This is a genomic window from Pedobacter sp. P26, from assembly GCF_050632135.1.
Taxonomy (GTDB): Bacteria; Bacteroidota; Bacteroidia; order Sphingobacteriales; family Sphingobacteriaceae; genus Pedobacter.
The window spans coordinates 6,228,164-6,283,574 of the sequence record NZ_CP192574.1 but is presented as its reverse complement, the minus strand read 5'-3'; the positions used below and the strand labels follow the sequence as shown (position 1 = coordinate 6,283,574).

The 55,411-nt window shown below is 41.6% G+C and carries 66 protein-coding genes, 1 pseudogene and 1 riboswitch (2 of these 68 cut by a window edge); of the genes and pseudogenes, 44 read left to right on the top strand and 23 right to left on the bottom strand.

Features of this window, described 5'->3' with window-relative positions; genetic code table 11:
- The 29 genes and pseudogenes from ACQ86H_RS29370 to ACQ86H_RS29230 form a co-directional block, all read left to right on the top strand.
- Positions 1-811, top strand: the 3' portion of a protein-coding gene (locus tag ACQ86H_RS29370; RefSeq protein WP_431293366.1) for a DUF5712 family protein. It extends 140 nt beyond the left edge of the window; the window shows 811 of its 951 coding nt (coding positions 141-951); the start codon falls outside the window, past its left edge; it ends in the stop codon at positions 809-811.
- A gap of 62 nt (positions 812-873) precedes the next feature.
- Positions 874-1,908 (top strand): DNA cytosine methyltransferase, encoded by a 1,035-nt coding sequence (locus tag ACQ86H_RS29365; RefSeq protein ID WP_431293365.1) that lies wholly within the window; start codon positions 874-876, stop codon positions 1,906-1,908.
- A gap of 60 nt (positions 1,909-1,968) precedes the next feature.
- The gene (locus tag ACQ86H_RS29360; RefSeq protein WP_431293364.1) at positions 1,969-2,604 is read left to right on the top strand and encodes a ParA family protein; all 636 of its coding nucleotides are present in this window, start codon (positions 1,969-1,971) and stop codon (positions 2,602-2,604) included.
- Positions 2,601-2,984 (top strand): hypothetical protein, encoded by a 384-nt coding sequence (locus tag ACQ86H_RS29355; RefSeq protein WP_431293363.1) that lies wholly within the window; start codon positions 2,601-2,603, stop codon positions 2,982-2,984. The genes ACQ86H_RS29360 and ACQ86H_RS29355 overlap by 4 nt, the downstream gene beginning before the upstream one ends.
- Positions 2,971-3,261 (top strand): hypothetical protein, encoded by a 291-nt coding sequence (locus ACQ86H_RS29350; protein ID WP_431293362.1) that lies wholly within the window; start codon positions 2,971-2,973, stop codon positions 3,259-3,261. The genes ACQ86H_RS29355 and ACQ86H_RS29350 overlap by 14 nt, the downstream gene beginning before the upstream one ends.
- Before the next feature lie 59 nt (positions 3,262-3,320).
- On the top strand, positions 3,321-3,602 hold the full coding sequence (locus ACQ86H_RS29345; RefSeq protein WP_431293361.1) for a DUF4134 family protein: 282 nt from the start codon (positions 3,321-3,323) through the stop codon (positions 3,600-3,602).
- 55 nt (positions 3,603-3,657) lie between these two features.
- The gene (locus tag ACQ86H_RS29340; protein ID WP_431293360.1) at positions 3,658-3,969 is read left to right on the top strand and encodes a DUF4134 domain-containing protein; all 312 of its coding nucleotides are present in this window, start codon (positions 3,658-3,660) and stop codon (positions 3,967-3,969) included.
- Complete coding sequence (locus tag ACQ86H_RS29335) at positions 3,903-4,274, top strand: DUF4133 domain-containing protein (RefSeq protein ID WP_431293359.1); 372 nt, start codon at positions 3,903-3,905, stop codon at positions 4,272-4,274. Before ACQ86H_RS29340 ends, ACQ86H_RS29335 begins: the two co-directional genes overlap by 67 nt.
- A pseudogene (locus ACQ86H_RS29330) lies at positions 4,246-6,692 on the top strand (TraG family conjugative transposon ATPase). The gene ACQ86H_RS29335 and the pseudogene ACQ86H_RS29330 overlap by 29 nt, the downstream one beginning before the upstream one ends.
- Before the next feature lie 8 nt (positions 6,693-6,700).
- A complete protein-coding gene (locus ACQ86H_RS29325) occupies positions 6,701-7,363 on the top strand; it encodes a hypothetical protein (protein ID WP_431293358.1) in 663 nt (220 codons plus the stop codon).
- Complete coding sequence (locus ACQ86H_RS29320) at positions 7,360-8,016, top strand: hypothetical protein (RefSeq protein WP_431293357.1); 657 nt, start codon at positions 7,360-7,362, stop codon at positions 8,014-8,016. The genes ACQ86H_RS29325 and ACQ86H_RS29320 overlap by 4 nt, the downstream gene beginning before the upstream one ends.
- Complete coding sequence (locus tag ACQ86H_RS29315; protein ID WP_431293356.1) at positions 8,013-8,675, top strand: hypothetical protein; 663 nt, start codon at positions 8,013-8,015, stop codon at positions 8,673-8,675. Before ACQ86H_RS29320 ends, ACQ86H_RS29315 begins: the two co-directional genes overlap by 4 nt.
- A gap of 6 nt (positions 8,676-8,681) precedes the next feature.
- Positions 8,682-9,461, top strand: coding sequence for a hypothetical protein (locus ACQ86H_RS29310; RefSeq protein ID WP_431293355.1), 780 nt, complete (start codon positions 8,682-8,684; stop codon positions 9,459-9,461).
- 13 nt (positions 9,462-9,474) lie between these two features.
- Positions 9,475-9,723 (top strand): hypothetical protein, encoded by a 249-nt coding sequence (locus tag ACQ86H_RS29305; RefSeq protein WP_431293354.1) that lies wholly within the window; start codon positions 9,475-9,477, stop codon positions 9,721-9,723.
- A gap of 134 nt (positions 9,724-9,857) precedes the next feature.
- Positions 9,858-10,613: a plasmid transfer protein gene (locus ACQ86H_RS29300; protein WP_431293353.1), complete on the top strand. Its 756-nt coding sequence runs from the start codon at positions 9,858-9,860 to the stop codon at positions 10,611-10,613.
- A gap of 3 nt (positions 10,614-10,616) precedes the next feature.
- Positions 10,617-11,237 (top strand): conjugative transposon protein TraK, encoded by a 621-nt coding sequence (traK, locus tag ACQ86H_RS29295; RefSeq protein ID WP_431293352.1) that lies wholly within the window; start codon positions 10,617-10,619, stop codon positions 11,235-11,237.
- Entirely contained in the window at positions 11,215-11,625 is a 411-nt protein-coding gene (locus tag ACQ86H_RS29290) for a hypothetical protein (RefSeq protein ID WP_431293351.1), read from the top strand. The genes traK and ACQ86H_RS29290 overlap by 23 nt, the downstream gene beginning before the upstream one ends.
- Before the next feature lies 1 nt (position 11,626).
- Complete coding sequence (locus ACQ86H_RS29285) at positions 11,627-12,838, top strand: conjugative transposon protein TraM (protein WP_431293350.1); 1,212 nt, start codon at positions 11,627-11,629, stop codon at positions 12,836-12,838.
- Positions 12,839-12,847: 9 nt separating this feature from the next.
- Complete coding sequence (locus ACQ86H_RS29280) at positions 12,848-13,390, top strand: hypothetical protein (RefSeq protein WP_431295518.1); 543 nt, start codon at positions 12,848-12,850, stop codon at positions 13,388-13,390.
- Positions 13,284-13,670: a DUF4138 domain-containing protein gene (locus tag ACQ86H_RS29275; RefSeq protein ID WP_431293349.1), complete on the top strand. Its 387-nt coding sequence runs from the start codon at positions 13,284-13,286 to the stop codon at positions 13,668-13,670. Before ACQ86H_RS29280 ends, ACQ86H_RS29275 begins: the two co-directional genes overlap by 107 nt.
- 299 nt (positions 13,671-13,969) lie before the next feature.
- Positions 13,970-15,697, top strand: coding sequence for a type IV secretory system conjugative DNA transfer family protein (locus ACQ86H_RS29270; RefSeq protein WP_431293348.1), 1,728 nt, complete (start codon positions 13,970-13,972; stop codon positions 15,695-15,697).
- A 32-nt stretch (positions 15,698-15,729) separates the two neighbouring features.
- On the top strand, positions 15,730-16,161 hold the full coding sequence (locus ACQ86H_RS29265) for a hypothetical protein (RefSeq protein WP_431293347.1): 432 nt from the start codon (positions 15,730-15,732) through the stop codon (positions 16,159-16,161).
- Positions 16,162-16,644 carry a M23 family metallopeptidase gene (locus tag ACQ86H_RS29260; RefSeq protein ID WP_431293346.1) on the top strand — a complete coding sequence of 161 codons (483 nt, stop codon included), beginning with the start codon at positions 16,162-16,164 and terminating at the stop codon, positions 16,642-16,644. It begins immediately after the preceding gene.
- A gap of 18 nt (positions 16,645-16,662) precedes the next feature.
- Positions 16,663-17,442 (top strand): DUF4099 domain-containing protein, encoded by a 780-nt coding sequence (locus ACQ86H_RS29255; RefSeq protein ID WP_431293345.1) that lies wholly within the window; start codon positions 16,663-16,665, stop codon positions 17,440-17,442.
- Entirely contained in the window at positions 17,439-17,759 is a 321-nt protein-coding gene (locus tag ACQ86H_RS29250; protein ID WP_431293344.1) for a hypothetical protein, read from the top strand. Before ACQ86H_RS29255 ends, ACQ86H_RS29250 begins: the two co-directional genes overlap by 4 nt.
- A gap of 7 nt (positions 17,760-17,766) precedes the next feature.
- A complete protein-coding gene (locus ACQ86H_RS29245) occupies positions 17,767-18,618 on the top strand; it encodes a hypothetical protein (RefSeq protein WP_431293343.1) in 852 nt (283 codons plus the stop codon).
- A 235-nt stretch (positions 18,619-18,853) separates the two neighbouring features.
- The gene (locus tag ACQ86H_RS29240) at positions 18,854-19,666 is read left to right on the top strand and encodes a DNA adenine methylase (protein ID WP_431293342.1); all 813 of its coding nucleotides are present in this window, start codon (positions 18,854-18,856) and stop codon (positions 19,664-19,666) included.
- 29 nt (positions 19,667-19,695) lie between these two features.
- The gene (locus ACQ86H_RS29235; protein ID WP_431293341.1) at positions 19,696-20,199 is read left to right on the top strand and encodes a hypothetical protein; all 504 of its coding nucleotides are present in this window, start codon (positions 19,696-19,698) and stop codon (positions 20,197-20,199) included.
- 480 nt (positions 20,200-20,679) lie between these two features.
- Complete coding sequence (locus tag ACQ86H_RS29230) at positions 20,680-20,886, top strand: hypothetical protein (RefSeq protein ID WP_431293340.1); 207 nt, start codon at positions 20,680-20,682, stop codon at positions 20,884-20,886.
- Between the two features lie 127 nt (positions 20,887-21,013).
- Here the strand turns inward: ACQ86H_RS29230 and ACQ86H_RS29225 are convergent, their stop codons facing one another.
- The 11 genes from ACQ86H_RS29225 to ACQ86H_RS29175 form a co-directional block, all read right to left on the bottom strand.
- Entirely contained in the window at positions 21,014-21,682 is a 669-nt protein-coding gene (locus ACQ86H_RS29225; RefSeq protein WP_431293339.1) for a hypothetical protein, read from the bottom strand.
- 100 nt (positions 21,683-21,782) lie between these two features.
- Positions 21,783-22,025 carry a hypothetical protein gene (locus ACQ86H_RS29220; protein WP_431293338.1) on the bottom strand — a complete coding sequence of 81 codons (243 nt, stop codon included), beginning with the start codon at positions 22,023-22,025 and terminating at the stop codon, positions 21,783-21,785.
- Positions 22,026-22,027: 2 nt separating this feature from the next.
- Positions 22,028-22,369: a Crp/Fnr family transcriptional regulator gene (locus ACQ86H_RS29215; RefSeq protein ID WP_431293337.1), complete on the bottom strand. Its 342-nt coding sequence runs from the start codon at positions 22,367-22,369 to the stop codon at positions 22,028-22,030.
- Positions 22,370-22,502: 133 nt separating this feature from the next.
- Entirely contained in the window at positions 22,503-22,613 is a 111-nt protein-coding gene (locus ACQ86H_RS29210) for a hypothetical protein (RefSeq protein ID WP_431293336.1), read from the bottom strand.
- Positions 22,614-23,181: 568 nt separating this feature from the next.
- Positions 23,182-23,814 carry an HPP family protein gene (locus ACQ86H_RS29205; RefSeq protein ID WP_431293335.1) on the bottom strand — a complete coding sequence of 211 codons (633 nt, stop codon included), beginning with the start codon at positions 23,812-23,814 and terminating at the stop codon, positions 23,182-23,184.
- Positions 23,815-24,236: 422 nt separating this feature from the next.
- A complete protein-coding gene (locus tag ACQ86H_RS29200; RefSeq protein ID WP_431293334.1) occupies positions 24,237-24,590 on the bottom strand; it encodes a DUF1348 family protein in 354 nt (117 codons plus the stop codon).
- Between the two features lie 706 nt (positions 24,591-25,296).
- On the bottom strand, positions 25,297-25,824 hold the full coding sequence (locus ACQ86H_RS29195; protein ID WP_431293333.1) for a TetR/AcrR family transcriptional regulator: 528 nt from the start codon (positions 25,822-25,824) through the stop codon (positions 25,297-25,299).
- A 1,115-nt stretch (positions 25,825-26,939) separates the two neighbouring features.
- Positions 26,940-28,295 (bottom strand): DUF4932 domain-containing protein, encoded by a 1,356-nt coding sequence (locus tag ACQ86H_RS29190; RefSeq protein WP_431293332.1) that lies wholly within the window; start codon positions 28,293-28,295, stop codon positions 26,940-26,942.
- An 83-nt stretch (positions 28,296-28,378) separates the two neighbouring features.
- Positions 28,379-29,575, bottom strand: a complete 1,197-nt coding sequence (locus tag ACQ86H_RS29185) for a S41 family peptidase (protein WP_431293331.1) — start codon at positions 29,573-29,575, stop codon at positions 28,379-28,381.
- Between the two features lie 155 nt (positions 29,576-29,730).
- Entirely contained in the window at positions 29,731-30,105 is a 375-nt protein-coding gene (locus tag ACQ86H_RS29180; RefSeq protein ID WP_431293330.1) for a hypothetical protein, read from the bottom strand.
- A gap of 51 nt (positions 30,106-30,156) precedes the next feature.
- A complete protein-coding gene (locus tag ACQ86H_RS29175) occupies positions 30,157-30,681 on the bottom strand; it encodes a hypothetical protein (protein ID WP_431293329.1) in 525 nt (174 codons plus the stop codon).
- Between the two features lie 272 nt (positions 30,682-30,953).
- Between ACQ86H_RS29175 and ACQ86H_RS29170 the strand changes: the two genes are divergently transcribed.
- The 3 genes from ACQ86H_RS29170 to ACQ86H_RS29160 all read left to right on the top strand — a co-directional run bounded on the left by ACQ86H_RS29170 (position 30,954) and on the right by ACQ86H_RS29160 (position 32,259).
- Positions 30,954-31,544 carry a hypothetical protein gene (locus tag ACQ86H_RS29170; RefSeq protein WP_431293328.1) on the top strand — a complete coding sequence of 197 codons (591 nt, stop codon included), beginning with the start codon at positions 30,954-30,956 and terminating at the stop codon, positions 31,542-31,544.
- A gap of 86 nt (positions 31,545-31,630) precedes the next feature.
- Positions 31,631-32,041 carry a hypothetical protein gene (locus ACQ86H_RS29165; protein ID WP_431293327.1) on the top strand — a complete coding sequence of 137 codons (411 nt, stop codon included), beginning with the start codon at positions 31,631-31,633 and terminating at the stop codon, positions 32,039-32,041.
- A gap of 26 nt (positions 32,042-32,067) precedes the next feature.
- Positions 32,068-32,259: a JAB domain-containing protein gene (locus ACQ86H_RS29160; protein WP_431293326.1), complete on the top strand. Its 192-nt coding sequence runs from the start codon at positions 32,068-32,070 to the stop codon at positions 32,257-32,259.
- A gap of 132 nt (positions 32,260-32,391) precedes the next feature.
- Here ACQ86H_RS29160 and ACQ86H_RS29155 read toward each other — a convergent pair whose 3' ends face one another.
- The 4 genes from ACQ86H_RS29155 to ACQ86H_RS29140 form a co-directional block, all read right to left on the bottom strand.
- A complete protein-coding gene (locus tag ACQ86H_RS29155; RefSeq protein WP_431293325.1) occupies positions 32,392-33,534 on the bottom strand; it encodes a tyrosine-type recombinase/integrase in 1,143 nt (380 codons plus the stop codon).
- Between the two features lie 176 nt (positions 33,535-33,710).
- A complete protein-coding gene (locus ACQ86H_RS29150; RefSeq protein WP_431293324.1) occupies positions 33,711-34,808 on the bottom strand; it encodes a Nif3-like dinuclear metal center hexameric protein in 1,098 nt (365 codons plus the stop codon).
- Between the two features lie 315 nt (positions 34,809-35,123).
- The gene (locus ACQ86H_RS29145) at positions 35,124-35,510 is read right to left on the bottom strand and encodes a TM2 domain-containing protein (RefSeq protein WP_090497432.1); all 387 of its coding nucleotides are present in this window, start codon (positions 35,508-35,510) and stop codon (positions 35,124-35,126) included.
- 5 nt (positions 35,511-35,515) lie between these two features.
- A complete protein-coding gene (locus ACQ86H_RS29140) occupies positions 35,516-35,818 on the bottom strand; it encodes a DUF2752 domain-containing protein (RefSeq protein WP_138819264.1) in 303 nt (100 codons plus the stop codon).
- 230 nt (positions 35,819-36,048) lie between these two features.
- On the opposite strand from ACQ86H_RS29140, the gene mfd reads away from it, so the two are divergent.
- From mfd to ACQ86H_RS29120, 4 genes are all read left to right on the top strand, one after another.
- The gene (mfd, locus tag ACQ86H_RS29135; protein ID WP_431293323.1) at positions 36,049-39,384 is read left to right on the top strand and encodes a transcription-repair coupling factor; all 3,336 of its coding nucleotides are present in this window, start codon (positions 36,049-36,051) and stop codon (positions 39,382-39,384) included.
- An 82-nt stretch (positions 39,385-39,466) separates the two neighbouring features.
- A complete protein-coding gene (locus ACQ86H_RS29130) occupies positions 39,467-39,589 on the top strand; it encodes a hypothetical protein (RefSeq protein WP_431293322.1) in 123 nt (40 codons plus the stop codon).
- 26 nt (positions 39,590-39,615) lie between these two features.
- Entirely contained in the window at positions 39,616-40,572 is a 957-nt protein-coding gene (locus ACQ86H_RS29125; RefSeq protein ID WP_431293321.1) for an ATP-binding protein, read from the top strand.
- A complete protein-coding gene (locus tag ACQ86H_RS29120; RefSeq protein WP_029274918.1) occupies positions 40,573-40,794 on the top strand; it encodes a DUF3820 family protein in 222 nt (73 codons plus the stop codon).
- A 238-nt stretch (positions 40,795-41,032) separates the two neighbouring features.
- Here ACQ86H_RS29120 and ACQ86H_RS29115 read toward each other — a convergent pair whose 3' ends face one another.
- The 3 genes from ACQ86H_RS29115 to ACQ86H_RS29105 form a co-directional block, all read right to left on the bottom strand.
- Positions 41,033-41,749, bottom strand: coding sequence for a DsbA family oxidoreductase (locus ACQ86H_RS29115; RefSeq protein WP_431293320.1), 717 nt, complete (start codon positions 41,747-41,749; stop codon positions 41,033-41,035).
- 300 nt (positions 41,750-42,049) lie between these two features.
- Positions 42,050-44,113, bottom strand: a complete 2,064-nt coding sequence (locus tag ACQ86H_RS29110) for a peptidase (protein ID WP_431293319.1) — start codon at positions 44,111-44,113, stop codon at positions 42,050-42,052.
- The gene (locus ACQ86H_RS29105) at positions 44,107-44,745 is read right to left on the bottom strand and encodes a M14 family zinc carboxypeptidase (protein WP_431293318.1); all 639 of its coding nucleotides are present in this window, start codon (positions 44,743-44,745) and stop codon (positions 44,107-44,109) included. Before ACQ86H_RS29105 ends, ACQ86H_RS29110 begins: the two co-directional genes overlap by 7 nt.
- A 127-nt stretch (positions 44,746-44,872) precedes the next feature.
- Positions 44,873-45,078, top strand: a riboswitch (cobalamin riboswitch).
- A gap of 195 nt (positions 45,079-45,273) precedes the next feature.
- On the opposite strand from ACQ86H_RS29105, the gene ACQ86H_RS29100 reads away from it, so the two are divergent.
- From ACQ86H_RS29100 to ACQ86H_RS29080, 5 genes are all read left to right on the top strand, one after another.
- A complete protein-coding gene (locus tag ACQ86H_RS29100; protein ID WP_431293317.1) occupies positions 45,274-45,669 on the top strand; it encodes a hypothetical protein in 396 nt (131 codons plus the stop codon).
- Positions 45,611-47,605, top strand: coding sequence for a 5-methyltetrahydropteroyltriglutamate--homocysteine S-methyltransferase (gene metE / locus ACQ86H_RS29095; protein WP_431295496.1), 1,995 nt, complete (start codon positions 45,611-45,613; stop codon positions 47,603-47,605). The genes ACQ86H_RS29100 and metE overlap by 59 nt, the downstream gene beginning before the upstream one ends.
- 236 nt (positions 47,606-47,841) lie before the next feature.
- Positions 47,842-48,228 (top strand): acyl-CoA thioesterase, encoded by a 387-nt coding sequence (locus ACQ86H_RS29090; protein WP_025141655.1) that lies wholly within the window; start codon positions 47,842-47,844, stop codon positions 48,226-48,228.
- Between the two features lie 40 nt (positions 48,229-48,268).
- Positions 48,269-48,403, top strand: coding sequence for a hypothetical protein (locus ACQ86H_RS29085; protein WP_431293316.1), 135 nt, complete (start codon positions 48,269-48,271; stop codon positions 48,401-48,403).
- Positions 48,399-48,947 carry a class I SAM-dependent methyltransferase gene (locus tag ACQ86H_RS29080; protein WP_431295495.1) on the top strand — a complete coding sequence of 183 codons (549 nt, stop codon included), beginning with the start codon at positions 48,399-48,401 and terminating at the stop codon, positions 48,945-48,947. Before ACQ86H_RS29085 ends, ACQ86H_RS29080 begins: the two co-directional genes overlap by 5 nt.
- A gap of 46 nt (positions 48,948-48,993) precedes the next feature.
- Here ACQ86H_RS29080 and ACQ86H_RS29075 read toward each other — a convergent pair whose 3' ends face one another.
- Genes ACQ86H_RS29075 through ACQ86H_RS29065 form a run of 3 tightly spaced genes read right to left on the bottom strand, consistent with a single transcriptional unit; the run spans position 48,994 to position 50,959 of the window.
- Positions 48,994-49,803, bottom strand: coding sequence for a phosphatidate cytidylyltransferase (locus tag ACQ86H_RS29075; RefSeq protein WP_138819271.1), 810 nt, complete (start codon positions 49,801-49,803; stop codon positions 48,994-48,996).
- A gap of 42 nt (positions 49,804-49,845) precedes the next feature.
- On the bottom strand, positions 49,846-50,052 hold the full coding sequence (locus ACQ86H_RS29070) for a putative signal transducing protein (RefSeq protein ID WP_166792092.1): 207 nt from the start codon (positions 50,050-50,052) through the stop codon (positions 49,846-49,848).
- The gene (locus ACQ86H_RS29065) at positions 50,033-50,959 is read right to left on the bottom strand and encodes a CPBP family intramembrane glutamic endopeptidase (protein WP_138819272.1); all 927 of its coding nucleotides are present in this window, start codon (positions 50,957-50,959) and stop codon (positions 50,033-50,035) included. Before ACQ86H_RS29065 ends, ACQ86H_RS29070 begins: the two co-directional genes overlap by 20 nt.
- A gap of 43 nt (positions 50,960-51,002) precedes the next feature.
- On the opposite strand from ACQ86H_RS29065, the gene dusB reads away from it, so the two are divergent.
- Both dusB and apaG read left to right on the top strand, forming a co-directional pair.
- A complete protein-coding gene (dusB, locus tag ACQ86H_RS29060; RefSeq protein ID WP_138819273.1) occupies positions 51,003-52,010 on the top strand; it encodes a tRNA dihydrouridine synthase DusB in 1,008 nt (335 codons plus the stop codon).
- A gap of 34 nt (positions 52,011-52,044) precedes the next feature.
- Entirely contained in the window at positions 52,045-52,431 is a 387-nt protein-coding gene (apaG, locus tag ACQ86H_RS29055) for a Co2+/Mg2+ efflux protein ApaG (RefSeq protein WP_138819274.1), read from the top strand.
- Positions 52,432-52,863: 432 nt separating this feature from the next.
- On the opposite strand, the gene ACQ86H_RS29050 is transcribed toward apaG, so the two are convergent.
- Complete coding sequence (locus ACQ86H_RS29050) at positions 52,864-53,559, bottom strand: zinc metallopeptidase (RefSeq protein ID WP_138820781.1); 696 nt, start codon at positions 53,557-53,559, stop codon at positions 52,864-52,866.
- A gap of 83 nt (positions 53,560-53,642) precedes the next feature.
- On the opposite strand from ACQ86H_RS29050, the gene ACQ86H_RS29045 reads away from it, so the two are divergent.
- Positions 53,643-54,782, top strand: coding sequence for an NAD(P)/FAD-dependent oxidoreductase (locus tag ACQ86H_RS29045; RefSeq protein WP_431293315.1), 1,140 nt, complete (start codon positions 53,643-53,645; stop codon positions 54,780-54,782).
- A gap of 226 nt (positions 54,783-55,008) precedes the next feature.
- Here the strand turns inward: ACQ86H_RS29045 and purU are convergent, their stop codons facing one another.
- Positions 55,009-55,411, bottom strand: the final stretch of a protein-coding gene (gene purU / locus ACQ86H_RS29040) for a formyltetrahydrofolate deformylase (protein ID WP_431293314.1). The gene runs 407 nt beyond the window's last position; 403 of the gene's 810 nt are visible here — the last part of the coding sequence; its start codon lies beyond the right edge, outside the window; its stop codon occupies positions 55,009-55,011.

The following is a 55,411-nucleotide window of genomic DNA, read 5'->3' as shown; positions in this document are numbered from 1 at the left end:
TTCGCCCTATGAAGTAATGACTAGGATAGATGGCAACGTGGCCAAGCTTGGCAGAAACGATCCCAAGTTTTTTCTGATCAATATCAGTCCAAGCAAAAAGGAGATTGCTTTTCTGATTGAACGTTTTGGCCGAGATCGTGTCCGTGAAAAGCTTAAGGCATATACAGCAAAAGTGATGGATGAATATGCCAAGAATTATAAGCGGGATGGCATTTCAGGCCAGCAGGATCTGCTGTGGTTTGGCAAGCTGGAGGAATTCCGGTACTACACCCACCCTGCCCGTGAAGTGAAAAGTGGAGAGAAAAAGCGCGGACAACAAAAAGATGGTGAACAGATGCACATCCAGGTGATCGTAAGCCGAAAAGATGCCACCAATAGGATTAAGCTTTCTCCTCAGAATACCTCAAAGGGAAAGAACATTGAACATTCGAAAAAAATGGGCCAGTTCGATAGGCTCGCCTTTAAGCAGAGCGGAGAATCAGTTTTTGACGATTTTTTTGGCTTTGATAGGCTCCTTAAAGAATCTCTCGCCTTTGCCAATGTTCAGAAAAACGGAAGCTTGGCAGAACGTAGTGCGATGGCCAGTAGGAGTTCGGAAGAATTGGGTGAAGTAGAGGTGTCGAATGGTTCTAAAATGGAACATGGTTTTCAGCTCCATTTTGAACCGGCGGAATCTTCCGAACTGGAAGTGGTAGATTACGTGCCTTTGCTTGATGCATTTTCGGTTGATATCAGTGATGATATAGATGATGAAGCCATCTTGGGCAGAAACCGCCACCGCAAAAGAAAAGCGCGGACGAATACCAGGTAAATTATTGCCTTTTCTAGAATACCGATAAACCATTTCCTTTCACCTTTTTAACCCTATTGCCTATGCTAAAACACGGAAGCCTGTTCAGCGGGATCGGCGGTTTTGATATCGCCGCCAGTTGGGTGGGCTGGCAGAATGTATTCTCCTGTGAGAAGCATCCCTTCTGCCGACAATTATTACAATACTACTGGCCAAACACCGCCCATTATGACGACATCTTCCAATTCAATGCAGCTCAGTATAGGGGATGCATCGATATCATCTCCGGAGGTTTTCCCTGCCAGCCCTTCAGCCAGTCCGGACGGAGAAAAGGCACGGAGGATGACCGCTATCTCTTCCCACAGACTATCAGAATTATTAAGGAGGCAAGGCCCAAGTGGATTGTTCTTGAAAACGTATCTGGCATGTTCAGTATTCTCGAACCCGGAAGTCTTTCTAAAATGGAAATCAAAGCGGTCGAGCTTTTTTGTGAAGATTACGACCAGATTCCAAGCCGCACCATCATCCGGTTGCAACGACGGGTCATTGCCAGCATCATTTCAGAAATCCGTACAGCAGGATACCTATTACCGGAACTTAAAGACGGCACACCAGTCATTCTGTGTGTTCCGGCTGCTGGTGTTGGTGCCCCGCACACGAGAGACCGGGTCTGGTTTGTTGCCCACTCCAACAGCCTCGGAGATGACCTACATGAAGGCAACGATCCGAACGGCAAGGGCGGGGATGCCACTGAAATCACGCCGGAACAAAAAGGGAAACGGGGGGCAAATTTCGCTGACGGATTTTCTAGTCTACCTTACGGTCATGGCTTCATCGAAACATGGTCGGAAAATTCCGCAAGAATCGCCAGCTTCTTTCCTGGGCAGGGTGCACCGGGCACTTCCCAAACTAGGGGATTCGGTATTCCCGACTGGAAAGGATGGCCAACTCAATCCGCGTTTTGTGGCGGAGATGATGGGATTCCCAGTATTCTGGACGGAATTACCTTTCCAAAATGGCGGGAAGAAAGTATAAGGGCCTACGGCAATGCCATTGTTCCGCAGGTGGCGCTTGATATTTTTAGGACGATTGATTCGATATCGGCTGAATGCGGGTAAGGTTTTCTGCTGGTTTTCCTTTCTGTTTTTCTGTTCATCCAAATTTAAATCACGATTACTATGGTCATATTACTTGGAAACCAAAAGGGTGGTGCAGGGAAAAGCACACTCACGCTGTTGCTTGCCAACTATCTCTCGCTGGTCAGAAAGAAAAAGGTCACGGTTCTGGACATGGATTATCAGGCATCTATTTCGGCAAAGGCCGAAAAATTTAAGCTGCCGGAGGCTGAACCTTTGTATGAGGTTATTCCCTGCGACCTAAAAATCTATCCTGCCGTTTTCAGCACGCTAAAGTCAAATTCAGATGAACTGGTGATTATCGACATGCCGGGCAAAATGGATGATGATGGGTTAATTCCGGTAATCCTTTCTGCCGATCTGGTTTTATGCCCATTCAACTATGATGAATTTTCGGTGGATTCGACACTGCTTTTTGCGATGGTATGCTCTAAACTGAATAAAACCTGTTGCATGCTGTTTGTTCCCAACCGCATCAAAACGACGGTCAAATATGAAACCAAACTGGAGGTGGACAATGCGCTGAGAAAGTTTGGCAGTATTTTGCCGGCAATAAGTGACCGGGTGGACTTTCAGCGGCTGACCACCTCGCATATTCCGCTTGCCTTGCTGCCTGTTGTGATTCCGGTGCTAGACCTGGTGTTTGAGTCCTACATCATGAAAGGGGATTCGGGGTGAGCAAGATCAGATCGATTGCCGATGAGATCAGGGAACGCATTAAAGCTGAAAGTGAAGCTATACCCGCCTTGGAAAAACCTTTGGCTCAAAAGCCCGTGGCTTTAGCTCCAAAGAAGAAAATTTCTGCAGGCGAAGTCTCCCAGGCAGAAATTTATGATTTTTTTGAACAGCTATCGGCCTTTCGCATGGAGGGTACACAAAAGATTATGATCAGGCTCGACACAGCTAGCATGAAACTTCTAAAGCAGCTAAAGTTTACCCGCGATATCGATATGACCAAGGTTATCGTATTCGCCTTCTCCCAATTTCTCTCTCGTCACCACTGGCTGCCCGGCCACATCAAAGAACTACTCAAAAAAAACGAAAATGAACTGGACTGAATTTTTCATGATCCTAACGGGGATCTACTTTGCCTATTATGGGCTGAACCTGGTTTTTGACCTATTGAATGCCGGAGAGCGGACGCAGGCTAGGCCAGAAGATGATGGTGTACTGCATTTTACCGAAGATGAGCCTGAGCTGATCATTCCGGCAAAGGAAACTGTTTCTTCCGCGGTTTCTGGTTTGCCTGCTACACAGCAGGCTGCTTCGGGCGATGCGTTTTCCCTAGCTGGCCTGATCTCGAGCGGCACAGTCAGCTTGAAGCAGCTTTTCTAACTGGCCAAAGATGACCTGATTGAGTACACCAAGGGCATTTCCTACTAGTTGCTGTTTTTATGTACCGCTTCACATTTCTTTTCTTTCTATGGCTGAGCCTGCTATTTCCTTTAACCGGCCACGCCCAACCTGGTATCTCGGATTTTTACCAGGCTTCCTCAGAGGTCCGCCGCTGGTATTTTTCCCTTTCCGATTTGGTACTGGTGTTGGGTGCCATTGCTGGCCTTTTAGGTGGCCTGCGGGTTTATACCAACTGGCAAACCGGCAAACACCACATTGATGCGCAGGTAATGGCCTGGTTTTTTCCTGCTTATTTCTTGCCCTTGTCGGCACATTCTTAAAAGGGCTGTTCGGCCTTTGATCCCTTCCTTTTAATTCTTCAAAATCATTTTTCTTATGATAGCAAAACAGAAAAAACTGTTTTCTCTTGGCCTCGCTATGCTTTTAGCGGGGCATTCTTTTGCGCAGACCGCTGGTGGAACCACTGGCATCAATGCTGCAACTTCTTCGCTCACCAGCTACGTGGATCCAATTTCTACGCTGACGCTGGCTATTGGTGCTGTGGTGGGGATTATCGGTGGCGTGCGCGTGTACATCAAATGGAATTCCGGTGACCAGGATATCAATAAAGATATCATGGGATGGGGCGGCTCATGCCTGTTCCTGGTACTGGTTTCGGTATTTATCAAGGCGTTTTTTGGGGTTTGATACAAGGTTATCCAATATACAAGGGGCTGGATCTGCCCCTTGTATATCGCGGCTTCAAGGGAAAGTTCATCTATTATGGTATCGGATCGCTAGCCGCCGCCTTGGCGCTTGGTGGTATCTCGGGGGCACTATTCGGTATGTACGCCGGAGGCTTTTTGACCATCGCCGCAATCGCTGGTGGACTTTTCTACACTTTCCATAAGCAGAAAAGCGGCCTTCATTCCAAGACCCGAAACCAGGGCATTTTCATCCATCCAGTCAAATTAAAGATTTCCTATGCAGAAAGAAAAGAAAACGGCATTTGAGCTTCCCTATGCCGGAGTCGACCGCTATGCTGACCTGGCATTGCTGTATTGCATGGGCGGCGATTTTTCAGTTGTCATGCAGATACATAATCCTGTTCTGGAATACTGTGCAGATGGGGAAAGCTATTCTGGCTTTCAGAATATCCTTCTAAATGCGATCAAGATTTTGGGCGAAGGCCATATTCTGCAGAAACAGGATGTTTTTGTGCGCAAGGCTTACATCGGCAGGGCGGAAACGGGTTTTCTGCAACAGAAATACCATGAACATTTTTTGGGCAGGAAGTACACTGAGCTCAAGACCTATTTTATCATTACGCGCCAAGTTAAGCGAAAGGCATTTTACACCTATGATAAAAAGGTGCTTTCGGATTTCGCGCAGAATATCGAAAAACTGCTTGACCTGTTTTCGGGGGCTGGGCTCATGCCATGCTGCCTTGATGAGCTCCAGATCAACCACTATGTGACAAGGGTTTTGGGGATGGAGTTTGCCAGTGCCAATCTTGCGCTAGACAACCTGCGCTGCACTGATGAGCAGCTCTATATCGGCCCAAGGGCGGTTCGCTGTATCAGCCTGATCAATACCGATTCCATTGACCTGCCGGAAAAAGTGAGCCCCTTTACCTTTCGGCAGGACATCAAAGGCGTAAAGCATTTCCCGGCCGATAATCTCACTTTCCTTTTTAATGTACCGAGTTATCATTGCATCATCTATAACCAGCTCATTGAAATTCCGGCGCAGCAAGCTACGCTGCAGAAACTCTCGCTGAAGCGTAAAAGACATGCCGGCATACCAGATCCCGCCAACTTGTTGTGCGTGGAAGATATCGACAGGTTACTGGCAGATGTTGCAAGGGAAAACCAGTTGCTTGTTGATGCGCATTACTCGATCATTGTTTCTGCGGAAGCTGAAAAGATTGGCAAGGCCGTAAATTTTATCGAGGCATCTCTTTTTCAGCAGGGCATCATTCCATCCCGGAATGCCTATAACCAATTGGAGCTTTACCGCAGCGCATTGCCGGGCAATGGGATTGAGCTGAAAAAATACGACTGGTTTTTGACCACTGCCGATGCCGCGCTGTGCTTTTTCTTTAAGGAATCTCTAATTGTGGATGATCCTTCGGATTTCCTTTTGTACTTCACCGACCGCCAGGGCACTCCGGTAGCCATCGATATTTCGGATCTGCCCATGCAAACGGGCCGCTTGAAAAACCGGAACCGATTCATCTTGGGGGGATCTGGCACCGGAAAGTCCTACTGCGTAAACAATATTGTACAACAGTACCTCGGGTATAATATGGATGTAGTGATAGTTGATGTTGGCCATTCCTACTCCGGGTTATGCGGCACTTATGGCGGGAAATACATTACCTATTCGGAAGAAAAGCCCATTACCATGAATCCTTTTGCGATTGATGAATCAGAATATAACATCGAAAAAAGGATTTTCTGATCACGTTGATATCGCTGCTTTGGAAAGGTGCCGAGGGCAGCGTGAGCACCATTGAGCGGGACGTAATCGCGCAGGTAATTTCCAGCTATTATGGAGACTTTTTTGGAAAGCCACTTTCTGCAATCGAAAAGCTTGATTTCAATTCCTTTTACGAGTTTGCCCTGGGGAAGATTCCCGAAATCAAGCAGCAGGAACAGATTCCTTTTGATCTGGAAGAATTCCGGTTCGTGCTCAAAAAGTTCTACAAGGGCGGAGAATTTGATACGATCCTGAACGAAGCGGCCGATCAGTCGCTATTCAATGAGCCCTTTATAGTCTATGAAATTGACGCGGTGCAGGAAAATCGGGTACTTTTTCCAATAGTTACGTTGATCATCATCGATTTGTTCATCCAGAAGATGCGTCACCGCACGAGCCGCCGCAAAGCCCTGATTTTGGAAGAAGCATGGCGCGCTATTTCTTCTCCGCTAATGAGCCGGTTTTTATTATACCTGAACAAGACCGTTAGGAAATTCTGGGGCGAAATTATCGAGGTAACGCAGGAAGTTGGGGACATTATGGGAAACCCGATAATAAAAGACAGTATTATCAATAACTCCGATACTGTAATCCTTTTGCAACAGAAAGAGGCCGATCTGAAAAAGGTGGCCGAACTGCTTTCGATAAACGATATCGAGTTGCGCAAGATATTGACCATCAATCAGCTTGATAACAGGGAAGGCAGGGCTAGGTTCAACGAGTTCTACATAAGAAGGGGAACCGTGGGCGAAGTTTATGGCGTGGAAGTTAGCATGTACCATCACCTTGCCTTTACCACTGAAAAACCGGAAAAGAATGCGTTGGAAACCTATGTGGCAAGATGCGGCAATTACTTCGATGCCATTTCGGAAATGGTAAAAGACCTCGAAACCTCGGGGCTAAGCCTTGCTGCCTTTGTAGCCAAGGTGAATTCACATCTTTTAAACTAAAAAACGCAATGTACAGACTGATTATATTTTTAGCGCTTATTCTAACTCAAGGGTTTTGCAGTGCGCAGATCTATGTGGATCCTACCACGGCGGGCGCGATGGCCTTTCATTCTTCGGTGATCAATGGCCAGCTGAACAGGACCAATGACAACCTTACATTGATACAGCGCGGTCAACTGGCCGTAACCGGGCAACTTGTAATTGTAAACGATCTTCAGGCCACCATCTACAGGGGGCTTTCGGAAGTTTCGGGCATTATGCGCTCATTGCTGGCAGTTAGGGATATTTATGAAATCTCAGAAGATATTGTACTGGATGTGAACAAGGCGATTGGCATTGCCCAGCAAAACCCAGAACTTTTGCTTTTCGCGGAAGGTGGTGCCAGGGAGTTTAAATCCCGGGCCACAAACCTTGCGGTCGAGGTGAGCTCATTTGTGCTAAAGGACGGAAAAGACGCACTAATGGACTCTGGCGAGCGGGCAAAACTTCTGAACCGGATCGTAACCGAACTTACCATTCTGCGAGGGGTGGCATACGGGATGTACCGCTGCATGTACTGGGCGCAGCAACGTGGCTTCTGGAATTCGCTGAATCCCTACTCAGGATTCATCAATATCGATAAGCGGATTGCGGATGATATAATTAGGAACATGAAAATGCTCAAGCCATGAGGCATATGATATTTAGTGTTGTGCTTGCTTTGTGTGTGTTTTCCGCATCTGCGCAACTGAACGTTGAGCTATTGCACCAACTGGTGGCAGAAAGCAAGTCCGAACATGGAAAACAGTCAGATGCCAGAGATAACCAAGGCATTACTACCACAAATGAATCGATCAATAAAACTTCTCTTACCAGGTTAAAGGAAAAATACAGGAATATTCAAAGCAGGTTCAAAACCCTGGGCCTTGCCATTTCCGCAGCGCAGATCGGCATCGAAGCTTACCCGATAGTTTCTGACATCATCACCCAACAGGGAATTATCTTTGATCTCTGTAGCTCAGAGCCACTGTTTATTCCACTGGCAGTTGCAGCTGAGGAGGATATTGGTGACAGGGCCTATAGGCTGCTGAATTACCTGTATGGCCTGGCACTGGTGGCTGGTGACCTGAACCAGATGAAGCCAGCGGACAGGAAAATGCTGTTCTCATTTGTGGTGACTGAACTTCGCGCAATTGCAGGCGCATCTCGCGGACTGGCCGCAACACTTGGCTATGCTACCAAGAAAAAAACATACGATGCGCTGAACCCGTTTTCGGGATTCATCAATCAGGACAGGGCAATTATAGATAGGATTATTGAACGCACAAAACAGCTTGGCCAATGAGAACTGTAGTTATAGCCCTGTTGGCTTTTACGGGATTTTCCTGTTTTGCCCAGCGCGTAGTTTTTGACCGTAACCATTTTGACATTGTAAACGAAAATGGGGCGGTAAGGCTCGCCGCCGAAAACACGCACAATTCCTACTTGAATACGATAAATAATAGGCTGAACGATATCAATATCAATCTCTCCTCTGTAGTTCTGGTGCAGAATATGATCTTAAGTTCGCTCTCGCAGGTGGACGGCGCACTTCGCCATGCCATTGCTGTAAGGCAGATTGGTGAAATCTGTACCGATATCTATACCGAAAGCGGTGAGCTTGTGGAGATGGCCAAGGATAACCCAGCGCTTCTTTTGTTTGCCGAAGATGTGGCCAGGCAACTCAAAGACAGGGGTGTTCGTCTGGTTTCAGAGGTTTCTTCGTTCATTCTAAAGGAGGGAGAAAATGTGCTGATGGATTTTGAAAAGCGTGATGCATTGCTGAAGAAAATTGCCCTTGAACTGCGCGTGATGCGTGCGCTTGTATTCAGCATGAAAAAATCGATTTACTGGGCAAGGGTGAACGGTCTGCTAAAAACAGCCAACCCTTTTCGCTTCTATATGAACCAGGATAAATGGCTGGTGGATGAGCTCATCCGGAAATACAATCTTTTAAAACGTTAAAAATCTATGAAAAAACTTTTATTGCTACTGGCGTTATTGCCTTTGGCGGTTTCCGCATTTTCGCAAAAGAAAATCCGGGACAAACATATTACCCACCAGCAGGAACGAATGGTGTTCAAGCAGTGGGACGAGGATCTGTTTACCCCGACCCCGGGCTTCTTGTGGCTCAATCCCGAATACTGGATCACCTGGGCGCTGCATCCCAACTATCCAAAAACCGATCTGCGTCCACTTGGGCCTGTGGGTCCACAGACCCAAAGGCTAGCTTTGGCTGCTGCCATGCAGTCGACCGACAATGCCTATAAGCTCCAGGCCGATACCATTCGAAATCTAGCGACTACCGAGATGCTTGGGCTTTCGGGCGCTGTTTCTGCTATCGATCCCCTATGGATGCTATTCTATAGCAGGGAATTTGAAGATCTGATTTCTGGTGATAATGTGGGGCTACTTGCCGGACTTTCGATTAAAGAGAGGGAATACCTGGTATCCTCTGGCGCTTACAGCTGGTTCGTTGAAGAATCCAATGCGCTACTGGAACGGTTGCAGGCGGCCAGGAATACCGCGATGGACAGGGGCTCCAGGATTTTGGCCTATCACCGTATGCTGGACGAATACCGAAAGCTTAAGGCTACCTGGGAGGACAAAAAACAAAAGGCCAAGCTATATCTCTCACTGCGGGATAAAAACCAGGCGGTGAAGCAAAAGAACGTTCCACTTTCAAGCCCGCCTGGCAAAAAGACCGATAAGCAGATTGCCGACGATATTCTTCGCGCTTCCAAACTCTAAATTTTATTCTGTTATGCTAGATAAGCTGTTTGCCGGCACTGCCGGCTTTTTTGTGCAATCTGATCCCGTTTCGGTTCCAGATTCCTTTCGCGATACCTTCAATTTTCTTCAAGGGAACGGTGTGTACGAGGAAGGTACGATGCACTTTTTAAAGGAGATGAAAAACACGATCTGGACTCATTACGATGCGTTCATTGCCGACGCGCAGGCACTGTGCGCAATTTTTATGCTCATTTTTTTGCGATCAAAAGCTATGAAATGATAGCAGGTGACAAGAAACTGGAGGTTATGCCGCTGCTGCGTCCCTTTGGGCTTGTGATGGTGATTTTATGGTGGCCTACTTTTACACGCGTGGTGGCCTATCCAACCGATCTGGTTGCAGCAAAGACCGAGGCGATGTTCGATGGGAGCCAAACGGTAGTCAATGACCTGCGCATTCAGAGGGCAAAACTCATGGTAGAACTCGCCGACCAGCTGTTAACTGTACAGGCGCAGACCGAAACTGCGAGCAAGGAGGCCGATACCTGGTACGAAAATGCCTGGGAATCTGTAAAATCCTCGGTGAAGGAAGGTTTTAGCGAGGTATGGAATCCGATTGTTGAAATGCGCAACCGCCTGCAGGTTGGCCTTCAGCTTTTGGCAACCTCGATGGTGGAAACCCTTGCGATCTGGATTTTAAGGATTGCGGTTTATGTGATATTCATTATCCAGATTATCTTTTCTACCATACTGATTATTCTTGGCCCGTTCTCTGTTGCTGTAAGTATTCTGCCCGCATTCAGGGATTCGTTTACCACCTGGATCGCGCGTTTCATCTCGGTAAACCTGTACTCCGGCATTGCCTATCTGGTGATGTACGTGGCCTCTTTGTTCCAACATTATGCGATGGAGGCTGAGATTACACGCTATCAGGAACTGGTTGGTACCGCGGGCGCTGATATGGAAAAGCTAAGTGTATTTGCTGGCAATGGGCTGCTTTCCTTTGGGATCGTTGTGGGCACATTTGTAATTGGCGCACTTACTATGCTAACCGTACCGAGCATTTCCACTTGGATCGTATCGACCTCTGGGATCAGCTCTGCCGCAAGTTCGATGGGACGTGGTGCATCTACGATGGGAAGAATGGCTGCTGGCGCAATGGGAGGAGGTTAGGCTATGATTATCAAAAACATTGAATCCAAGATCCGCCTGGCCAGTTTTCTTTCCCTCGCGAGTTTTCTGCTGTCGTTCGCCATTTGCGGCTGCGTTTGTTTTTTTGCATTTCGACAGGTAAGCGAATCCAGAAAAAGCATCTATATATTATCCGATGGGCAGATTCCGGTATTGGCCAAACAGACCGATATCATAGTCAACCGCGCTGCCGAATATAAAGCAGATATCGCCCGCTTTCATTCGCTGTTCTTTTCGCTTACGCCCGATGAAAAGTTCATCGAATACCAGATGAAGCAGGCCATGTACCTGGTGGACGAGAGCGGGGCTATGCAGTATGCCAATCTAAAGGAGCGTAATTTTTTCAGTTCCATACTTTCCTCTTCTGCGGTGCTGACTATTAGAGCTGATTCCATTTTCCTGGATGAACATAAAAAATACTTCCGCTATTACGGTACCCAGAAAATTGACCGTAGAAGTTCGGTGGTAACCCGCTCGCTGGTAACCGAAGGCTATCTGCAGGACCTTGAACAGCGCTCAGAGAATAACCCCCATGCGGTGCTGATCACCAGGTGGAAAACACTAGAAAATAAAGACAAAGAAAATGTTCAGAAAAATTCATTCTAAAAACTCTCCTGGGCTGGGCGCTGCGTTAATGGATGCCTTTGGCTCTAGAGCCTATGCCTTTGGTGTGCGTTTCTGCTCGGTATGCCAGCAGCATCCCAAAAAGATCTATTCGCTGATGGTCTTGCTAATGGCCGGCTCGCTCGTGCTATGCTTTAGCATCATGCGCTTGGACGATCCGGTGTATACCAAAAATATCACTAAGCCTATTAAGGCTGCCAGTGGTACTACGGCAAATATCGGCATCACCATAGATAAGCTCCAGCAGGTAATGGCCCTGCAGGCTGAGTTGCAAGCGCTTTCGAAAAAGCAATCCCTTACCCGCCAGGATAGCATCCGATTCGCTGAGATGCTAAAGGAAATCAGGGTATTAACCTCAACTAAAAAATGATATGCAAATCAATTTAAGAAAACCAAGGTATGTGCTGCCACTAGTACTACTGCCGTTTATCTGCCTGCTCTTTTATGCCTATAAGCAGGGGCCGGGCAAGGAAACGGTAAAAGTGGCTGGCGGAGATTCCCTTCAGACCCAGATTGCGCAGGTTTCCGATAAGGTCCAAAAACAGGGACTTAGCGATAAACTGGATGCCTTTCGCGATAAGTTTAAAAAGGGCGACGGTTATACCGCAGCCCGCGGCATCGAGGAAGAAGATCTGACGGTGAGTACGCCGGGCAGCCTTTATAATGACCGTGAAAAGCGTATGCTCGATTCCATAGATGATGCGATGAAACGAAAGTTCTCTTCTGAGGGCGAAAAAAACGGCCCTGGAAATAGCGTTCCTGTCGCGAGGGCTTCAGGAGGTGGTTATTCAAAACTGGACCAGGACAAAGCATTGGCGCTTGCACTATCCAAGTTGAATCCGCCACAAAATGCGAGGAATAGTGAAAAACAGGTGCCAGCTGCGCAAACCGACCCTATGCAATTGTTCCGCCAGCAGATGGCGCTAGTAGATAGTATGGGAAAGGCCAATGATCCGGCATTTAAGGCAAATAAAGAAAAACAGCGCCAGGCTGCTCAGAAATCTATTTTTCCCGATGTAAAGCCGCTTGCGGTCAGAAAATCTGGTGGCGATAACGGGAACTTTAATACTGTTATGCCAGAGCAGCAAAACAGCCCAGTCTCGGCCATTATCGATCAGGATATCACAGGCTATGCCAGCTCAAGACTGCGCATCAGGCTGTTAGATGATATGCTCATTGGAAACAGGCTGGTGAAAAAGGGGACCTTTCTGTATGCGGTAATCTCGGGGTTTACGGGCCAGCGCGTACTGCTTTCGGTAAACAGCGTGTTTTTTTCAGGCGAGATATTTCCGGTAAAACTGGATATCTACGATAACGATGGATTGGCCGGCATTTATGTTCCCACCTCTGCTTTTCGAGAATTTACGCGTGACCTTGGCGGCTCATCTGTTTCGGGCATAAACCTCGAACAGTCCGAAAACAACAACCAATTGGTGATGGGCGTACTGGGGAAAATGTTCCAGTCCACTACTACAGCAGTAAGCAAACTGATCCGGTCGAACAAGGCAAAGCTTAAATACAACACCATGGTTTACCTCATAGACCCCAACGAACTTAAAGCAAAACAAAACCAATATCAATAAAAAAACAACATGAAAAAATATTTGCTGATCCTGTTATCATGCCTTTCCTATTTTACATCTTTTAGCCAAGGGAATGATGTGCTTCCTCTGGTCGGGCTTTCTAAAAATGCGACCCTTCATTTCCTATCGCCCGAGCATATTTCCTATGTAGATATTTCAACCCCGGCGCTAAAAGGTGATCTGCCTTTAAAAAATCTTTTGAGGCTTAAGATTGCTGCCGATTCTGTTTCCAAAATCGTAAATAATGCAGATGCCGGAATTGTAACCATTGTGGGCGAAACATTCATCGCGCAGTACAGAATATATTTCTTGCCCACTTGGGAAAGTTCGGGTAAACCTACGGTGGTGGATATTCTGCCTTCCAACTGTAGACCGCTTGCAGCCGCGGTTGATATGCCAATAGCAGAACTCAAAACCCACGCCCTTTCGCTGCTTGGAAAGCACAATGCGAGGCCCGATCAGAAAGGAAGAAAAATACGGCATCTCGGTTTCCTTAAACCAGCTGTTAACCGCTGGAGATTATGTCTTTTTCGACCTGAATATTTCCAATAGCACTAATCTTCCCTTTGAGATTGATGCGCTAAGTTTCAGCATTGATGACAAAAAGATCACCAAGGCTACCAATGTTCAATCCCTGACGCTTCTTCCGGTTTTTCAGCTGTACGATAGGGATCGCTTCAAAAAGAATTACCGCAACATTTATGTGCTAAAGAAGCTGACCTATCCGGAAAACAAGCTGCTGAATATTTCGCTGAAGGAAAAACAGGTATCCGGGCGAAACCTGGTTCTCTCTGTTCCCTATAAGGATATTTTAAGGGCAGATACATTTTAGCGTATGGAGGAAACAAGAGAACAGCAGCGCTTTCACCGGTTTCTACAGTTCTTTGTCTACTTCTCCCTGTTTCTGGATTTTCTTGTTTTTGTTTATGGCGAAAAGCTCGGCGCATTTCCTTTGGCTAAGCGCGTGGGTTTTTCCAGGTTCATGTTTAGGCTATCTAGGCTGCCTATGTACCAGGATCCATTTTTTAGCCGAGCATTTCTGCTGTTGCTGCTATGCCTGACTTCGATCGGCACCTTAAGCCGCAAAAAAAGGATATCGACATCCGAAAAGCAGTGGTCTTTCCGCTGGTTGTGGGGCTGCTATCGCTTTTCGGCAGCATCTATTTCCTATCCACTGGCGGAAAAGAAATCTTGCCCCTGACCACCTGGAACAATGCCGGATATGTACTTTCTGCATTTCTGGGTACCCTGTTTGTGCACGTTTCATTGGATAATATCTCCAAGGTGATCAAAAGCAAACTGGGAAACGACAAATGGAACGTAGAAGGAGAATCGTTCATGCAGGCTACTAAATGTAGGGATGGTCCAGGTAGCGTAAATATTCCTTCTCTATTTTACTTCCGGGGAAAGGTACATAAGGGATATATCAATATTGAAAACGTTTTTAGGGGAACGCTGCTGATCGGAAATCCAGGATCCGGTAAATCTTTTGGCGTGGTCATGCCCTTTATCCGCCAACTTTTGGCAAAGGAATTCTGTATCTGCCTGTATGATTTTAAGTTCCATGATTTAGCCGAAGTAGCTTATTACCATTATCTATTGGCAAAAAAAAGAGGCAAATGTAAAACTCACGATTTCCACGTGATCAATCTAACACAGGTAGAGCGCTCAAGGCGGGTAAATGTACTCAGGCCCGATTATATCCGCTCGCTTGCCGATGCCTCGGAGACTGCCGAAGCGCTTGTCGAGGCGCTCAAAAAAGGGGATAAGTCGGGTGGTAGCGATCAGTTTTTTACCCAGAGTGCGGTGAACTTTCTAGCTTCTTGCATCTACTTTTTTGCCCAGCACGAAAATGGCAGGTATTCCACTTTTGCCCATGTGCTCTCTTTTCTGAACTGCAGCTATGATGAGATTTTTGGGGTGTTGTTCACCAATAAGGAACTCACTTCGCTGCTTTCGCCGTTCTATTCTGCTTATAAGGCCAAGGCCTTTGACCAGCTGGAAGGCCAGGTTGGTACGTTGAAGATTTTTATCTCTCGGTTGGCTACCAAGGAAACGTTTTGGGTGTTCTCTGGGGATGATTTTGATCTGAAGATTTCTGACCCCAAAAACCCTTCTATTCTGGTACTTGCCAATGATCCCAACACCCAGAACATCAATTCGGCCTGCTATTCGGTGGTGCTGAACAGACTGACCCGGCTGATCAATTCCAAAGGCAATCTGCCCTCTGCGCTGATCATTGACGAACTGCCCACTTTGTTTGTGCACCGCATCGAAAATCTGATCGCAACAGCCAGGAGCAATAAGGTTGCCGTGCTGATGGGGCTGCAGGAAATCCCGCAGTTCCAGCAGCAGTATGGGAAAGATACGGCCAATACCATTACCGCGGTTGTCGGCAATGTGCTATCGGGCGCGGTGAGGAACAAGGAGACACTGGAATGGCTGGAAAGGCTGTTCGGCAAGGTGAAACAGCAGAGCGAAAGCCTTTCCATAGACCGGACAAAGACTTCCCTTTCGCTCAGCGAAAAGCTTGAACCATTGATCCCGGCCGGAAAGATTGCTTCGCTGCGAACAGGCGAACTGGTGGGTGTACTGGCCTGTGATGCGGTGAGCGAATATAATGGCGAGTTTGAAACTTCTGCCATTAACTGCAGGGTAAACCTGGACATGAAGGCCATTTCGGAAGAGCAGCAGAACTATCCACAGCTTCCCGTCTATTACGATTTTGGCGAGAAAAAGGAAGAGATACTCCGCCAGCACTATTTTAAGATTACCTCGGAAGTAGCGGCTATGGTGGCATCTTTTCGGGTAGCGCAGCCTCCGCCATTTGCAAAAGCCTCGATGAAGGCAAAACCTTAAGTAACTCGATTTATTCATCTTAACTTATTTTTATGGAGGATCTAACAGGTACCCTTGTAGCGGTACATCCCCAGCTTACCACCGACCCTGTTTCAAGGCAGGGTCAGATCGGCATGGTGGTAGCCGCCGATCTAAAGAACGATACCATTAGCGTGGGTTTTGGTAGCCCTGAACTTGGGCACTATTCGAGCGATGCCCTGCTTGTGCTGAAAGAAAAAAACCAGCTCTATCAGGATGCCCTGCTCGGTCATAAGGAACTTGGCCCAGAGGTTTTCAAGCAATTATTGTTTGTAAACATGATCCAAGACAACAGGCCTGACCACAAAAACATGATCCAGGCAATGGAAATGGCCATCAGCAGTGAAAAGATGATGCAGGCCAGTACCGTATCACTGGAATCCAGATTAGCACTGGATATTTCCCAGGGTCAGGAACAGGTGCAGCATGCCAGAATTGGCAGGTAGATGAGGCTTCATTTTATACTGGTGCTTTTAATGTGCTACGTCAAGGCTGACTGCCAGCAGGCTTTTTCCCTGCCATTAAAATCCCTCAAGCTCACCAGTCCGTTCGGTGGCCGCATCCATCCCGTAACCGGGAAATCTGATTTCCACCGTGGCATAGATCTTTCGGCAAGGTGCGAACCAGTGCTTGCCGTCCTGCCGGGCGTGGTTTCTGCAGCGGGATTTGACCCGATTTTAGGGAACTATATCAAAATAGAACATGGCGATATACAAAGCATTTATGGCCATCTGCGCATGGCTTGTGTGCGCGTCGGAGATTTGGTCGAAGCCGGAAGCTTTCTCGGCATCACAGGAAGTACCGGCCGTTCCACAGGTGAGCACCTGCATTTTGCCCTAAAGTTCCAAGGATGCTATGTAGATCCGCTCAGGTATTTGATGCGCATTTATGGGTCAGGTAAGCCGAATGAACCCGCCATTTCACCTTAATCTTTTATTCCTATTTACATGAAAAAATTATTTGAACACAACCAATTACCGATTGATGATTTCAACCGGCTTGGGCTGGTTTCCAAGGGCGATATTACTTTGGATCCCTACGACCTAAACGCACTGCTTTTCGGTAGGAGGACAAGACTTGTCACGTTAAACAACCTAGAAGCTAATGGTTTTAAAATTGAAAAGATAGACCTGAAATTGTCTCTCGACCAAAATCCCGATGGAGCCTTATCGCTCGCTCTTCACCCGATATACAAACGACCACAATACCATAAGTTACTAGAAGACTATGAGGCCGATTCGCTATTAGATGCCTCTATCAGCAATATTGTAAAGGTGTACCAGGCCGGTGAGAAAAAGGGTTTTGAAGCGGTTATCGAATACGATGCCCAGACGCGAAGCTTTATTGCATACGACCCCAGACAGATAGAGGCGCCATTTGCCATCAACGGCATCACCTTGGATGATTATCAGGCAAAAGACTTCAGGCAGGGCGCCATTGTCGATCTGGGCGACGGCACTAGATTTCAGCATAGGGCTTCCGAGGCACTTGGACTACTTTCCAACCGCTCTGCGCTTATCCTCTCATTCGGAAACCCTGGGCCCTTTCAGCATACCCTAATCAGAGATATATCGGGCTTTCCATCCAGCAAAGACAGGCAATTGCATTATTCTTCCCCTGCCTTTCAAGATGCGCTGAAGGAATATAATCCCGCCAATTATGCAGCTATTTCTGATGGCAATTATGTTGATGAATACCGCGAGACCTGGATGAAACCTAAACGATGATCCCCGAACATTTCAAGCAGAATATCCAGATGGAAATTCAGGTTTTTGGATTTGAGGTGCAGGTCGACTACCGGTACTGGTGGCCTGAGAAAAGATCGGACGAGGTGAAATTCCCACTGGTCTGCCATGCGGAATTCCGGTCGGATGTGCCAATAATCTCGCCCAAAGGCTATCATTCCCACTTTTTCTATGCCGAACTGCTAAAGCACAGCGAGCATGGATCGCTTGAGGAAATGCTTGTAGAAATCGGTGAACATCTCGCCAAGCAGAACGGCTATCAAGCGCCACACCGTGGCAATCAATTATCACTTTTTTAATTTTGTTATGAACGAACCAAATTTAGAATACCTGAAAAAGACTCTAGAATATCTAGGTTTTGGAACCAAGCTGAATGATGTGATGGAAACAGCGATCAGAAGGGAGATCCCAAAATTCAGCGTAGGTATCTCCAGCTACTTTGAACCGCCATTGAAACTTGGTCTGGACCTGGCGCAAAAGGACACTGTACATTTTACGCTTGATTTCAACAAGGCAAAAGAAAACGACACTTATTTTCTGAACGATTATTCGGCTGAACTTAAATCCCACAACGGGATCCAGCGAGCACATAGTTTCAATCTGGAAAGGGATCATCGCGTTACCGCAGGGCAGGCTTATCGGCTTTTACTGGGCGCTGCGATTCAAAAAGACATTGTTAAACGTGCGGAAGCTGAAAATTCGCCAGCCGAAAAACAACAGATCTGGATGAAGGTTGACCTCGATATCCTAGATAGCTTCGGAAAGCACCCAGTCGCAAAAGTCTACCCAAACTATGGTTTCGATATCTCCGAAACGCTCGACAAATATCCCATCATCTGGAAGCATGACAAGGAAAAGGATGCGGTGATAGCGGATCTTAGAAAAGGGATTTTCCCCGAAGTGGCCATGGATTTTGGCAATAGGATATCGCCGGTTGTAATCTCGGCAAATCCCAGAATGAGAAACCTCGACGTTTATGATACCCGAATGAACGTGATCAGGAATGACCGCATCTTTCCGGACCAGGCAACTCCGCAGCGCGTGGAACTTATGGGCAAAGGAAATCAGCAGGCCTCTGGCCATGAGTTACCTAACGGTGTTTCCCAGACTCAGGATCAGGAAGTGTCCGATCAGCACAATAGGGGACGCGGCCGTTAATTATCTCAACGCATAACGATGAACAAACTATTCAAAAAAATAGACAGGATTAGGGGAAGCGGAACCGCTATGCTCAACCTAAGGCCGGGCCATCACTATTTTCATCTCGACGGCCAAATTTTTCCGGTCTTTAAAATTGGGATACCAGAGCTCAAATGCCCTGTTGTACTTACTATAGAAGGCCAGCATGTAACGTTCACTATTGACGACGTCCATTAATACAATTTTCAATTCGATGAGCAAAAATAAACTTAAGACCCCGATAAGCTACTATGGGGGCAAACAGAAACTGGCCTCCAGGATTGTTTCCATTATTCCGGCCCATACGCTCTACTGCGAGCCCTTTATTGGGGGCGCTGCAGTTTTCTTTGCAAAGAAACCTTCAGCTGTTGAGGTGATCAATGACACCAATCGCGAACTGATGAATTTCTACCGCGTTGCCAAGGAAGATTTCGTTTCTCTAGAAAAAGAGATTCGCATCAGTCTGCACAGCCGGGACCTCCACCGCAAGGCCTCTGTAATCTACAACAACCCCGATATGTTCGGGGAAATCAAACGTGCATGGGCGGTGTGGCTAAGTGCCTCGCAAAGCTTTAGCTCCCAACTCGATAGCAATTGGGGCTATGACAAGCAGAGCAATACCACCAGCAAAAGGATACAGAACAAAAAAGAAAACTTTGTTGAGGAAATGGCCATCAGGCTTCAGAACTGCCAGATTGAATGTGCCGATGCGCTATATATCATTGCCAGCCGTGATACCGAAAATAGTTTCTTCTATTGCGACCCACCTTACTACAATTCAAATTGTGGACACTATGACGGGTATTCTGAACAGGATTTTGAGGCGCTGTTGTTTCTGCTTTCCAGGATTAAGGGCAAGTTTCTGCTCTCTTCCTATCCTTCACCATTGCTTGAGAAATATACCAAGGAAAATGGATGGGTAAACTGGTCCATCGAGCAGCAGGTTTCGGTTAATGCCAAATCCGGCAAACTGAAGAACAAGACCGAAATGCTGACTGCGAACTATGCCTTCGAACTTGAGAAATAGGTGCCAAAACAATTGCAAAGGAGGCATGTATGGCTGATTACTGTTACAATAAATTAGATTTTTTGGGTGAGAACAGCGTTTTGGCAATCGACCATTTTTCCGAACTGGGATATGATTGTCCGCCCTTCCTAAATATATTGATCGACAACGATGCGGTCTATTTTGAATCGCGGTGGATACCGCCACTTCGGGATTTGCAGGAAATTGCAGAATCATTTGATGTTGATTTCAAGCTAGTGTATCAATTGCCCAATGAAAGGATAAAAGAAAAGTACGATTATGTCTGCATGAAAAATCAAAAACTTGACCTTGCCGCAGAGGTTCTAAAAACCATGATCTCTGAAGCAACATCGGTTGAGGTACTCGAAGGCATTGCCGAAGTGATTCACGAACAGGCTGACAGATCCTGTGTAAATAGCCGTGAACGGCTAGTTCTTGCCCATCTGGCTGAAAGAAAATTCAATGAAATCAACTCCAATACCCACGAACAAAATCAAAACATTCCTTCGTCTGCTAGAAAGATTGGGAGATGAAATGTTTATTTTATAGAAATGGGTAACGATTACGCCTTTTAGCATTAGACTTTCGTCTCAAGTACAGAATAGCGATACCACAAAGTAGTAACATAATGATACCGTTTTGGCTGGAGTTTTTCATGGCGATGCCTGAAAGCATAGCTCCGGCTGCCAACATGGTAAAGACAAGCAAAAAGATAAAGTTTTTCATAATACTGATTTACAGCATATTGATATCCAATTTTGTTCCATTTATCACTTCCAAAAAATAAGATTTGATTTTTTTGCTAAATCATTTTGTTATATGATTTAAAGGTCTACATTTGACCTTGAGAGCGTTAATTTAGATACAGGCAGATTTGGATTCGTCCGGTCTGTCTGTTCTATTTTACACCCCAATAGCTCACATTCTATTCTCCAACCTGAAAAGGTTTCAAAGTCCTAATTCTTCATAACGCAGACTCCGTCAATTTCAACCATCAACATGTCTATCCGCATATGGAAAAAGCAAACGCTGATGAGCTTTCGAATGACAAAGCAACTCATCAGAATTCCTACACCGTTACACTGGGAAAGCAACCAAGTTCGAAAAAACCGGAAAAGGTTTACAAAGTAAACGTGATCTATATTCTATCATCAGAGGAAACTGCAAAAATCAAGCGTTCGATTTTCGAGGGCATTATTAAAAAAACCTTTATGAAATAGGAATTTCAAGAGCCCAGTGAATTTATTCTTTAACCACTTTAATAGGAAAACGGGAACAATCAAGTTGACTGTTCCGGTTTTCTTCAAGTTAGCTCTACATGAAAAATATGTTGGTGTGATACTTTTATTATTTTAACAGTTGTTTTACCGCAGCTGCTGTTGAAAGCAGTACCAATGGCACTAGCACGGCGGGAAGCAAAACAAAAGGGAAAAAGCCTAGCGCAATATTCGGTTGCTCAAATCCGAATTGCTCAAACCTCACGGGCAAGGAAAGTATGGCTGCAGAAACTACATTCAGAAGTAAGCCCAAGCAAATCAGGTTCCAGGCGATCATGACAGCATTGCTCAATTTCTTTTTAACCAAACCAAAATAATAGATAAACGGTGCAGAGATCCCGGACAGGATATCGAAATTCCTGCCGTGAAAAGTCATTGCCTCCGGAACCGCTTTGCTAAGAAACAGCCAGAATAGGACAATCTCTACAGGGATTCTGATGACGTGAAAAATGGTAAGCGTGGGCAGATCCAGACTATCAAGAAAAGCCCTTCCGCTTTTCGTAAGCAGTCTTGAAACCAGGAACAACAATGGTGGCACAATCAAGAGCGGAAACCGCATGGTCAATGTACTCGGATTGCTGTAGAATCCTGACAAAGCTAATGCAGACTGGATCACTATCCATCCTGTTAGGCCAAGCAAAAAGGGTTTAGAATAATTAGTCGCTTTATAAAATAACCAGATGGCACATATGGCTGTTGCACCAAAAGTTAAATAAACGTAAGTTGGTAAATTTTCCATTGTTTCGTTGTTTAATACAACACAAAGAACGCTAGGATTTTACCGGTTCCTCTTGCCATTTGATAGGAAACGAATTGCCAAATGGCAAGTAATGAAAATGCTATTTTTTGACGAACTCTTTCCTGATACGGCTGAGAGAGGTATCCGTAATGCCCAGGTATGAAGCAATATGCTTCAGCTGCGCGTGTCTGAACACTTCATTGTTGGTGGCTACCAAATTTGCATAACGCTCTTCTGCGCTTTTATTGATCATTGATAGTGTGCGCTGTTTGTAGGCCACGAATTCTTTCACGAGCATTGCCCTTGCAAATTCCCGGAACTCGGGTACTGAATGAAACAGCATGTTCAGTTTTTCGAAAGTGGTTGCATAAACCTGGCAATCGGTGATGGCCTGTAGATATTCTGTGGAAGGCTCGTGCAGGAAAAAGAAGAGGCTTCAAATGCTACTCTTCCTGCTGGATAAAAAAATGTGGTGATTTCGTTGCCATTGGAATCAAAGGTAAAGGCTCTTACAAAACCTCGTGCCAGATAATAATAGCCGCTTACCTTTCCCTGTTTTAAAAGGAATTCATTTTTAGAAAATTCGATTTCCTCGAAATGACCTGCAATCGTATCAAGCCCTGTTTGTGTTACACTTATGTTCGGAATGTTTTCCTTGATAAAATTGATCAGCTGTTCTTTTTTCATCAACACAATATAGCTTAAAAATCGGTATTTGTGATTCCAGTTCTTGCATCGATTAACAATGAAGTGCATTTGAGTTCTAATATCGCTGAATAGTTTCTCTACCACCACTGCAACTTCGCTTGAAGTTGCTAACTCAGTTTTTAGACGACCTTTCTTTTAGAAACAGCAGTTCAAGCCGTTTAATATTTTCCTTGTTAGGACTAGATTCTCCATTTTCCCATGAACAAACGGTTGAACCATTCACTCCCAAAATTTTCCCAAGGCGCTTGAGGCTTAGTCCGCTTTTCCACCGACATGCTTTAAGTCGACCCTTAAATGTCTTTTCGTCAAATTTAAGAGGACTATAACCTAAAAATAGTTGTATGGCTGGAAAATAGTTGATTTAAGGCTCACTTATAATAGTTTCCCAACAGGTAATACAGTCTTCCAAAACACCTAAAATATTCGCTAAATCGGGTTGTAAAAGCCTTAATTCCATTCTTCTCTTCCTCAAATGTTCACCTATGCTCTTCGGCTTTTTAGGATAGGTTGGAGGCATCGGTTTAGTGTATTTTCGCCTAAATTCCACTAAAGGCAACGCAACCATGTTGTATCGTTATTGCCTTAATCTCGGAACCAAAGGCTTTTATTATTAAAATAAAGATATCAGGCCATTTATCAAAATTTATATTTTTTGCCCTAACTGTTTTGCATTGACCTGTTATCTTGGATGCCTGCATTTACAAACTGCAAGACTTAACCTGCTACCTTCGGCATATTTAATCGCTATTGCCAAACACTTACAGCAGAGGTATCGACTTTGATAAGATTTGCTACATCTTAGTACGGTGTATCCTGCTTTTTAATTTGTAGCGAAAGAATCGCTTGAATGTAGGTCTCACGGGATAACTTCTGTTTTTGGTCATATTGTTGAATATCAAAGCGACAGCTAACAAGATGATGCATCCCGTTAGCACAGGAGAAATTACATACCAATACCCTAGATCGGCAATTTTACCTGGAGAGCTCACAGCTATCAAAGCTGTTGCCCCACCAGGGGGGTGTAAAGTTTTTGTGCACTGCATTATGATAATAGATATTGATACCGCCAGTGGGGCTGCAAGCCATAAAATTCCTGGAACAAGCTGGTTAATCGTGACCCCCACCAAAGCTGACAGCACATGTCCGCCGATCAAATTTCTTGGCTGTGCCAGAGGACTTTGGATTGCACCGTATATCAGGACACTCGAGGCTCCAAACGAACCTATTAAAAATAGGTTTTCCTCTTTTAAAACTTGATACGACTGGAATAATGCGATAAGGCCAATTCCAAAAAATGCGCCAAGAAATGACCAGAAATGTTCTTTCTGGTCAACCAAGGTCTCTCTATATATGACATATCTTGAAACCCTGAAAGTTCTTTTCACCAATTTTTTCAAACGCCCCTTTTTCTTTCTATGATACATCACATTTTTAGTTATCAGTTTGTATTATTTTCAGCACATGGGGCCCACCCGCTTTTTAAACCGAAAGGGACTCTTGCATAGCGGGGTTTATCCCAGTCCAAGTCAGTTTGTGATTACTATTTTCCAAACAGTGCATTTTTTAGACTATTCGCTGCGTCTGCAACAGATTGTTGTATTGCCGGAATTTGTGCTAGCAGATTAAGCATTCCGTAATCGTGTATGAAGCCTTTGTACTCTGTGACTGTGGTCGGTACACCAGCTTCATCAAGCTTTCTTCCATAGGCCACGCCCTCGTCATGTAGATTTAAGATAATTCAGACGTTGAAAACTGAGATAAAGGATACCTTATTGCTGGTTCCTGAAGATTCATTCGAGTTAGTTGGCAAAAGATTCCATCCATTTTACAGTTCTAGGTCAGTTTACTATTTGAATTTTCTTTCTTCTTCCTGAATGGGTAGATCATTGATGCTGGCATAACGTTTTTTCATCAGTCCATTCTCATCAAATTCCCAATTTTCATTTCCATATGCCCTGAACCAGTTCCCATCCTTGTCCATGTACTCATATTCGAATCTTACCGCAATGCGGCTATCAGTGTGCGCCCAGTATTCTTTTTTGAGCTTATAGTTTAGCTCCTTTTTCCATTTGTCTGCGAGAAATTTTTCAATTTCTTCTCTGCCATTTACGAACTTGTCTCTATTTCTCCATTCGCTGTCTATGGTATAGGCCTTTGCAATTTTTTGGGGATCCTGACTATTCCACGCATCTTCTGCCATTTTAACTTTTTGTAATGCCGTTTGCAGTGTAAAGGGTGGAAGTGGATACTTTTTTCCACCTGCGAGTTCTGCTCGCTTGGTTTGCCATCTACAACGGTCGAAAATTTATTGCTGGCATTTAACGCTTCTGATTTTGACCTTTCACCTGATACTTTGGATACTGAACCATTTTGGGCAGAAGCGACCCCGTCAATTAGCATTCCAGCTGCTAACAATGTTTGTTTTAGCATTTTCATAACTCTGTTTATTTGATAATAAAATTGATTTCACATCACAAACGTATAACATAAAAACCAAATAGACAAACTTGTCTGTCTATTTTTTTAAAATATTTTTTAATGCCCTGATAATCAAGTTAATGATTTTAGTTCTCAATCATTATCAATGTTTATTGTGAAGGAAACTTAGAAAATGGATTTTTTTAAATTGGTGCCGCATAGCAAATGGCTAGGCCATTCTAAATCAGTAATATCATTATGCCACATTAATAGGGGGTATTTCCTGTTAAATTGCGTTTGGCTCCGAACGAAGAAAAGTTTGGAGGCATCGCATATGTGCAGACATTAAGTGGCAGGGGTTACGAATAGTGGATCGTCACTGTAAAAGTGGTGTTGTAGGAATCAAAGCTGATTATCTAAGTTGAAGCTACCTTATTCTGCAGTTCCACCTTGAACACGAAAAAGTTCTGGCGAGCCATTCATCATTATCACCATTTTAACTCTTTGACAATGCTTTTAGACTTCTCTACGAGTTGATTTGATTTGAACAATTTGCTTTCAACTATTGAGCTTTCAAAAAGCATGTAGATATGGTCAGATATGCTTGGATCATTCGTGAGGCGTGAGAAAAAATCTCGAAGATCTTTCTTATGTTCCTGGATTACCTTTAAAATTTTGGTATTGTCGCTGGGTATTTCCGCTAAAATATTTATAAAGGCGCAACCCCTAAAATCCTCCTTTGAATTCATATGGATCAAAAAGTCAAAAGAAGATATAACTTTTGATTTTGAATCAGATTTAGCATCGGTAAACTTATGAAGCTCACTGAACCAATGTTTATGCCTTGCCTCTAAGAATGCAACACATAAATCCTCCTTTGATTTAAAATGCTGATAAAAGCTTGCTTTTGCAACATTTGCTTCCGATATAATCTGATTAATCCCAGTTGAGTTATAGCCTTGCTTTGCAAATAAGTCAAGCGATTTGGCTAAAATTCTTTCCCTCGGTGATACCATTTTTAGTATTATTTAAATAACAAAGATATGATAAAATATAAAATTAGACAAACCAGTCTGTTTATTTTTAACGTCAGCTTGAATATATGGTGGTAAATTTTGGCATAGGCTACCTATTAAATATCTGCAAAAAATTTCAACACCCCTCCGTTTAAGAGAAAGCCAGTCGCGCTGATTTTTCGATCAGATTTTCTGCATAAGCTATTCCTGATTACGTTTTAAATTGAAGCTGCTCGAAAGCTTTACTTTAAAATCCGGGACTGGAGATAGTACTTTTGTGGCTCTGTTACCTTTTTGAATGCTTTTAAAAGCCATATTGGGGATTTCGCTAAAAGTGTGCACTGACTCTCATTCCAAACTTTACACCCCGTTTTTACCACCTGGTCATGATGGCATCTTAAAGACTGACCCAAATATATCCAATCCGGGCTAATCTGACCTGGTCATTTTTAAACATCATTCGGAATTTTTGCCGCATTGATTCTTACCAACATTCCTTAAAAGACAACATTCAGCACTAAAAAGGACGTTTTAGGCTCCGACTAACGGAAAATTAGAGGCGATAAATAACATTCCAACAAAAGATTTATAAGCTTCGATTTTAAGGCCTTTAACACATCGACAATTTAGTTTCTCTATAGAAAACAACCAATGAGTCCAGCCAGGCTTACAGAAGGCTTAAAACCGCTTAAAATGAGCCGAGTGACCACTTTGGAGCAAAATAGAGTGAACAATGTAGGGTTGTTCCCCACTTTTGGTGGTTTTTAGTTGCTGAATACTTGAATGAATCTATTAAAAAGTATTTGCTATGATGCTCTCGACACAGTTATTCTGTCATACATAAATTAGATAAAACATTCCTTTTTATCCAGAGAAGAAAATTACTTATTAAATAACTATTAGCCTCAATTTGTGGATTTGAATGCTATTAAAAGACATCTGTCGTACTATTAAACAAATACTGACCACCAAAAGTGTGGAAGAACCAGTTTCATTGAAATATGCAAACAGAGCGTGAACCGTGTTTTAGCTTATGTTATCCCAGAAGATTAAACCGCACCGGATTGACCACCATAATTGGGGAAGAACCATTTTCGGTGAACTACCAATTTTAGTCATTTTAATTCTGAGATGATTTCTTCCACTTTTCGCTCATAGGTTTTATCGAGGAATTCATTATTGTACCAAAACTCCAGTTTTTCAATGATATGGGGAAGATAGATAAATGAACGGTTTTCGATATTATCCTTTAAAATCTCATTTGCCTTAACTTCATCGCCCAGGTGCCTCGCTATAATCACTTCGTTGGCTCGGTTGAAGTGCTCGTAAAGGCAGATTTTCCACTGGTCATAACCTTGCTGGGACATTTTATCCTTTATTGTGTCGAAAAGAAAGACCTTCGCTTGGATAGTATTTTGGTCTACCTTGTCCACCGCGGGATTAACGAATGAGTGGCCGAACTCATGAATGCAAATTGTTCGGAGCGACAAAGCATTGCTATAACCTAACTTGAGCTTTGCCACATCGTTTATTTCCCCGGGTTGGTTAAAGCTTGCAAAGATATTTCCGATTGTATTTCTATCTCCAACTGCAAAACCAGAGCTGAAGGGGAGCGTTAAACTAGGGTAGAGGACATACTGAGATACACTTTTGCCAAAGTAGTTTTCCATTTCTGATATGAAATTTTCTTTAGGCAGGTTTAAGGAAACCTCTTCAGTCATCTTTTTATAGTATGGAGCATATCTGGTCAGAAAATTCTGGAATTGAACTTCTTTAAAAAAATCGTTGAAGGCCGTTACAAACCTTTCTGCGTCTTCTTTTGATTTAAAATGCGTGATATCGGTAGCACCAGTCAACTTTGCATTTGGAAAATCATCCAGGCTCAGCACAAAATTGGAATAATGCAAATAAAAGTCCCTGTTCAGATACGGCTTGATTACATCGAGGTTTTTGGAGTTTAAAAAGGGTTTGAACTCTGAGGCTATTTTTGAAGTCAACGCGTATAAATCCTTAAAAATGGGTGCTTTGCCTGAAAAGTCTGTAAAGTCTTCGTAATTAGCCAGGAGATAGCTCAGTGCTAATAGTTCGATGTTCGTTCTGTAAATGATCCGGATCCCTTTTTTCTGATAAACTGGGTAATTCAGGTTGAATGAACCTGTTGCATTTTTGCCCGCTATATTAATGACTGCCTTTTTATCAAGGTTTATCCGGTAATGGTTTACTTGATGCTGGTCAGCTAACTTTTGATTGTTCAGCAATAAATCCAGTGTTCCCTTATCGGTATTGATCTTGGAACTCAAATAAACAACAGCATCCTTTTGGGCGCTGAATTTTAATTTTTCGGTTGCGTTGAAGCTATCGTAAGTTGCTTTCCATTCTTGATTGGTCTGCGTGCTTTTTAAGTTTTTTGTGATGGAACACGCATTTAGCAGTATAGTAAGGATGGATAGGAAAATTAGTTTTTTATTCATTTTTATCTTTTAATTTTCAAACTTAGGATTCAATTGAACTTTTTTCGGGGTAATAAATTCTTGTTCTGATTTGGTTGTTTACTTCATTTTATTTCCCGGGCTTTCTGCATCGTTTCTTCAATATTTTGGGTTAAAATTTTCGGCAGAAAATCTTCTCTTGGTGTTCCGTTAATGTGGTAAAGTCTTTCTGTTGGAAACTGAAACCCAATTTTAGTTTCCGACATCCGAAAGTTGGAAATTGCCCCAAGCAAGCCTGCCATTTTGGTTCCAATAGTTTTTGCTTTTCCCATGGCATCAAAACCAATCGCCATTCCCTCGCCCATACTTCCTGTCCAATGGCCCACCAGGACATAAACTTTACCGGTGTAAATTTTCTTGCGTGGTGTTACATATTCTTGCCAGTGTCTTTTGGTCTGGTATTCTTTTTCATCAAATTCATGGACCTGAAAGGGTAGGAGTTTATTTGTAAATCTTCCCATTATGGCTCTGGCAACGGTCGAGTTTCCACCGCTTGGTGTTTCCGTTAAATCGATAACCAGGTTTTTACAATGAAATAGACTATCGACTACCTGATCGAATGCTGCAATAAGATTGTTGTTTCCCAGAGAATTGTTGATTTTGATGTAAGCGGAGCTGTTATTGAGTATTTTATTGTACAAAAGTTCATTTCTATTCCCATAGCTAACAGGATGGAAAGTTATTGGCTTTCCATTTTCTATAGCAACAATTTCCCTGTTTGTATCGTGCGTTCCTGCAAAAAGCACATCAATGGCATATTGATACATTTTTTGATTGTACTGGTTGGTGAATTTCGGCAGGAATTTTTTTAGCTGTTCATCAATAGGTTTCCCGTTAAACAGGGTAACTTCCATCCCTATTTTTAAACCCGCCAAATCTGCCCCAAATCCTTTCCTGAGATCCTTAATTATGTACCTGCTTCCCGATCTTTCGATATATAAATCTAAACCCGATGGAATTAACCTGTTGGATGTTTTCAGGTTTGTGCCCAGTGAAGAATGGCCATTGTACAGTTCATTCAACATATTTTCGAGCAACTGAATAAATTCATGGTCACTTGAAATTTTTTCGGCCTGTGGTTCGTAGATTTCTTGAACTTTCTTCCAGTCAATGTTTTGCTCTTCAAAGTATGCATAGTTATCATTGATGTCTGACCAAAATTCATTGAAGTCTTTCTGGTATTTTGTTTGTGCGAAAGCTGAGCAACCGTTAATTAGAATGAGTAGCGTTAGAGCGAATTTTGTCAAAAAATTATTGTTCATGGACCTGATTCGTTATTTAAAATAGTCAAAAGGATACTTGGAATATAGGGCTGGATGAATCCCGTTCACGGCATGCTCAAACGCTTTGATTTCGGTTCCGGATCGCTCTTTGGAATCCAGAATCCCTTCCAGTTCAGCATATAAAAAGGCCATGCTTAAAAAATCGATAAAGCTGATGTTAAAGTTTGTGAATTGCTCCAACTTTTCATATTCGCCCTGTTGATGATCAAAAAAAGTAAGAACCCTGTTGCTCGATCCAAAAACCAACTGTCTCCTTGGCCGGTGCTACCAATCAACCATAGCAAATTCCCGATCGTGGGATAGGCTTCCTGTACAATTTTATTTTCTTGCAAAGCTTCTTCATAACCGAATAGCACAATATCTGGTGTAATTTCACAGCCAAGGTGGTTTGTAACGAAATTCAGGTAGGTAGAACTTGCCAGCGGAAGCTCGGATAACTTTTTAATCGGTGAAGCGCGTTTAGCCAAACGGTTCAATAGGTGATTCTCGGATTTTATAACATTAAACATTTTTACTGAGGTTAAAAATATAAATCAAACAAATGGCGTACCCGCACCTCATTATTCATAGTAGTTTTTTACCCCGATCCCAATTGTCCAGAAGTTTTTTGCTTTCTGCAGATCTTCATTCAGCCAATCTTTGTTTTCCTCATACTCATGGTCAGCTTTCATTTCTGCGACGCTTTCCTCAACGCCCTTTTCTGTTAATTGCCGCCAGATTCCCACAGAAATATTAAAAAACGCGTAACAATATTCAGCTTCACTGTCATCTATTTTTCCTTTATTTTTTTCTGTAAGGATTTCAATAAGTTTATCCGCTCCAATTTCAAACGGGTTAATTCCATAAATTGAAAGCGCCGTTTTTTCCGGAAACGGTCCGTAAGTAAATTCTATGAATTCTATATTTCCTTTGTTGTCAAGGTCGATACGGAGTTCGTACTGGTCATAAAAAAGTTGTTGAAAGTTTGAATTGTCAGAAGGAGTACCCAGTAATTTTTCAATGTCCTGTTTAGCCTGTCCTATGTAAAGTTTTCCTATGTTTTCAATCTCTATTCCTTCTAATGGTAAAATTTCAATTTCGATCATTTTGATAAAAAATTTTTAGGAACGTTTATAACTATTATACACGATTGCCAAACCAAGACTCAAATATATCACATGTTTGTGATATTTATGCATTTCTTTAACTTTGCGTTGTTGATTTTATGCTGACCCGATTAATATTGATGTGGTCATAGGCGATAGTCTTTTAGGTTAATAAAAGTAATAAACTCATAAACAGAAAGCATCTACTGATACTCGTTATGTTTTTAATCGGAAAAGCTGGGAGATATCAATAAAAACTCAATCCGTAAAAAATGAAAATTCTTTATGTCGTTCTAATTATTGTGCTGGTTGTATTTGTATACTATCTGATTTCAAAACAACGTAATGCAAAAGATGAAGATCAATTAGCGGGTAAATTTTTGCACTACCATTCTGTTGATAGTTCTAGAACCATTCAAAGCGGAAACGTTCAAATGAACTTGGTGCTGGAAAGCAAAAGGAATCTTGAATTTTTTTTAACATCAGATAACAATGTTATTGTCTCCGCCTTTTTAGGTGAAAGGGAAAATACTTTCACTAAAATCAATGCCGAAGGAAATATTGCCGATACGCTAAAGTTAATTTCCAGACCGGAGGATATTGTGTTTTTAAAGGGTTTTATCGTTGACAAGCGGGCACGTCAATATTACAGATGGAGTTTTAACGGTGTAAAGATTCCGATCGGCATTATTGCACAAAATTCCTGTTTCGACTGGGATACTCAGAGGCAAAGTAAACAGCTGGCAGATATAGCTAAGCAATCAAAAGCTGTACATGTAGATTATAACTTTGATAGTCCTGTTCCCCAAAAAAAGTTGGAGAGGGGCTACAAACTACACAGGCAGTTTCCAGCTACGCCGTAGTCACATACACTATCAGTGATGAATGCTTTCAGCTATACACTACCGCAGACGTGCGTAAATATTTTTCAACATCTTATTTGCAGGAAATGTCATGGAACAACCTTTTCAAAAGAATAAATAAGAGAAAAGTCGGGAACGAAGAAATCATCAGTACCCCGAATGTCAGGTATAAATATTTTCAAAAGCTGAAATTGGAAAAGGTTCGATTTTCTGGTGGGGGAGGGAATGCACCGGGTTTCACCAAGATGCTATATCCCGGATACCTGTTTACCGATGTTGTTTTTAAAAATGATACCCTGAAATTGAAGGAGTTCATGTATCTCGATGAAGAATCGCATACTTCATCGGTAGAAATTAATGGTAAAAACATTGGTGCGCTTTCTAAGAACAAGGCACAGCCTGTTGAGCAGATCAATGGGTACATGTATTACACAAACGATGATGTAAAGTATGCACTCTTTAGCAATAATGATCAAAAGCTGTATTTGATGAAATAGTTTGCGGAGAGTCTACTATTCTCAAAATGTTGTACTTCTCTTGTCATTTAATAAAGTTATTAAACAGCCGATTAAAACAACGGATTGTTGAACAAACCAATATATTTGATGTTGAGTTGACGACCAATAGAAGTAAGAAAATAATTAGTCATAATCACCCAAGTGATAGTCTACGACCTGGCGATGCTGATAGCAAGTTACCGCAGAAGCTTAAATGAGGCGGAAAGCTTTTAAATATCCAAGTGTACGATCCATCATAGTCACCAATTTTGGTTACTTTCGTTTTACTGATGAATGCTTGGTGTAAAATATAACTGCCCTAGCTATGAAATCAACTTGGGCAATCATAATTAGATTATATCTGGGTATTCAATTCTTTCTCTTTTCCCATCTTTAGTATAGGTATCTAAAATACTAGTATTAGTATGACCTGTTAACTTAATAACTTTCTCTTTTGACCAACCATGCTTATCGATAAGATTATTAATACTAGTATGTTTAAAAGAATAGATGGTATATCCCTTTTCAAGACCTAACCTCTTTTGAATGGTCTTAAACTTATCCTGAAAGTGAACAAATGAGGTTTTGACTGGAGCAAAGATTGATTTCTCTGTTCTAGCCTTAGATTCTTTTATAGAATGACCTAAGAAATAATCTGTTTGGTCATACTTTCCATCCATCAAACACTTTAATTCAGCAATAAGGTCACTTGTTAAATAAGTGACCTGCGCTCTATCTGTCTTAATCTTCTCCCTACTAAACGTGACACTTCCTGTCTTAAAATCAAAATTCTTCAATTGTAAACGAAGTAATTCATCTGGTCGTCTTAAAGTGATAATGAGCAATCTAAGCAACAAATGAAAATGGGGGTCAAGTCGTTTGGCCTCATCTAAGACCTTTTGCTGAAGCTCAGGAGAATACGCTTTATTTGTTTGGGTATCTTCATTATTGATGTTCTTTAAAGTTCTAATCGGGCTTTTATTGATTATCTCTAAATGATCTACACAATACCTAAAGAAGCCTTTAAGATACCTTAAATAATGATCACGCTGTGCTTTAGATGATTTACTTTGAATCTTTGCTAATAGCGCTTCAACAACTGAACGATTAACTTCATTCAAAGCGGCATCTTGGGATCCCAACTCCGCAAGAACATCTTTAATGCGGTTGTTATATGATTTGTAAATGGCTTTTGTACTTTCCCTTCTTACCTTATTAGGGGAGTAATCTATATAATCAGCAAGCAAGGAAATAAAAGATTGGTGTGACTTATCCAGCGATTCAAATTCCTTGGTAAAGGGATTAAAGTACATTGAATTCAAACGACTGATTTCGTTTTTGAGAAGTTCAGCTGCATACAAAAGTCGATCTGATTTGTTGATCGCTTTAATTATTCCTTTATCTTTTTTTAAAAAATCAGGCCCGTTTAGACCGTAGTCTTTTTTCTTGTCTTGGTTTCGCCCTCCAATTTGTAGTAAAAACGAATGCTCCATCGGAGCTTGTCCTTTAATAATTTTGGCTCACTACAATGTGGATTTATTATGCTTCTTTGTTCCATAATTGCTATAAACAAAGATAATAATTTGGGACTAAATTTGGGACTTTTCAGCTATAAATCGCGAGATTTATGTTGATTTAAATGCGTTTAAAGCGCTGTAGGAGCAGTCAATTAAAACAAGTAATTTATGGGGTTTGTATTTTGCTCCGTTAAACGGATTGCAAAGTTAGTAAATTTTTTCTGAATAATTTCAAGCAATAAATTCGAGGTAAATTGTTCAGTTTCAAAGTGTCCGATGTCGGCAATGATCAATTTTTCCTCTGCATCGAAAAACTCGTGATATTTAAAATCTGCGGTAATAAAAGCATCCGCTCCGGCAGCAATGGCCTCTTTTAGAAGAAAACTTCCTGAACCACCACAAACGGCCACTTTTTTAATTCTTTTACCAGTTACTTCTGTATGCCGAATCACTTTTGCCTGCATCCTGTCTTTTACCAGGTGCAGGAAGTCGTAGCCGTCCATATCATATTCCAGCCAGCCCACCATGCCCGAACCAACCAACTGGTGTTTATTTTCGAGTTTATAGATATCGTAAGCTACTTCTTCATAAGGATGGTTTTCGAACAAAGCAACCAAAATTTTGCGCTCGGCCTGGGTAGGGTACACCATTTCAATCCTTACTTCGTTTTCGCGGTGGCGGATACCTTTTTCACCCACAAAGGGGTCTGAATCTTCATTTCCCTTAAATGTGCCAAAACCATCGGCATTGAAACTACATTCGCTATAATTACCAATGTTCCCCGCTCCGGCATAAAACAATGCTGACCGCAATTGTTCGGCTTGCGCCTGTGGACAATAAGTAACCAGTTTTTTTAACAATCCGGCCTTTGGCGAAAGTACCTTGGTGCCTGTTAAGCCCAAACGTTCACAGATCCTCGCATTTACGCCCGTGTGGATGCTGTCTAAATTGGTATGAATGGCATAAAGTGCAATGTTGTTTTTAATGGCTTTTAACACTACACGTTCCACATAATTTTTGCCGTTCAGCTTTTTTAGTCCTTTAAAAACAATAGGATGATGGGTAATGATGAGGTTACAGCCCGTAGAAATGGCTTCATCTACAATTTTCTCCACGCAATCTAAAGCCACCAGAGCAGCCCGGATTTCCATATTCGGATCGCCCACAATCAAGCCAGAGTTATCATAATCTTCCTGATAATTAAGCGGCGCGATGCTTTCTAAATAATTGGTAATTTCAGCTAATTTCATTCGATAAATATAAATAAAGCCTGCAGGTTTCGAAAATTTGCAAAGCTAAAAGAGACAGCAATAAGCTAAAGCGTTTTCCTTAGATGTTCTCAGGTGGCTTAGGTGGTGAATGTTTTTTGGAAATGAGGGTTTCGGTTTTTATAGCGACTTCAGCCCCGCTATACGCTTCAAAGCCCTGGCCCGTTCCTCACCTTCGGGCTTTTTCGCTGCTATCGGGTTTATTTAACAGCGTGTGGCTCTTAGGTTCGCTTAGTAACTTAAAAACCTCGCAGGTTTTTGAAACCTGCGAGGTTTAAATATCAAATGATGATTATCCTAAAATTTTCCTGCCTGCTGAAATCCACCGCCCATTCTTACCATCTGTAAACTTTCGAAAACCATTTTCTGGTTGTGCTCAAAAGCTAGTGTTTTGTGGTTTACCACATCGATAATTGATCCGATGAAGCACAAACCTGCGGTTAAAAGGTACAAAATACCCATGCCGATCTGGCCGATAATAAACCTTTGTAATCCTGGAACAGCAAATAGCCCGATTAAACAGAAAATCAACATATCTGATGGATTTTTTCTTTTGCTGCTGTAAACCATCAGAAAATTACGCAACTGCTCTTCAGTTAAACCGGTTGTTGCTTGTTGTAAATATGAGTATTCCTCTGGTGTTATACCTGGTAACGACATTAGAGGTGATTGAAATATATCCATGGTTTCTATGTATTTGTTGGTAAAATTTTAAACTTCTTTTTATTTTTTATCAATGTGTAAATTCTATAAACGATGATCAAAAGTGCCGGAAACCCAAACCAATGTTCGGAAAAGCTTTCGGTAAACTCGCCATGTAAAATATGACTGATCGACCTGCCTATACCACATCCCGGACACCAATCCTTAAAACCCAAATTGGCTAAAGGACAAAGTGTAAAATGATGCTCGTGGCCATTCGCTGTTGCCAGTAATATTAAAGCTGTTAACCAGAAAAAAAGTTCTAGTGGAAAGCTTTTAATGTACTTCATTGTTTCACTTTTTATACAATTTAGAGGCTATAGAACTACCTTTGTTACACCGATTTGCCCTTAATCGACGAAAGGGGGATATATTTCGACCAAACGAACGATACCATCTAAGAATAAGTTTTCGTTTTTTCCCAAATCTGATTTCCATATCACAACCCAGCCAAAAATAGTTAAAAAAACCTTTACACAAATTGCGGGTTAATATTAAAAGATAAGCTTATTTTTGTGCCTTGAACATTCGAGATTTAATAAACCGATACAAAACCGACGATAGGGTAACCCAATTTACCAAAGCGTTGAATGCGACCAGAAACCCAAAGATACAATTAAAGGGATTGGTGGGCTCAGCCGATGCTATTGTTGCCCTTTCTTCTTATTTTTTATTACACAAGCCCATCATGTTCGTTTTGCCGGACAGGGAAGAAGCTGCCTATTTCCAGTCGGACCTGGAAAGCGTACTGGATAAACAGGTTTTACTGTTCCCTTCTTCTTACCGGAAATCTTTCGATTTTACGCAGGTAGATACAGCCAATGTATTGGCCCGTGCAGAGGTATTGAATGAACTGAACCACGATTCGGAATACGGAAAAATTGTAGTTTCTTATCCCGAAGCCATTGCCGAAAAGGTGATTGATCGTTCCGCTTTAGAAAAAAACACGTTGGAAATCAGCCTTGGAGCAAAATTGGGTATCGATTTTATCAATGAATTTTTAATTGATTACGATTTCGACCGAAGGGATTTTGTTTATGAGCCGGGGCAGTTTTCTATCCGTGGGGGTATTGTAGATATCTTTTCTTTCTCCTCTGATCTTCCCTACCGTATCGAATTTTTTGGCGATGAGGTAGAAAGCATCAGAAGTTTCGAGATCGAAAGCCAGCTTTCGGTGGCCGATGTTAAATCGTTGACAATTGTGCCCAATGTACAGGCCAAGTTTTTAACGGAAAGTAATATTAGCATCCTCGATTATATTGATCAGGATACCCAGCTCTGGTTTAAAGATGTAGAGTTTACTTTAGACATTGTTAAAGCAGGATATAAAAAAGCTGTTGAACTCTGGAAAGCTTTGCCAGTGGCAGATAAAACCCAAAACCCAGAGTGGATTGATCCTAAATTTGCTTTCAGCGATGAAAAATTATTGGGCGATCACCTTCAGGATTTCCCCTTGGTAGAATTCGGCAAACAGTTTTTTTATAAAACAGATAATCGTTTCGAGTTCGAGACCAAACCCCAGCCATCCTTCAATAAAGATTTTAACCTGCTGATCCATAACCTAAAGGAGAATGAAAAAGCAGGAATTGTCAATTTTATTTTTACCGATTCGCCAAAGCAGATCGAACGTTTATATGCCATTTTAGAGGATATTGATAAAACGGCCAAATTTACACCGATCAACAGCATGTTGCGAGAGGGTTTTGTTGATCCGCATATACAAACGGCATTTTACACCGATCACCAGATCTTTGATCGTTACTATAAATACAAGCTTAAAAAAGGTTATCAGAAAAGTCAGGCCATTACCCTGAAAGATTTAAGAGAACTGAAATCCGGCGATTACGTTACGCACATCGATCACGGGATCGGCAAATACGCCGGGCTTGAAAAAGTAGAGGTAAATGGCAAAACGCAAGAGATGATCCGTTTAATTTATGCGGATAACGACCTGCTTTATGTAAACATCAACTCATTAAACCGCATCGCCAAATATAGTGGCAAAGAAAGTGGTGTACCCAAGATGAATAAACTGGGTACGGATGCCTGGGATAAGCTAAAAAAACTACTAAAAAAAGTTAAAGATATCGCCCGGGACTTAATCAAGCTTTATGCCTTGCGCAAAACCCAGGCCGGAACAGCATTTTCTCCAGATAGCTATTTACAAACTGAACTGGAGGCTTCTTTTATTTATGAAGATACCCCCGATCAATTAAAAGCGACTCAGGATGTGAAAAAGGATATGGAATCGCCACATCCAATGGACCGTTTGGTGTGCGGTGATGTAGGCTTTGGAAAAACAGAGATTGCCGTACGTGCGGCATTTAAAGCGGTAGCAGAGGGCAAACAGGCCGCGATATTGGTACCAACTACTATTTTAGCCTTACAGCATTTCAAAACCTTCTCTTCACGTTTAAAAGATTTTCCGGTTACGGTTGATTACATTAACCGTTTTAAAACCAGTAAACAGATTAAAGATACTTTGGCCGAAGCTGCTGCAGGTAAAGTTGACATTTTAATCGGTACACACCGTTTATTGAGCAAGGATGTGAAGTTTAAAGATCTCGGCATCATGATTATTGATGAAGAGCAGAAATTTGGCGTTACCGCAAAAGAACGGTTAAAAGCAGTACGTGTAAACGTCGATACCTTAACGCTCACCGCAACGCCAATTCCAAGAACATTGCATTTCTCTTTAATGGGGGCAAGGGATTTATCGATCATCAGTACACCACCACCAAACCGACAACCAGTAAGTACCGAATTACATGTATTTAATGATAAATTGATCCAGGAAGCCGTTCAGTTCGAATTAGACCGTGGCGGACAGGTTTTCTTTATCCATAACCGGGTTAACGACCTGATGCAATTGGGTGGGCTGATCCAGAAACTGGTTCCAAAGGCAAGAATTGGTATTGCGCACGGGCAGTTAGACGGCGACCAACTGGAAGATGTTATGCTTGATTTCATTAATGGTGAAAAGGATGTTTTAGTAGCCACTACCATTATCGAAGCTGGTTTAGATATTCCGAACGCCAATACCATCATCATCAACCATGCACACATGTTTGGCTTGAGCGATCTGCACCAGATGCGCGGCAGGGTTGGACGAAGCAATAAAAAAGCTTTCTGTTATTTACTTTCGCCACCTTTATCTACCCTAACCTCCGAAGCTCGTAAGCGTTTAAGCGCAATAGAAGAGTTTTCTGATCTTGGCAGTGGTTTTAATGTGGCCATGCGCGATTTGGATATTCGTGGAAGCGGAAATTTATTGGGTGCAGAGCAAAGTGGTTTCATTGCCGAAATAGGTTTTGAAATGTACCATAAAATATTGGACGAAGCCATTCAGGAATTAAAAGAAGCTGAATTTAAAGGCCTGTTCGAAAATGAACCTGCCCGTCCGTTTGTGGGCTTTACACAAGTAGATACGGACCTGGAGTTGTACATTCCAGATGCTTACATTACCAATATTACTGAGCGCTATAATTTATATACTGAACTTTCTAAACTTGATAATGAAGCAGAACTCGCCATTTTTGAAAAACATTTGGCCGACCGTTTCGGACCAGTTCCTCCACAGGTTAAAACCATGCTTAGTGTCGTGCGTTTGCAGTGGCTGGGTAAGAAATTAGGTTTTGAGAAAATCAGTTTCAAGAAAAATAGTTTGCGTGGATATTTCTTAAGCGATAAACAATCGGCTTATTTCGACTCGAATACCTTCACCAAAATTTTAACCTTTGCACAGAACCATCCGCGGATGTGCAATTTAAAAGAGGTAAAAAATACGTTAAGGATTGCTTTTGATCATGTAAAAACCGTTGAGGAAGCAATCGAAACTTTAGAACTTATCGACTAAAACGTTAATTGAGTCAGTCTATTGACTGAATTAACGTTTTTTACTATATTTGACTTAAATGAGCAGTCAAATTGTTAGATCTTTGAAACCTATTATTCTCAATAAAATTGGGAATAATAAAGTTATCCTGATTTTCGGAACAAGACGGGTAGGTAAAACCTGGCCAATAGAGAACCTTATTAAAGATGCAACCATCTGTCTTTAAATGGAGAAGATCAGGATGTACAACTATTGCTGGCAAGCCGCACGGCGGCAAATTATAAAAGGGTTTTGGGTAATGCCAAACTACTTATTATTGATGAAGCCCAGGTTATACCCGAAATCGGAAAAATACTAAAGCTATTAATCGACACTTTTAAAGACCTCACCATAATTGCAAGTGGCTCATCTACTTTCGACTTATCGAACCAAACCGGTGAACCTTTAACCGGAAGAAGTTTAACCTATTATCTATACCCGATAGCACAGGTTGAATTAAATGAGAAGGAAAATGCACTACAAACTACCCAAAACCTTGAAGAAAGATTAATTTTCGGTTCTTATCCGGAGTTGTTTCATCTAAACTCATTGGCTGAAAAAGCGCAATATTTGACGGAACTGGTTAAATCATATCTGTTAAAAGACATTTTGATGTATGAGAACATCCAAAATAGCGCTAAACTGCTGGAATTATTAAAGCTTATTGCCTATCAGGTAGGATCGGAAGTTTCAATTGATGAAATTTCCCGTACTTTGGGCATCAGCAAAAATACAGTAGACCGTTATCTTGATTTACTTTCGAAGGTTTTTATCATCTATAAAGTTGGCGGATACAGTAACAATTTACGGAAAGAGGTTACAAAGTCATCCAAATGGTATTTTTACGACAATGGCATCCGGAATGCAATCGTTAATGATTTCAGGTTATTAGCATTACGCAATGATCAGGGTATTTTATGGGAAAATTACTGTTTTAGTGAGCGGATCAAAAAAATGGAATACGAACAGCAAAACTCCACATATTACTTTTGGAGAACTTATGACCAGCAGGAAATAGATCTTATTGAAATTAACAATGGAGAAATTTTAGCTGCCGATTTCAAATGGGGAAACCAAAAGAAAAAGATACCAGGTTTTTTTGCTAAAAACTATCCTCAAGCCACCTTTTCCATAATTAACAAAGAAAATTATTTAGATTTTATATTATAAATGTTAGACCCAACCTTATTGCTCGATTTAGTGAAAATGCAAATGCCTTATGGAAAATATAAAGGTTACCTGATCTGCAATATCCCTGAAAGTTATTTGCTTTGGTATAAGGATAAGGGCTTCCCGAAAGGTAAATTGGGCGATTTGATGGCTACGATGTTTGAAATTCGGGTGAATGGATTGGAGTATTTATTAACGCCGTTGAAGAATCAAAATCGGTAGTTAAGAATGATAGCATAGATGAATCGTCATTCCCAACTTGATTGGGAATCGTAACGCCTTAGTGGGGTTCCAGGTTGCATTAAGATTCGCACCTGCGCGGGAAAGACGACCGTTCTGAGTAGATCTCTCCATTGCGCTGCGCTCCAGTCGAGATGACGACTAATCTGTAAAAATCCGCAGATTAACATTTATCGCAGAAAAAATCTGCGGCTATCCGCGTAATCTGCGGGAAACAATTCTATATCTTACAGCCATTTTCATCACAAACCGCATCGTCATTTTTATTTAATGAGGTAAGTGTGGTTTTCGGCTGAGTTTCTTTCCACTCGGTAAAACTTTGGGTAAGCGCATCGGTAAAAGCCTGAACAGGCTGAGCACCCGAAACACCATATTTGCGGTCCATTACAAAATAAGGAACGCCACGGATGCCTAAATTCTGGCTTTCATAAATATCGTAGCGAACGGCTTCGGCAAATTGGTCACTGTTTAAAACTGCTACAGCTTCATCTTTATCCAAACCAATTTCTACAGCAAGATCAACTAAAACATCGGTTTCCCCAATATTTTTGCTGTTTACGAAATGAGCTTCAAATAATTTCTCTTCAGCTAAATCCTGAAGACCATGTTTTGCTGCCAAGTGAATCAAACGGTGCGCATTAAAGGTATTAGCAGGGATATTGGTATCAAAATCGATGCTTAAGCCTGCATTTGTCGCCATATCAACCACTTGTTTCGTCATCTGTTTGGCTTGCTCAACCGGCATTCCTTTACTCCTCGAAAGGTAATCATAAACCGTTTCATTATTGGTATTGTGATACTCCGGATTGAGTTGAAAACTCTTCCAATCTATTTTAATTTCATTTCTGAAGGGCAATTTTTCTATCGCCTGTTCAAAATGTCTTTTCCCGATATAGCAAAACGGACACATTACATCCGACCAGATTTCTACTTTCATAACACAAAATTAAGCGGATTATAATTGGCTATAGTAAGGCCAAAGTAAAAAGCCACTATCGTTTGGGATAGTGGCTTCTATATTAATCATAGAATGTCATTCTGAGAGGCAATTTATTGTACAAAAATCCATATACATTGATAAGAAAATCTTAATAAATTGATCTGCTACGACAAACCGTCATTCCCAACTTGATTGGGAATCTTAATGCTTGGTAGGTTTACAGGTGCATTACGATTCCCGCCTGCGCGGGAATGACGACTGACAACAAGCTCAACATTACCAGAAACTCAATTATAACTATTTATACAACTGGTTAAATATCAGTTTAAAAGTACCGTGCGTTTGCGCCCTGAAAGCAATTTCCGGTCCGAAAGCAAGCAATTTGCCCTTGCCAACTTTTGCTTCAAAAGCAGTTACCCCATCCTGCAGGTAAGCCTGGCCCCAGGCCCAGCCACTGCGAAGCGGTGTAGCATTTTCAAACCACATTAATGGTTTAATCTTACCAGAAGCAATGGCATCACCAGTAAGCTTAAAAACCGGACTATTGTCGAAATAAACATCGGCTTCCTTTTCCATTCCCCAGTTTGATGATAAAGTAGTATCTACGCCTACATTTAACACACTCCCGGGAACATAATATTTTTCAGCAGGTAATCGTTTTTCTTCTCCGTTTACAATTTCTACCATCGCATTACGTACGGGAAGGTTTAAGTGATAAGCCAGGTTGGTACTGCTACCAATGGTTACAATATTTCCACCAGCTTCTAAAAATTTCTTTAATTCGGGGATTGATTTATCAGGGCTGACCCTGCCTAAACGGTTTCTAAATTCCTGAGGAATTTCGTCTGCCTTTGGTCCAAAAGATCTGTTTCCCCCACCTGCACCCTGCACCGATGGAATAGCGCCACCTACAAAAACAATTACATCGTATTTAGATTTCAAATTGCCAGCATCAATATCCTGCGGATAAATTACTGTGGCATTATAGTGGTACTGTTCCATTAAAAACCTAACCCAACCCGAAGCCATCGAGCCTCCATAAGTATCCCAAAGGGCAATTCTCGCTGTAGATATCTTGATTTTATTTTTCGGAGCCGATGCTGTTTTTAATTTGATGTTTGCTTTTTCCAACACTGATTTTCCAGCTGAAGAAACATAAAAATCGCCATTTTCGGAAGAACGGTAAACCTCAACTTTGTTCTTTAATAAATCATTAACTGTAGTGTAAGAATCATTTTGTGCAGCACTTAACACATAACCCGATCCATTTGGCAATTTATTTTCTGGCTTTAATAATTCTCCGTAAGGATTTTTCTCAAACGGACCTGAAAAATCATCCAGAATGCGGTCAAATTTCACATCCATCAGATAAGCCAAAGTCCAGCCAGCGGCATCATAAGGTGGAATTGGTGCACCACCTTCGTATTTGAAATCATTTGGGTGATCCTGTGGCTCAAACATATCCAAAACATGTGGACGGAAAGCCTGATCGGTTTTGACCACGTAGCTCCCTGCAGGGTAATTTTTCCCTGCAACGGTAAATGTAACTGTTGCTTTTTGTACCACAATGCCCGTTCTAATCAATGCATTTAAAAACTTAATGGCAGAGTTAAAATCGGGCTGATCTGCAGATAAAATATAACCCCGTGGATCACGGTTTGCAGGCGCTTTCATCACCGTGTCAAAAGCTTTCATACTAATCTGCATTCTTGATTTAAAATCAGCATCTCCACCAATAATAGGGCCAATTTTTTCACCTTTTGCAGCGTTGTTAATGGCTTCAATTTTCTTTGGAGAGAAGGACCAGGTATCTTTTTTGCCCCGCTCAATGGAATTTCGGCCCATCTGGTAAATGTTGTATAATAATTCGTCGCGGTAGCGCTGTGCATAACCTAAAACTGCATAGTTTAACGAAACCGAATAATCGATAGAGTTTTTAAAGTACCATTTTCCCGGCGTAACCGGGTTTGGCGAATCTCCGCTCGGCAACAAACGGGAAGGAACCAAAGGAATTTCGGATGGGGTAGGATTCCCGATAATTTCGGTCAAAAGTCCAACCATGTTATGAAAATAAGTGGTGGTCCTTAATCCGCCATTGTACCAGGTAGAATAAACCGATCCTCCCCGCTGCGTATAACCCGGCTTGTTTTCTACGTTCATCCTGTTGTGCATGGCCGCACCAACTGCATCCAAACTGGTTAATATGATGGGATCGAAAACATAATTAAATGGGTCGCGGTAGGGCGGACCAGCAACAACCGTTCCCGCCGGACCAGCCTGATGGTGGTTATACATAATCTGAGGGATCCACTCTACAAAAAGCTGACGACCGATATTTTGTGTTTCTTTAAGGTTTAACATAAAGAAATCACGGTTATTATCATGCCCGGCATATTTCTCGTACAAAACAGGAAGTCCTGAGGTTGTTCTTTTTTTGGATCTTTATCCCTCATGTACCAATTGCTCACCAGCTCCTGCCCATCCGGATTAGCATGTGTAAATAAGATGATTACATTATCTAAAATGCGTAAGGTCTCCGCATCTTTTCTTGAAGCAAATTCGTATACTGTTTCGATCAATTGATGGGCACCAACTACCTCGTTTGCATGAAGGCCTCCGTCTATCCAAACGACTGCTTTTCCTTCCTGTGCAAATGCTTTTGCCTGCTCAGGAGTAATTTCAGCATGGGCCAGTTGTTGTGAAATTTCTTTATAACGATCTAATTTTTTCAGGTTTTCAGGTGAAGAAACAATCAACATATATTGACTTCTGCCTTCTTCGGTTTTACCGATATCAACCAGTTTAACACGGTTAGAAGCTGCCGCAAGCTTTTTAAAGTAGGCTTCTGTTTGGGTATAATTGGCCAATTGATAATCGTCGCCGATATCAAAACCGAAATGAGATTTTGGCGTTGGTACCTCCTGCGCCAGCACTGCATAGCTATTTATCATTAAAAAAGCAATGCAAAGCCCTTTAAAGGAGTTTTTTATCATAATAAGTAGTTTAGTTAGGTAACCAAATATAATAGAGAATCGGCACCTAAAATGGCTTGCTGTAAATTTGTTACAAGTTTCAAATCCTAATCCATACATTTGTACTGATGTAAGTTCTTAACTTTATTTTTCATCAACCGATACAGGTTCCCGGAATTACACCCGGGATTAATAGGGAATCGTGTGCAAATCACGAGCTGTCGCGCAACTGTAAATTCTGTCTTTTACCAAAAAGACAACGGTCTTATCATTCATGCCACTGTACCATTTAGGTATGGGAAGGCGATAAGATCGGGAATAAGTCAGGAGACCTGCCTATATTGAATTGACGGTACTTTCGCGTTATAAAGTAATTGGTCAGGTCTGATTGTACACCATAAAATTAAAATTTTATATGCTTGCTTTAAGCTTTTTGCTGATAAGCGGGCAGGCTGTGCCATAACCTTTCCTTTATATTTTTTACGGAGAAGTATTCAAAAATACAGTTCTGAGCTTTTAAACGATTTATTTACTTAATCTTTAAAAGAGATGCTAACGCAAAATCTGGGCTATCCGCGAATAGGTAGTCAACGAGAATTAAAGAAAATCTGCGAAAATTACTGGGCAGATAAAACGGGGTACAAAAATGTACTTCAGGTGGGCAAAAACATTCGCCACGAAAACTGGAAACTTCAAAAAGAAGCCGGCATTGATGTGATTCCATCAAACGATTTTTCTTTTTACGACCACGTACTCGATCATTCCTTAACTTTTGGGGCCATCCCGAAAAGGTATAACGAAGTGATCCTAAAAAAGGGAATGAAGAGCTTGATCTTTATTTCGCCATGGCAAGGGGCTACCAAAAGAAGGATTGGATGTGGTAGCAATGGAAATGACCAAATGGTTCGATACCAATTACCATTATATTGTACCGGAGTTTTATAAAGATCAGCCTTTTAAACTTTTCTCAACCAAAATTATCGATGAGTTTTACGAGGCGAAACAACTGGGTATTATTACCAAACCTGTTCTAATTGGTCCTGTTTCCTATCTCTTATTGGGCAAGGAAAAAGAAGCCGGATTTGAAAAGATCGACCTGATTAAAAACCTGCTTCCGGTTTATATCGAGATTTTATCTCGCTTAGATGCTTTGGATGTAGAATATATTCAGTTTGATGAGCCGTTTTTGACATTAGATTTAACTGAAAAAGACAAAAAAGCTTATGAGTATGTTTATAAGGAAATTAGAAAAGCTTTCCCAAGGTTAAAGATCGTTTTAGCGACTTATTTCGAAGGTTTAGGCAACAATCTTGCTTTAACTACTTCATTGCCTGTAAATGTTTTACATATCGATCTGGTACGTGCAGAAGATCAGTTAAACGACGTTTTAGCTTCTTTAAAAAACGAAACCATTCTTTCTTTAGGTTTGGTAGACGGACGAAATATCTGGAAAAACGATTTCGAAAAATCTGTTTCCATCATCAATCAGGCGGTAGAAAAACGAGGATTGGATAAAGTATGGATTGCACCATCCTGCTCATTAATCCACTCACCGGTTGATCTGGATAATGAAACCAATGAGAAAAATTTATCGGCAGAAATTAAAGAATGGCTGGCCTATGCGAAACAAAAAGTTGCAGAGCTGGCAACCTTAAAAAAACTGATCAACAACGAAAGTCCTGCATCTACCCTGCAAAAACTCGAAGAAAATAAGATTGCAATTGCTAACCGGAAAGTTTCTAAAATCATCCATAATCCGGCAGTAAAAGAGCGCGTGTTGGCTTTAAAGGAGCAGGATGCAGAACGTTTGAGTCCATTTTCTGCCAGAAAAATCAAACAACAGGAGCTTAATCTACCCTTTTATGCCACTACAACAATTGGATCATTCCCACAAACAGCAGAAGTAAGAAGCTGGAGAGCTAAGCTTAAAAACGGAACTTTTACTGTTGAAGAATATGATAATCTAATTGCCCAGGAGACCAAAAACGCGGTAAAATGGCAGGAAGAAATCGATCTGGATGTACTCGTACATGGTGAGTTTGAACGGAACGACATGGTTGAATACTTTGGTGAGCAATTAGACGGTTTCGCTTTCTCTAAAAACGGTTGGGTGCAGAGTTATGGATCACGCTGTGTAAAACCGCCGATCATTTTTGGTGATGTTTCGCGCCCTGAACCTATGACGGTGAAGTGGACCGCTTACGCGCAATCGCTTACCTCAAGATACATGAAAGGCATGTTAACGGGTCCGGTAACTATTTTACAGTGGTCGTTTGTACGTAACGATCAGCCCCGTTCTGAAACCTGTACACAAATTGCATTGGCCATCCGCGATGAAGTTTGCGACCTGGAAAATGCGGGTATTAAAATCATCCAGATTGATGAACCGGCCATTAGAGAGGGTTTACCTTTGCGCAAGGCGGATTGGCAAAATTACCTGAACTGGGCGGTTAAAGCTTTTAAAATATCAGCCAGTGGCGTAAAAGACGATACCCAGATCCACACACACATGTGTTACTCGGAGTTTAACGATATCATCCAGAATATTGCCGATATGGACGCCGATGTAATCACGATCGAAACTTCACGTTCGCAAATGGAACTATTGGACGCTTTTGCCGATTTTAAATATCCAAACGAAATCGGTCCAGGTGTGTACGATATCCACTCACCAAGGGTTCCGAAACGCGAAGAAATGGTTCAGTTGCTCAAAAAAGCCAAAGCGGTTATTCCTTCAGATCAACTTTGGGTAAACCCTGACTGTGGCTTAAAAACCCGCGGATGGGATGAAACCAAAAAAGCGCTGATCGAAATGGTTGAAGCGGCAAAAGAGATGCGTAAAGCTGAAGAGGTATTATCAGCAGAATTTCAGGTAAATTAATTCGCCTTATTTTTTGCCACTGAGAAACAAATACTCTTAAGTTAAACATTCACCAATTGTGTCAGTGTGAGCTTGTCGAAGACCCTTATCGTGAAATAACTTAATAGCATTGAAAGAGATATGACAGGTACAGTTTGTTTATGTGCTATCCTTTTTCTCTATGGCAATCCACTTACTTTGACAACTTTCTAATCAGAAAGTTGTCAAAGCTTTTTACTCCTCATATATTTACCCCCATGACCTTAGAAGAAAGAATAGAAAATTCAAAAACCAGTATTTTTAAAGCCGTTTTCCCAAATACAACCAACCATTATGATACACTTTTTGGCGGTACCGCCATGCATTTAATGGACGAAGTTGCTTTTATTACCGCCACGCGTTTTAGCCGCCAGATCATGGTAACGGTAAGCAGCGATAGGATAGATTTTAAAAAACCAATTCCCGCAGGTACTATCGTAGAACTTATTGGTAAGGTTAATCATGTAGGAAATACCAGTTTAAAAGTTAATGTAGAAATATATATTGAGCAGATGTATGCCGAAGGAAGAGAACTGGCCGTACATGGCGATTTTACTTTTGTAGCCATTGATGAAAACAAAAAACCGGTACAGGTAATCAAATAATGGTATAAAAATCATCAGGTTTAAATCTTTAAATTTGATCATGGAGCATCAACATTCAGAAGAAGATTTAAAAAATATTGCGAAACAATTAAGCTGCCCAGAAGGCGAACAAGGCATTAAAACAGGGGAAATGATGCATGCCAGTAATCTTGGAATGACCAGCTCGGCCCATTGATGCATTAAATCTTCAAAACCACGATATTGTTTTAGAAATCGGCCATGGTAATGGTGGGCATATTGCCCAATTATTATCAAAAGCGGAAAATCTAAAGTATTATGGCGCAGATATTTCAGAAACAATTATTGTCGAAGCAGAAAAAATCAATCAGGATTTTGTTGATAAAGGCATTGTCCATTTTGAGTTAACGGATGGAGCTACGCTACCTTTTGAAAATAATCAGTTCGATAAAATTTTTACCGTCAATACCATTTATTTCTGGAGCAATCCAGGTAAATACCTTAACGAAATTAAGCGGGTTTTAAAGCCAAATGGAATTTTTGCTTTATGCTTTGCAGATAAAAAATTTATGCAAAATCTTCCTTTTACTGCTTATGGCTTTACGCTTTATGAGGTAGAAAAAGTACAGGAGTTATTGGCAAGTGCTGGCTTCCAAATTAAAAATACCCTTAAAAAATTAGAACAGGTACAGAGTAAAACAGGTGAGCAGGTAGAAAGAGAATATTACGTTGTAGTGGCTTTTATTGATGCTCTGGCATAAAAACCAGTACTTCTTTGTGCTTTTGTAGTTATGGTAAAATAAACATTTAATACAAAATCAGATACAAATAGGCATAAACCACCGGTGCAGCCAATAACAATCCATCAAAACGGTCTAACAAACCACCATGCCCTGGTAATAATCCGCCGCTGTCCTTTGCATCGAGACTGCGTTTAAGCATCGATTCTACCAGGTCACCCAGCGTCCCAAAATTTGCAATTAATAAGGCCATACCTGCCCATACCCATGCCGGACTTTCTGTAAACCAGAATGAAAGGCCAAAAGCAACCAACACGCTGGTAAACATCCCTCCAAAAAAACCTTCCCAGCTTTTCTTTGGCGAATGGCGTTCAAAAAGTTTTCGTTTACCGTATTTTACACCAAAAAGATAGGCCCCCGTATCATTTGCCCAAAGCATTAATAAAAAGGCCAGGGGAAAATGGAAGTTATATTCGTTCCAGTTTTTTAAGAAGCCGAGTGCGTGAAAAAAACAAAAAGGAATCGTTACATAAACAAAACCCACAAATGTGTAAGAAATATTGGCAAACGGAATCTTGTTTTTCTTATATAGCTCTGTAATAAAAACCGAGAAAATCAAAGGAATACAAAGCAAAAGGTATTTCACATCATATTTTAAGTAATGTAAACCTGCAGCCATTAAGAATATCAAAGATCCGGCAGCCAAACCAATATTCCGGTGTGGCCTGATGCCAGAATTTTTAATCAACTTATAAAACTCGAATAAAGATAAAACGCTTAAAACAAGGTAAAATAGGGTAAATGTATAACTCCCCAAAAGGATAGAGCCAAGCATTACAATGGTAAAAAAGAAAGCGGTTATTGCCCTGGTTTTCATTTTAGGTAGAGGTAAAGGGTGTAAGGTTTAAGGTCATTATCACTATTCAATTTCGTTTTCAACGATATATTCTATGGCCTTATCGAAATCGATCTTATTTACCAAAACATTTATTTCGCCAATATTATAAGCTGAGAGCTGTTTATTTATTGTTACCGCCGGGATGCCAGCTTCTGTTAATCCCTGTTTTAATACCTCTGCCGCAAAGGCATCGCTGGTGGTATATACTTTAACCCAATTTTCGCTCACGTGTTGCGTTATCTTTAAAAAATTTAAACAAAGCTATGGTAATTATTGCACTAATTAAATAGCCATACCATGGAAAACCAATAGGTTCATCAGCTTTATCGAGCGGTATATGGTGTTTTTGCATATAAAAAGCCGCACAAACCGCATAAGCATTGTTTAAAAAGTGCGCCAGCATGGCATACCAGATACTTCCGCTATAATAATACAGATAGCCAAAACCTGCACCCAGTAACATGCGCGGCAAAAATCCATAAAACTGGAAATGGATCGCACTGAAAATAATGGCCGCACTCCAAATGGCAATGTGAGGATTGCCTAACATTTTTTGCAACGAACCCTGTAGCCCAGCCCTGAAAAAGAGTTCTTCGCCAATAGCAGGCAATACCGCAATCATCAGCAGGTTAACCACAAAATCCCAGTTACTCCTCACCGTAATCAGTTGAATGGTCATTTTCATGGCTTCCTGTTCTTTCATTTTCATCCAGTTTTCCAGTCCTTTCAAAAACTCAGGCAGTACCATTTTTTGATTGACAACTGCTATCCATTCCATAACAGGCATGCTCATTACCATAATGGCAAAAACCAAAACAAAAGGAAGAAAATTAGGTTTATTAAACCCGTAAAAAGTATTCGGTTTTTGTCTTTCTGTATACGCTAAAACGATAGGAGGTAAAATAAACATTCCTATAGAACTCGAAATCTGAATTATTTTTAATGCTGTTATAAACTTAGGATCGCCACTCATAATTGATCCAAATTCGCCAAATATCGAGGTGCCATAAACAATTGCAACCGCTATAAAGCCTAATAATGTGCATATTACTGCACCTATGGCCCAGTAAACGCAAAGTAAAAATATCTGTAAAAGTGGGTGGCTGCCTTTGCGGATGGGTGTTACAAAATTCATTATTTGTACCTTTGTATGTTTTATTAATCGTTGAAGATAGAAAATGTCTGTTAAGATAGGAAATATAGATTTAGGTGAGTTCCCCTTATTGCTGGCTCCAATGGAGGATGTAAGCGATCCGCCGTTCCGTTACGTGTGCAAAAAAAATGGGGCTGATATGATGTATACCGAGTTTATTTCTTCGGAGGGCTTGATCCGTGACGCTGCAAAAAGCAGACAAAAACTTGACATTTTCGAATATGAAAGACCGATCGGCATCCAGATTTTTGGTGGAGATATCGAGCACATGCGCGAAGCCTCAGAAATAGCATCTGCCGCAGGACCAGATTTAGTCGACATTAATTACGGCTGCCCTGTAAAAAATGTAGTTTGTAAAGGTGCAGGCTCCAGTCTGCTGCAAGACATTGATAAAATGGTAAAAATGACTGATGCTGTAGTTAAAGCTTCGCATTTGCCCGTTACCGTAAAAACCCGCTTAGGATGGGACGACAATACTAAAAATGTTTACGAGGTTGCCGAGCGACTTCAGGATGTAGGTATCCAGGCACTTACCATCCATGGCCGTACCAGGGCACAATTATATAAAGGCGAAGCAGATTGGGCGCTTATCCGCGAAATTAAACGTAATCCACGCATCAAAATCCCGATTTTTGGTAATGGTGATGTAGATAGTCCTGAAAAAGCTGCCAACTGGCGCATGGAATATGAGGTAGATGGCATTATGATCGGTCGTGCAGCTATTGGTTACCCCTGGATTTTTCGTGAGGTAAAACACTTCTTCAAAACTGGCGAACACCTTGCAGGACCAACCATCGAAGAAAGGATTGAAGTTTGCCGTACCCATTTGAATAAATCACTGGAATGGAAAGGCCCAAAAACGGGAATCTTCGAAATGCGCCGCCATTATGCCAATTATTTTAAAGGTCTGCCCGATTTTAAACCATACCGTATGCGTTTAGTGGCCGAGCCCGATATCAACAACATTTACAGCATTTTAGAAGAAGTGGCAGAAAAATTTGCCAACTATGATGCTACTAAGGTACTGGCTTGATTTTTGAAAGTTTTTTCATACATTCGTTATTATCATGGTTACAGCTATTACAGACGGGGTTAAAGTTTCAGTTGAAACAGTTTACCAGCCAGAATATTCAAATCCGGCCAACGAGCATTTCATGTTCGCTTATCGCGTAGAAATTTCTAATCTTTCTGATTATGCTGTACAGTTAATGCGCCGCCAATGGTTAATTTTCGATTCGAACTCGAGCCGTAGGGAAGTAGAAGGTGAAGGTGTTGTAGGTTTACAGCCCATTATCCAACCTGGCGAAACCCATGTATATGTTTCAGGTTGTAATCTAAAAACCGATATGGGCAGCATGAAGGGCACTTACCTTATGAAACGCGATATAGACGGCTCTGAATTCGATGTTGATATACCCGAATTTCAATTGATAGCCCCTTATAAATTAAATTAATTTTTTTCTTTATTCTTGTCTCCCTAAGCGTAGTCGAAGGGCGAAACCAATATTCATTTTTTAGAAAAGCAATTTCAGCATTTCATTTTAAGGTTAGTCCTGCTTTTGTTTCAAGTCCTCGCATCGCTGTGGGCTTTTCACGTCAATCAGGTTTAAATTGCAGTTTTTCTGCTAATATCAAAGGTTTAAATTATGGCGTATAACCCTTCTTCTGCAATCTCCAACCCAAAATAGTACAATGTACCTTGCCACCTAAACCCGATCAAAGCGAGATGCCGATATTTTTCCATCGGCAGAAGCGGGAGCGGGACCGGAGCTTTCATATTCCCACCGAAATTGCTTTCCAAAAAAACCTCATTAAAATACCATCAAACCAAAAACGGCCAGGATTATTATCCCAGCCGCATTGTATTCTTCATAATTGATATTTCCTTAATCCCTGCTTCTTCCAAAAAGCATCGATGCGTAATATAATAAATTAGCAAGCGCACCAACAGCTGCTACCACATAAGTCATGGCTGCCCACCAAAGCGCGTCTTTAGCCTGCGCATTTTCTTCTTGTGTTTGCATTACGCCATTATTGTTTTTTAGCCAGGCCAGTGCACGGTTACTGGCATCAAATTCGACTGGTAGGGTAATGATACTAAATATGGTTACCAATGTTAAACCCACTACGCCAATGGCCAAAACAATTGGATTTCCGGTAAAACCTATTAACAATACTCCAATTAATAATACCCATTGTAAAAGATTAGATGATATGCTCACCACCGGCACCATGCTGCTTCTTAACTGTAACCAGTTATATGATTTCGCCTGTTGCACTGCATGCCCACATTCGTGAGCCGCTACCGCCGCCGCCGCTACGCTACGGCTATAGTATACATCTGTACTTAAATTAACGGTTTTATCTGATGGATTGTAATGATCTGTTAATTGTCCTTCGGTACTCATCACCTTCACGTCGTATATCCCATTATCATGCAGCATTCTTTCTGCTACCTCCTTGCCCGATAAACCTGAACTTAATTGCATTTCGGCATACTTGGAAAACTTGTTTCTAAAACGCCATTGTACAAACATGCTCAACAATAATACCGGGATGATTAATATTAAATAAACTCCCATTTTCTTATGTATGTTTTTCATTCTGCATATATCAAAAAGCGTTCCCATATTATTTTGGTGTTAAAAAACAGTACATTTATGCTATGCCAACCGAGCTTTCATACTGGGAAAAAGAATCATTTTTTTGTAATTATGATGCCATTGTTATTGGTAGTGGCATCGTTGGATTAAACGCAGCCATCCACCTCAAAAAAACTGCTCCTTCATTAAAAATAGCCATCCTCGAAAGAGGATTTTTACCTACAGGTGCAAGTACAAAAAATGCAGGTTTTGCCTGTTTTGGGAGCATTTCTGAACTGATTGAACAAGAAGAAATGATCGGTATTGATCGGCTTTCAGCACTCATCGAAAAACGTTGGAAAGGCCTGCTCAAACTTCGCAATTTACTGAGCGATAATGCCATAGATTACCAATGTTTAGGCGGATATGAATTATTTAAAAATGAAGATAATTTTTTGGCTGAAATAGGTGTATCCAAAATTGAACATTTTAACCTTCTTGTTAACGATGTTGTTGGATCGAACGCTTTTGCTTTAAGCAATAAAAAGATCAGTTCCTTTGGTTTCGAGGGTGTAAGTACTTTAATCGAAAACCGCTATGAAGCACAGATTGATAGCGGTAAAATGATGCTTGCTTTAATCCAATATGCACAGCGGCTCGGCATTGGTATTTTTAACAATTGCACGGTAGATCGGATTGAAGAAGAATCAAAACGTTACCGTTTAATCACCAAAAACGAAAACTTTTTCTGTAAACGATTGATTGTTACAACCAATGCCTTTATCAAAGATCTTTATCCTGATATTGATATTAACCCGGGCCGTGGTCAGGTTTTAATTACCAGACCCATTAAAGATTTAAAAGTGGCAGGCACCTTTCATTACGATAAAGGTTATTATTATTTCAGAAATATAAACGGGCGGATTTTACTGGGTGGCGGCCGCAACATTGATTTTAAAGCAGAAGAAACTACTGCACTTGGACAAACCGAACCCATACAGCTGGCCTTGGAAAAATTATTAAAAACCGTAATCTTACCGAAAACCACTTTCGAAATAGATTACCGTTGGAGCGGCATTATGGCCTTTGGTAAAGTACCGGAACCTTTTATAGCAGAAATCCTCCCAAATGTATTTTGCGCCACCAGGTGTAACGGCATGGGTGTTGCTATTGGCTCGCAAACGGGAGAAGATGTAGCAAATTTATTATTGAATAAATTATAGTTGTTTTTTACCACAGATACACTGAGTTCGGTTTTTTGTTAAAGATCCTTTTAAAAAGTATCGTCATCTCGACTGGAATGCAGTGGAATGGAGAGATCCGCCTCAATAGATTTCTCGACTGCGTTGCACTCCGCTCGAAATGACGGCCAGACTTAAAAAAAGTCTTCGCAATCCGCCAAACCCTAAACGCATATCACTTACTTAAACACCACCGTTTTATTCCCACTCACAAAAACCCGATCTTCAAAAATGAGTTCCAAAGCCTCCAATAATACTTTTTCTCAATTTCTTTACCGGCCCTTACCATTTCTTTAACGCCAAAATTATGATCAACGTGATTGGTGTGCTGGGTAATAATCGGACCTTCATCCAGGTTATCGGTAACAAAATGTGCAGTAGCTCCAATAATTTTTACCCCACGTTCAAAAGCTTGGCGATAGGGATTGGCACCAATAAAAGCTGGTAAAAAGGAATGATGAATATTGATGATTTTACCAGCATAATCTTTTACAAAATCAGCTGAAAGAATCCGCATAAACTTGGCCAATACCAGGTAATCTACCTCAAACTGATTGATAATTTCTTTTATTTCAGCCTCAAATACACTTTTATCTTTATTGCTATGATCT

What these genes read in the sequence shown, in the direction of transcription:
- ACQ86H_RS29365 (WP_431293365.1), top strand. Translation starts at nt 874, where the DNA reads ATGCTAAAACACGGAAGCCTGTTCAGCGGGATCGGCGGTTTTGATATC.
- ACQ86H_RS29360 (WP_431293364.1), top strand. Translation starts at nt 1,969, where the DNA reads ATGGTCATATTACTTGGAAACCAAAAGGGTGGTGCAGGGAAAAGCACA.
- ACQ86H_RS29350 (WP_431293362.1), top strand. Translation starts at nt 2,971, where the DNA reads ATGAACTGGACTGAATTTTTCATGATCCTAACGGGGATCTACTTTGCC.
- ACQ86H_RS29345 (WP_431293361.1), top strand. Translation starts at nt 3,321, where the DNA reads ATGTACCGCTTCACATTTCTTTTCTTTCTATGGCTGAGCCTGCTATTT.
- ACQ86H_RS29340 (WP_431293360.1), top strand. Translation starts at nt 3,658, where the DNA reads ATGATAGCAAAACAGAAAAAACTGTTTTCTCTTGGCCTCGCTATGCTT.
- ACQ86H_RS29335 (WP_431293359.1), top strand. Translation starts at nt 3,903, where the DNA reads ATGGGGCGGCTCATGCCTGTTCCTGGTACTGGTTTCGGTATTTATCAA.
- ACQ86H_RS29325 (WP_431293358.1), top strand. Translation starts at nt 6,701, where the DNA reads ATGTACAGACTGATTATATTTTTAGCGCTTATTCTAACTCAAGGGTTT.
- ACQ86H_RS29320 (WP_431293357.1), top strand. Translation starts at nt 7,360, where the DNA reads ATGAGGCATATGATATTTAGTGTTGTGCTTGCTTTGTGTGTGTTTTCC.
- ACQ86H_RS29315 (WP_431293356.1), top strand. Translation starts at nt 8,013, where the DNA reads ATGAGAACTGTAGTTATAGCCCTGTTGGCTTTTACGGGATTTTCCTGT.
- ACQ86H_RS29310 (WP_431293355.1), top strand. Translation starts at nt 8,682, where the DNA reads ATGAAAAAACTTTTATTGCTACTGGCGTTATTGCCTTTGGCGGTTTCC.
- ACQ86H_RS29305 (WP_431293354.1), top strand. Translation starts at nt 9,475, where the DNA reads ATGCTAGATAAGCTGTTTGCCGGCACTGCCGGCTTTTTTGTGCAATCT.
- ACQ86H_RS29300 (WP_431293353.1), top strand. Translation starts at nt 9,858, where the DNA reads ATGTTCGATGGGAGCCAAACGGTAGTCAATGACCTGCGCATTCAGAGG.
- traK (WP_431293352.1), top strand. Translation starts at nt 10,617, where the DNA reads ATGATTATCAAAAACATTGAATCCAAGATCCGCCTGGCCAGTTTTCTT.
- ACQ86H_RS29290 (WP_431293351.1), top strand. Translation starts at nt 11,215, where the DNA reads ATGTTCAGAAAAATTCATTCTAAAAACTCTCCTGGGCTGGGCGCTGCG.
- ACQ86H_RS29285 (WP_431293350.1), top strand. Translation starts at nt 11,627, where the DNA reads ATGCAAATCAATTTAAGAAAACCAAGGTATGTGCTGCCACTAGTACTA.
- ACQ86H_RS29280 (WP_431295518.1), top strand. Translation starts at nt 12,848, where the DNA reads ATGAAAAAATATTTGCTGATCCTGTTATCATGCCTTTCCTATTTTACA.
- ACQ86H_RS29275 (WP_431293349.1), top strand. Translation starts at nt 13,284, where the DNA reads ATGCGAGGCCCGATCAGAAAGGAAGAAAAATACGGCATCTCGGTTTCC.
- ACQ86H_RS29265 (WP_431293347.1), top strand. Translation starts at nt 15,730, where the DNA reads ATGGAGGATCTAACAGGTACCCTTGTAGCGGTACATCCCCAGCTTACC.
- ACQ86H_RS29260 (WP_431293346.1), top strand. Translation starts at nt 16,162, where the DNA reads ATGAGGCTTCATTTTATACTGGTGCTTTTAATGTGCTACGTCAAGGCT.
- ACQ86H_RS29255 (WP_431293345.1), top strand. Translation starts at nt 16,663, where the DNA reads ATGAAAAAATTATTTGAACACAACCAATTACCGATTGATGATTTCAAC.
- ACQ86H_RS29250 (WP_431293344.1), top strand. Translation starts at nt 17,439, where the DNA reads ATGATCCCCGAACATTTCAAGCAGAATATCCAGATGGAAATTCAGGTT.
- ACQ86H_RS29245 (WP_431293343.1), top strand. Translation starts at nt 17,767, where the DNA reads ATGAACGAACCAAATTTAGAATACCTGAAAAAGACTCTAGAATATCTA.
- ACQ86H_RS29240 (WP_431293342.1), top strand. Translation starts at nt 18,854, where the DNA reads ATGAGCAAAAATAAACTTAAGACCCCGATAAGCTACTATGGGGGCAAA.
- ACQ86H_RS29235 (WP_431293341.1), top strand. Translation starts at nt 19,696, where the DNA reads ATGGCTGATTACTGTTACAATAAATTAGATTTTTTGGGTGAGAACAGC.
- ACQ86H_RS29230 (WP_431293340.1), top strand. Translation starts at nt 20,680, where the DNA reads ATGGAAAAAGCAAACGCTGATGAGCTTTCGAATGACAAAGCAACTCAT.
- ACQ86H_RS29225 (WP_431293339.1), bottom strand. Translation starts at nt 21,682, where the DNA reads ATGGAAAATTTACCAACTTACGTTTATTTAACTTTTGGTGCAACAGCC.
- ACQ86H_RS29220 (WP_431293338.1), bottom strand. Translation starts at nt 22,025, where the DNA reads ATGCTGTTTCATTCAGTACCCGAGTTCCGGGAATTTGCAAGGGCAATG.
- ACQ86H_RS29215 (WP_431293337.1), bottom strand. Translation starts at nt 22,369, where the DNA reads ATGAAAAAAGAACAGCTGATCAATTTTATCAAGGAAAACATTCCGAAC.
- ACQ86H_RS29205 (WP_431293335.1), bottom strand. Translation starts at nt 23,814, where the DNA reads ATGTATCATAGAAAGAAAAAGGGGCGTTTGAAAAAATTGGTGAAAAGA.
- ACQ86H_RS29200 (WP_431293334.1), bottom strand. Translation starts at nt 24,590, where the DNA reads ATGGCAGAAGATGCGTGGAATAGTCAGGATCCCCAAAAAATTGCAAAG.
- ACQ86H_RS29195 (WP_431293333.1), bottom strand. Translation starts at nt 25,824, where the DNA reads ATGGTATCACCGAGGGAAAGAATTTTAGCCAAATCGCTTGACTTATTT.
- ACQ86H_RS29190 (WP_431293332.1), bottom strand. Translation starts at nt 28,295, where the DNA reads ATGAATAAAAAACTAATTTTCCTATCCATCCTTACTATACTGCTAAAT.
- ACQ86H_RS29185 (WP_431293331.1), bottom strand. Translation starts at nt 29,575, where the DNA reads ATGAACAATAATTTTTTGACAAAATTCGCTCTAACGCTACTCATTCTA.
- ACQ86H_RS29180 (WP_431293330.1), bottom strand. Translation starts at nt 30,105, where the DNA reads ATGTTTAATGTTATAAAATCCGAGAATCACCTATTGAACCGTTTGGCT.
- ACQ86H_RS29175 (WP_431293329.1), bottom strand. Translation starts at nt 30,681, where the DNA reads ATGATCGAAATTGAAATTTTACCATTAGAAGGAATAGAGATTGAAAAC.
- ACQ86H_RS29170 (WP_431293328.1), top strand. Translation starts at nt 30,954, where the DNA reads ATGAAAATTCTTTATGTCGTTCTAATTATTGTGCTGGTTGTATTTGTA.
- ACQ86H_RS29165 (WP_431293327.1), top strand. Translation starts at nt 31,631, where the DNA reads ATGTCATGGAACAACCTTTTCAAAAGAATAAATAAGAGAAAAGTCGGG.
- ACQ86H_RS29160 (WP_431293326.1), top strand. Translation starts at nt 32,068, where the DNA reads ATGTTGTACTTCTCTTGTCATTTAATAAAGTTATTAAACAGCCGATTA.
- ACQ86H_RS29155 (WP_431293325.1), bottom strand. Translation starts at nt 33,534, where the DNA reads ATGGAGCATTCGTTTTTACTACAAATTGGAGGGCGAAACCAAGACAAG.
- ACQ86H_RS29150 (WP_431293324.1), bottom strand. Translation starts at nt 34,808, where the DNA reads ATGAAATTAGCTGAAATTACCAATTATTTAGAAAGCATCGCGCCGCTT.
- ACQ86H_RS29145 (WP_090497432.1), bottom strand. Translation starts at nt 35,510, where the DNA reads ATGGATATATTTCAATCACCTCTAATGTCGTTACCAGGTATAACACCA.
- ACQ86H_RS29140 (WP_138819264.1), bottom strand. Translation starts at nt 35,818, where the DNA reads ATGAAGTACATTAAAAGCTTTCCACTAGAACTTTTTTTCTGGTTAACA.
- ACQ86H_RS29120 (WP_029274918.1), top strand. Translation starts at nt 40,573, where the DNA reads ATGTTAGACCCAACCTTATTGCTCGATTTAGTGAAAATGCAAATGCCT.
- ACQ86H_RS29115 (WP_431293320.1), bottom strand. Translation starts at nt 41,749, where the DNA reads ATGAAAGTAGAAATCTGGTCGGATGTAATGTGTCCGTTTTGCTATATC.
- ACQ86H_RS29110 (WP_431293319.1), bottom strand. Translation starts at nt 44,113, where the DNA reads ATGTTAAACCTTAAAGAAACACAAAATATCGGTCGTCAGCTTTTTGTA.
- ACQ86H_RS29105 (WP_431293318.1), bottom strand. Translation starts at nt 44,745, where the DNA reads ATGATAAAAAACTCCTTTAAAGGGCTTTGCATTGCTTTTTTAATGATA.
- ACQ86H_RS29100 (WP_431293317.1), top strand. Translation starts at nt 45,274, where the DNA reads ATGCTAACGCAAAATCTGGGCTATCCGCGAATAGGTAGTCAACGAGAA.
- metE (WP_431295496.1), top strand. Translation starts at nt 45,611, where the DNA reads ATGGAAATGACCAAATGGTTCGATACCAATTACCATTATATTGTACCG.
- ACQ86H_RS29090 (WP_025141655.1), top strand. Translation starts at nt 47,842, where the DNA reads ATGACCTTAGAAGAAAGAATAGAAAATTCAAAAACCAGTATTTTTAAA.
- ACQ86H_RS29085 (WP_431293316.1), top strand. Translation starts at nt 48,269, where the DNA reads ATGGAGCATCAACATTCAGAAGAAGATTTAAAAAATATTGCGAAACAA.
- ACQ86H_RS29075 (WP_138819271.1), bottom strand. Translation starts at nt 49,803, where the DNA reads ATGAAAACCAGGGCAATAACCGCTTTCTTTTTTACCATTGTAATGCTT.
- ACQ86H_RS29065 (WP_138819272.1), bottom strand. Translation starts at nt 50,959, where the DNA reads ATGAATTTTGTAACACCCATCCGCAAAGGCAGCCACCCACTTTTACAG.
- dusB (WP_138819273.1), top strand. Translation starts at nt 51,003, where the DNA reads ATGTCTGTTAAGATAGGAAATATAGATTTAGGTGAGTTCCCCTTATTG.
- apaG (WP_138819274.1), top strand. Translation starts at nt 52,045, where the DNA reads ATGGTTACAGCTATTACAGACGGGGTTAAAGTTTCAGTTGAAACAGTT.
- ACQ86H_RS29050 (WP_138820781.1), bottom strand. Translation starts at nt 53,559, where the DNA reads ATGGGAGTTTATTTAATATTAATCATCCCGGTATTATTGTTGAGCATG.
- ACQ86H_RS29045 (WP_431293315.1), top strand. Translation starts at nt 53,643, where the DNA reads ATGCCAACCGAGCTTTCATACTGGGAAAAAGAATCATTTTTTTGTAAT.